Source organism: Mesorhizobium sp. M0051 (assembly GCF_040323235.1).
Lineage (GTDB): Bacteria > Pseudomonadota > Alphaproteobacteria > Rhizobiales > Rhizobiaceae > Mesorhizobium.
In genome coordinates this window covers 55,768-112,848 of record NZ_JAMYUT010000024.1, presented here as the reverse complement: position 1 = coordinate 112,848, position 57,081 = coordinate 55,768, and the positions used below count along the sequence as shown (strand labels likewise).

Below are 57,081 nucleotides of genomic sequence, written 5' to 3'. Positions count from 1 at the left end.
GCAAAGCATACGAACGGAGTACGAGAGCCACAATTCGGGGGTCGGCCGATAGCCAATTTAGCTCGCTGGTTGTCGAGGCAGAACTGGTCAACCGGCGGTCTCAGTTCGGAGCTTGAGTTCGCCTTATTAGTGTCGCGTGGGAGAAATGCAATTACAGGTTGTGATGCGGTCAGGTATATTAGCTACCTAAGATATAATTACCAAATTGTTAACCAGGATTAATGCGCCTTTTCCACAGCATCGTAGTATGCCTTCCAGGTTGGGTTACCTCCATGGAGCGAGGAAGCCATACGTCCGTGCGTTGGGGCGGCGTATGCCCTACTCCTTGAATCCAATCGTCAGTCAACAACTACGCAACCTGACACATGATGAACGAGCGTACAGGTCACGCTTCTGCCGAATTTTGCGAGAGGGGGCAAAACAAAAAGGGAGCGACGGAGAGGAGAAGTAAGGCGATGGGACACCCCCAAATTTCCGATTTTTGGAACGACGCAACAAGACCGATACACAATGGGCATCTGCCGGACGCGAATGGTCTTAGCGGGTCCGATCTCGATGAAGGAGGCCCAAGCGAAGGCTTGGTCATGATTGTCGACAAGCGGGCACTCGAACGTGAATGCCTTGCGCGCGGCCTCATCGAACACAATCCCACTTGGCGGGTTAGCGCGGTCGGATCGCTCGACGAAATCCAGCACATTGCCGGGGAAGCGCAGCCGTCCGCGATCCTCGTAATTCTCGGCGCCAGAAAGGTCACGGACCAGAGCGTTCGGGCGGAACTTTCGCACTTCATTTCCGAGTTTGGCACCGTACCCGTAATCGTCGTGGTGGATTCCGACGAGCCGGGGGAGGTTCTCGCTGCTCTCGAATGCGGCGCCCGAGGCTACATCCCTACAAGCGTGAAGGTGAAGGTAGCGGCCGAGGCTATCGGTCTCGCTCGTGCCGGAGGGATCTTTGTCCCCGCCAGCTGCGTGCTGGCTCTTCGAGAGATCATCCACTCGACCACAAACGGGGCCCGTCCGCTCACCGGCATGTTCACCACACGCGAGGCGGCGGTTGTGGAGGCGCTCAGGACAGGCAAGGCGAACAAGATAATTGCCTACGAGCTCAACCTCTGCGAGAGCACCGTCAAGGTCCACATCCGAAATATCATGAAAAAACTCAAGGCTACAAACCGCACGGAGGTAGCGTACAAGCTTAGACAAATGTTGCTGTGAAGGCTGCCCGATCGGTCTTTGCCTGGCCGGCTTGGCAATATAAACCGCCGGGCGCGTTAAGGGCGGGACCACGGGTTCGCCATTCTGGCAAGTTCCGAAGATCGATGCTGCCGTCCGTGCCTTGTCGCGAACGGCACGCTGGGCGTGTGCTTAGGCACCAACCGTTGCGGACCCCGCCGTCACGAGAAATCCAATGCTGTCCCGTCCAAGCTCTACGCCACGATATGCTGCTTCGGCAGCCTTCAGCCCTCCCGTCAGTCTGCGGACGATTGGAGCCGATCCGAGTACGTCAAGTGGAAGGCCTAGCTGACCACGGGTGAGCCGCTTCGGTGGCCAGACCCTGAGGCCAAAATAGCTCGCGGCAGAGCGATCGATGCCGCCGCTGAACTGCACCAGGAGCGCTTGGCGAGAGTTCCGGGCAATACGGCCCAGGCTGTTAATGTCCATTGAAGGTTTGTCGGACGGCCTCATCGCGACCACGATCACATCCCATGTGCCGTCGGTCAGGAGCATGGGATGCGAAAAAACACTTACTCTCGCCCCGCCGGCGCGTAGCGCCTGCTCAAGGGATGGTGCACAGGGCGTGTCGCAGACGATGGCGAGCCTCGCGGCTCGTTGATCGACACCAGCATCGCTGAGCAAGATGCAGCATAACCGCGCGAATTCCGGCAGCAGGTCTATGGCTGGGTGGCTAAGATTGGGAGCGGCGACTTTGATGCCGGCCTCTTCACAGGCGTCGAAGTCCACAAAGCCCGGCCGAAGCTCCCATGGTTCAGCCATCAGCGAAATCACCGCATGTGAGGGCAAGAGTTCAATGAGAGACCTCGAAATCGGTCCGACCTGGGGACAACTGGTGACGAGGTCGACGTCCTGCCATTTGCGGCTGCCGATGCGGTTCGTCACTTCAATGCGTTCGGAGACTTTAGCGTGTTTGGCAAATGCCAACGTCGCATCTGCGATGGCTGCCAGGCTCGGATGTCTGGAGGTTATGCGGGCGAGCGCAACGACACGGCTGGCATTGGCGAGCGCCGCCGCTGTGGCAGTCACCGCTTGGTATCCTGTCGTAGCGCCAACGACCACGGTGAGGCCGGAGAGATCAAGATCAAGCAAGGCAATCTGCTTGCGCACAATGGCAAGTACTTCGGCAAGCTCGATCTCGTGAATATCACGAGCAAACGACGCCGCGGCAAGATCACGCGGTAAAGGCATCAAGCTGGACACCACGTTGCGCGCTCCACTGTCAAATAAGCCTGAACTGTAAGCCTGGAATGTCCGTTAAGCTGACAAACCGCCCAGGGGGATCTTGTCTCGGCGTGATGCACGTGTATTTCCTGCATTGCTTTGACGGACGCCTTTGCGCCTTGCGCATTTATCAAACGTGGTTCCTGTATCTCCACGAGCGTGACGGCCTGGATTCGGTTGGCACCCTGATCTCCTGGTGGTTGAGCCAGGTCCAATGCAGACTTTGGCAATACAGCCGACCTGCCCGGACTGCTACCGCAGCAAACGGATGCTAGGTGATACGCCGTTTGATCAGAAGGCTTATAGACACCACGCCATCGACGCGCGGGTCAGGCTTAGGAGTAACGAGCACCGGGTACGCCGCTACCTCCTTTGCTTCTCTTGCCAAGAATCCCAAGCCGCTGTGAAGTTGGGCAGCAACACCAACCGCGTTTCTTGGTGAGACCCGTGACAATCAGCGCATTTGACATAAAGCGCCGCAGGCCCAGCACCCGGATCGGCCAAAACCTCCGTCCGCTTGGAGGCCGGCCCAAAAGGATCATGGACATGGCTGTCGCATCGATCGCACTTGTCCTTGCCGCCCCGGTCATGCTGGCGGTTGCCCTTTTGATATTGTTGACTGATGGGGGACCGGCGGTGTTCTCCCACACCAGGGTCGGATTCAATGGCAAGCGCTTCGCCTGCTATAAATTCAGGACCATGGTGGCGAACTCGGAGCGGGTTCTGGCCGACTATCTCGCGAGCAGTCCCGAAGCCGCCAAGGAGTGGGAGCAGAATTGGAAAATCAAAAACGACCCGCGCATCACATTCCTGGGGCATATCCTCAGGAAATCGAGCCTGGATGAGCTGCCTCAGCTCATTAACGTGCTGCGTGGCGAGATGAGTTGTGTCGGCCCTCGTCCGGTCGTTCCCGACGAACTACAACGTTACGGCTCCTGTGCGATCGATTATCTAAAAACCCGACCGGGACTAACCGGCCTGTGGCAGGTAAACGGCAGAGACGCGATGGATTATCCCAGTCGTGTCTCCATCGACAGCCGCTATGTGCGGGAATGGTCGCTGTGGGCCGATGTCGTTATTCTCATCCGGACTGTCTTCGCCGTGATGAAATTCGACCATGCGTCTTAAGTAAAGCGCACCGCAAATTCTTGCTCTCATGTTCTTGCTCTCATGCATGTCGTTGCCGCAAAGACGCCGGCGTGTCCTGGCGGCAAAACAACGGCGAACAGCTCCGGCGCCGGGGCGCGAAAAATGCAGCCGCGGATCGTCATTGCTCGCGTGACATGCCACGGCGCCAGATGACGCCAAGGACGAGGCCGAGCAAATAGGCGCACTGCAGAACGATTACGAGAAGCAGGATTGAAACCAGGCGGCCCCAGTCAAACCAACTGCCGATGCCGCCTGCAACGACGCCGACCACGAAGGTCACCGCCGTCATGATGATGAGCGCAGCCGCTCGAAAACGAAATCCCAGCAAAATGCCGATCAAGCCGACTGCGACAAGGCCCCAAAGCACGGCGATCTCCTACGGTGTGGAAGACTCAGAAGACTCAAAGTGCCGTACCTGAGTCTCCCACATCTGCGAATCCGTACCAACACCCAATCCGGCTGCACTGACTGGCCGACTGTCGATCAAGTTGTGGGAAATCGCTACACCTCAGCCGCTTTGCACAAAAGGCGTAGTGCACCCTGTCCCAATGCACCCTTTTCGCACATTTCCATGTCCATCCGCTGAGCCTAGGCTGCTCGTGAAAATAGGTATGCGGAGATTCACCTGCCGTGCGGCAGCTTGCCAACAAGGCGCTGTACGTTGCGCATCAGGGCAGAGTTGCGTCGGCACGAAATTCCTAGATCACGCGTTCGGTGTGACATCCCATCTATGCTGCAGGTATCCGTTCTTTTGCTGATCGTGTCCATCTGGTTCCCTGGCGCCACGCGGATTGCCGGAACGGATGGCTCGCTTTCTTTCCTGCTTGCTCTGTTCTGCGCCCTGGTAAGCGTCGGTGCCTATGCCGAAACAGCAAGACGCCTCCATCGGACCGAAGCGGCACTGGCGACTGCGGTGCTGGCCATATCTGCTTTCATCATGGTTCTGTCCCTACTGTCGATGCTTTACGCCGACAGTCCGATCAGGACGATGCGCGCGGTTTTTGCGCAGGTGTTCGGCTTCGCGATTATTCCAGCAGTCGCAGCGATTTCCACCAGACCAAAGGGTCTCGTGGCAATCGATAGGATAGTGATGGCGATGATCATCATGAGTGTTGCAACATCCTGTCTAGTCGCAATCGGGCTGGGCGATGCCAGATTTGCCGATCGCGCGGAAGGCTATTTCAAGCACTCTAACCAACTCGGGATCGCCTTGTCGGCTGCTCTGCCGCTTGTCGCCGCGAAGCTGGTCTCATCCCGCAGCCACCGTGTTCTCCTCTTGGGCTGCCTCGTTGCGGTGCTCCTGGGTTTGGTGAAATCGGGTTCAAAGACAAATTTCGTTCTCGGCGTTGCAGGCCTCGGAGCGTTCTTCGGAATATACAGCTTCTATCTGGTCAGAAGAAAGCAGAGCCCGATAGCAGTAATCGCGGGTATGGTTACGGCTCCGATATTGCTGGAAGCGAGCCTGGTGGCATTGCAGTACCTCAATCCACGGGCTTACAATCTGCTCGCCCTCCAATTGTCCGGAGGCGAGGCACATTCGGTCATCTCGCGGCAGCGGCTGTGGTCTATATCTATAGACCTCGGCCTATCGCATCCGTTTATGGGGGTCGGCGCAGGGCAGTGGGTGGGCGATATTGCTCCCCATAGCCACAACCTGTTCATCGACGCCTTTAGAACACTGGGGGTGCCCGGCGTCGGGTTGATGTCAGTGATGGTACTCGTGGTCGTGACATATGTTGTCAGCGCTGTCTTCAGTACATTGTTTGATAAGGACAGGGGGGACCACTCGACGGAAATTAATGTGATGGTGCTCGGAACATCGGTTTCCGTTTTCAACTACATCGCCGCAAACCAGATGAGCGATTCTTTCGGCCCATCAACAGCGCCCTTCTTCTGGCTGCCCTTGGCTTTGCTCATCTTCTACCGCGGCAGGCAACGATCAATGCAGAGCGGGCTTGGTGAGAGCCCAAAGCTGTACGCAAGAATTGGAACTCAGCTCTTTCAACATTGAGCTTCCGCCATGTCTCTTTGTCTCCCTAGAACCAACCTCGCCAACCGAGCCCAATGATTCCGCACACAGCTAGCGAGCTGGCGCTAGGCTTGCCGCCAAGCCTTGAAGCAAGCGCGCCTCAAACAGACATTCGATTCGTCGAATTCTTTGGTCTCCCTGGGATCGGAAAGACAACCGCTTCCACCCTGTTGGCGAACGACTTGCGACGGTGCGGCCCGCTGGCAGGCGATGTGAGAATAGCGTGGGAGACAAGAACGTTCATCGACCGCCAGATCCACAGGATCGGTATTGTTGCCCCGAGATTCAAGGACCGTCAGTTTCGCTCGTTGCTCGCCCGAATTGCACGTTTTGTCATCGAGAGTGGCCAATCGTCGTTTGTCGATGCAATCAGGGTTATTTGGAACCTTTCCGTTTTGGTTGCCTATATCCAAACCGAAAGGCAGGGAAAGAATACTATCACTATTATGGATCAGGGGCTGCTGCAGGGATTCCTCTCCATATCGCTTAAGGCTAAGCATCGGGCAACTTCGGAGAGCTGGATTGACATCTTGTTCGCCATTGGCGTGCATGACATGGTTTTTGTCCATCTGCGCGGCGAGATCGGCCTAGCACGAAATCGACTTCTAAAAAGGGGCGATCGGTCCTCGCGGATGCAAAGGGCATCTCCTGATTGCGGCGGTCATCTCTGGTCGGCTGCGGATTGTGCTTGCCGCGAGATTGCGGCCGATCTTGAGAGGGGAATGGACACGGAAGATCACGTCGGCGTGCTGGCGGCGGTCGACGTGGAAAGGTTGGCATCGCCCGAAGATGTCGCCGAAAGGGTTCTGGAGGCTGTGCTTTTGGCCTGTCTCGAACGACGTCGGCTGGGCGATCCGGCAGGTCAATGAGCACTACAATGAACCGCCGATCATTCATGGGCGTCGCCGGCCTGTATCCCCTGATCGCCCTGTTGCCGGGCTCGGGCTCAGCGCAAGAGGAACAGGCGCCGAAAGGCAAGGAATTCGTCCTGGCAGGTGCCTATGGATTCGAACAGCAATCGATTAAGAACCTCGAGCCGGGAGCAACAATCGACGCTCGAAATGCTTCCTTCACGGTTGCCAACAGCAGAAATAGCGATCCCAGCGCGACGACCGGATGCGACGAGGGGCCGTTGCCCGTCAATCGCTATCCCCTCGTCATCCGCAACTGCCCCGGCGTTCGCCTTATCGGAGGGCGCTTCGATGGTCAGGTGCCGCTAACGTCTGATTGGCGCGACACGTATTGCAACAGCGCCGCTCTGCTTGTCAGGGACGGAACCACCGACGCGACAATAGAGGGTATCCGTGCGCGTCGCTGCTGGGATGGCATTCGCTTCGCCGAGCACGCCGACGGCTTTCGGCTAAAAGGCTGCTGGCTCAGCGAAATCAGGGATGATGCGGTGGAGAACGACTATCTTCTCAGCGGCATCGTTGAAGACTGCCTGTTCGACGGATGTTTCTCAGGGATCAGCCTGGATCCTGCATCAAACGAACGGGACGGAACAGGCCAAATCGTGCGGATCGACAGATCCCTCATTCGTATGCACGCCTTTCTCTCCAAGGGCGAAATCACACATCAGGCGCCGATCAAAGCTGTCGACCAGTCACCCAGGTTGCGGATTACGGAATCGGTTTTTGCGTTGGCTGCGGCTAACATGCGTGGATTCCGTCGCCTGGAAAGAACATGGCGGCTGACGATTGAAAGTCGCGACAATGTGTTGCTGTGGCTGCCCGACGCGCCAATACCCTCCGCGTTGCCGCTGCCGCCGTCTGGTTTCAGAGTGCTGACCGGCGCCGGCGCCAGGAGCTACTGGAGCAGGGCGCACCTCCAGTGGATCGCAGCGCATCAGGATGTGGCCAGGTTTTCCGACGAAGTGCTGTGAGAAATCGCAGCCCTCGGTGACGATAATGCATGTCGCTCGCCCATCGACCACACCCGCCTTGCCATAACAGCTTGGACCGTCACCGCGATGAATCAGCACGAGGCCATTGACAGAACTGCGACACCGCGCCTCGCCGATCACAGTTCTGCGACGTTTGTAATCCAAGGACGGTTGGTACGCGTCAGGGAAAGAAACGTCCTGTTCAGCCCGACAAATCAGGCCATTTTCGCCATCAACGACACTGCTGCCGACATCTGGCGCTGTCTGGAAGAAGGCATGGCACCGCAAGCCATTTCGGTCGAGATGATGCGCAGGGGCGTTGAAAGGCTTGAGGCAAACAGGCATGTCGAGGCGGCGCTCGCGGACTGGCAGCGGCTTAGCCTGATACGGCCCCGCGTGCCTGTGTCTCCGTCAGCAGCTCAGGAACTCGTGAGCCAGGTGGTTGCCGTTGCGGGCCTCAACATTCGGATCGTCTATCCAGCAGCCTCCGCATTCCCCGCAATCACCGTATTTCGGCATCTTGAGGTGCGAAGTGAGGCGGCCGACGTTCTACTCGAGGTAGTTGAGCACGGGGGACGGATCCATCTGTTCCGGGATGGCGATTGGATTCTGTCCTGCCCTGCCGACGAACTAGCCGTCACACTGAAAGGACAATTGCTGAACGAGGTTCTCGATCGCGGCGTCTATGAACTCGCTCTCCATGCGGCGGGCCTTTTCAGCAATGGACGTATGGTCCTTCTTTGCGGCAATCCGGGCGCGGGCAAGACAACACTGACTTTGGCATTGGTCCATGCCGGATTCGGCTTTGCCGCTGATGATGTTACTCTGCTGGACTCCAGGGGGCGTGGCGTTGGCCTGCCGTTTGCCTGCGCGGTCAAGGCGGGGGCATGGCCGCTTCTGGCCGAATACTGCGCCGATCTCGACGATGCTCCAGTCTGCCGCCGGCCCGACCGTAGGCGTGTGCGGTTTGCCGTGCCCAAGGCGTCGGCGCCCTTGGCTCATTCTCCCCTGCCTATCGGCAGTGTGGTCCTGCTGCGTCGAGGCCACGGTTCGAAGGCTTGCCTGGAGCCGGTCGATCCTGCCAACGCATTGCGCGGTCTTCTCAACGGCGCGCTTGCACCCGGCGGAAGGCTGAGTGGCACCGCGTTCGAAGTTCTGACCCAACTCATCGGATCGGCCGAAACCTATTGCCTGAACTATTCGAAGCTTGATGATGCGGTACAACTTATATCGCAAGCGTGCCGATGATGAGCAGGGGCAACGCGCTTGAGGCGTTGATCGCCGGACTTCGCGGCAGTCCGACTGACAGGGCCGATTGGCAGGCCGTGATTGCTTTGGCAAATCACACTCTGCTCACACCCGATTTGTTTTCCTCCCTCGCGCGTGCCGGACAAATCCACCAGCTCCCGCAGGACGTGCGTGAGTATCTTCGGTTCGTTCACGACTGCAATCGGGAACGGAACCTGCGCTTGCGTTCCCAATTGCGTGAAGCCGTTGCGGCCCTCAATGGCAGCGATATCGTTCCGCTCCTGCTCAAGGGTGCCATTCCGTTGTTCCTTTCACCGGCCGGCCGGATTCCCAGCAGGATGACGAGTGACCTTGATCTAGCTGTGAATCCGCGCCAAGAGACGGTCGCCAGAGCCTGTCTTGAAGAGCTTGGCTACGTCGATGTGGCGGGCGCTCGAGGCATGGCCCGCCAGCAGGACGCCGGAATGCTGGAGCTCCGCTCGAGCCGAGCGAACGGCTGTCACCCCCCCAAGCTTGTTCAGCGAGGCGGCCTTCGGGTGAAAATTCCTACCGCTCAGGCCCGCGCCATGCACTGGATGGTGCACGACCTTCTCAAGGAGGGAGATTACTGGCGCGGAAGGATAGATCTCAGGCACCTTCATGATCTGGCACGATTGGCGGAAAGCGATGACGTGGATTGGACGTCACTGCAGCAATCCATGTCGGATGGAACCGCCCGTAATGCGCTCGACACCCAGCTCCTGGCCATGCATCATTTCTTTGGAACCAGAATCCCGGCAAAGTGTGCACAACGCCGGATGGTCCGTATCCAGCACTGGAGACGCATCTTCACGGCGACCCACCCCGTCGTCGGAGCGCCGCTGCGCTTGGCCGGCAATTTGATGTGGGGGACATGGCGATTTTCACGCGGCTACGGCTTGGTGCGACGTGGGCCGTCGGACTTCTTACGTCGCATTGCTCGCACGCTTTTCAACCCTCGCACCAAAATCTAAGCCTTTTGGAGAACTAGTGCCCCCGGGTCACAAAGCATAAGCTCGATCTGTAAATTTGAGACGGTTGTGGAGAGGTTTGACATGTCAACTGAAAGCACAAAAAGCTCAGAACGGACTCAGGAGAACCTGGTCTCGGAAGCTCAGGCACGCCGCGACTTTCTCAAGAAGGCGGGGCGCTTTGCGGCAGTTACGCCGCCGGCTGTGACGCTTTTGCTCGGCACGAGCTTGAACTCCAAGGCGATTGCCCAATCGGGCGGATCACGCCCGGGCAATGGTTGGGGAGACAAGAACCACATCCACTCCGGTCCTCCCGGGCAGGCGTAAGCTCTTCGAGCATCATGGTCGCTGAAAACAGCGTTGTGAGAACGTAAGCCTGTCATTTGAAAGCCCGGACCACTTGCGGCACTTTTGTGTGCCGCAAGTGGTCCGGGCTTTTCTTTGCCGGCGGCTACCGGCTCACGGGTCCGAATTTCAAATCAGTGAGCCGGCCGGGCATGACGAGTTCCGGTGGTCTGAAACACGCGCCGTGCAGGATCAGGCGAGCAGCCAATCATTTATATGGAATTCATAGATCTTGCCGTCGTTCTCGGTCGGATGGGAGTCATTGTCCACGCCGCGATCAGTGATGTACAGGCTCATACTATGGCTTGGATCGTCGCTGCTTGGCGCCAGCGCCATTCCCGACGGTTTGTGGGCATGGGCCGCGGAGATATCGAGCGTGCCCAATAACTGCCCGGTAGGCGTTACCATTGCCACCGAGTTTTTCGACGTAATGATATAAAGGAGGTCGTGGACTGGATCGTACGCAATACTTTCGTCGCCAGGGGTCCCCAGCGCACGCGCAGAAAAACTCGTGACCACGTCGTCGCCGCCCGTGCTCGCGACACCATCGAATTTGCCATTCGGACCCGCAGCGATGGTGTAAATCGTCTGGGTTGTGCCGTCGGCGACATATAGGACCCCACGTTTTGTATCATAGGCAATCCCCTCCGGGTCTGTGCTGCCGAATGCGGCCGTCTTGAATGAGGTCACAAGGTCGTCCGACGTGTTGTAAAGTCCGTCCCGTCCGGGGTTGAGTTCGTACACGCTCTTGGTGCCAGTGTCGTCCGTGAAGAAGAGATGGTGGTTGGTGGGATTGTAGGCGATCCCCGACGGCTCATCGGAAAAATTGATCGTCGTGAGCGTGCCCGCCAGGGTGCCGCTCAGATTCATTTGGTAGAGATTCTTGCCGGTAAAGATGGACATTTCGTCAACTTCACTATCGGCAACCAGCAGCGTGTCGAGATGAGAAATATAGACGAGATCCGTGGGATCGGGGCTCGGTGGCGACCACAGCGACGTCAGGATGGTATGCGCCAAGGTCACTGATGTCGGCAGCTGATTAGCACCGGTGATGCTGACGGCGAAGGCGTGGGTATCGGTACTGCCGTCGGCCGAGGAGGCCGTGACGGTGAGGTTGACCGACGGCTCTAACTGGGCGTTAAGCGTGCCGGTGCTCGAGCGTGTGATGATACCGGTGCTGGCATTGATGGCGAAGCGCGTGTCGTTGATGCTGTAGGCGACCGTCGAGCCGGCATCGGGATCCGTGGCCGAGGCGGTGATCCCGACCGCCGTGCCGGCGGCGGCGTTCTGGGCAATCTGGTTGGCGGCGGTGTCGGTATCCGGCGGGGTGTTGAAGGCGACCGGCTCAGCGCTGTTGAGGACGGCGAGGGTGAAGGCCTGGTTGGCGGTGGTGCCGTCGGAAGACTTTGCCGTCACTGTCAGATTGATCGACGGCTGGGTCTCGAAGTCGAGCGTGCCGTTGGCAGAGCGCGTGATGACGCCGCTGCTGGCATTGATGGCGAAGCGCGAGTCATTGATGCTGTAGGTGATGGTCGAGCCGGCATCGGGATCCGTGGCCGAGGCGGTGATCCCGGTGGGTGCGCCAGTCGCGGCAAGCTCGGCGATCTGGTTGGCGGCGGCGTTGGCGTCAGCCGGGCTGTTGAAGGCCACCGGACTTCCGGATCCTGGCAGCAGATATTCTATGTGCAGCAGCGGAGCGCTGGTCGGCGAGTATTCGTAGGAATCGGCTGTGCGCGTGCCGGTGCCGGTGACCAAAAATGCCATGTCGTTGAGCGCAGCCCAGCCCGAGCGATTGATGATCTCCTGCACGATCGCCGACAGGTCCGGCGAGCGCTCGGTCAGCCCTTGCTCGCCTACCGTGTTCCACGGGTCCGGTGTCCAGGCTGCGGACGCGTCCGTCGTCGCGCGTGAGGACACGTCGAAGCTGACGCTGGTGAAGGCGCTCGCGTCGTCGGTATCTTCGCCCTTGATCAGCAGCGAGGTCACGCCGGTCTTCACCTCATTGGCCTGGAACTGGATATAGGCGCCGGTGATGATGGCGCCTTGCGGGATGTCGATCGCGGTGAAGCGGATGCCTACCGTCTGTCGGGTGCTGCTGTCATAGCCCAGCTCCAGGTCGTTTATGTTGGTCGAGATCGAACCCGAACCCTTCTCCTCGACATCGTCGCCGGCGGTCGCCACCCTTGTCTCGAAGATCGGGTCGATTGCATTTGAGGCGGTGGCGAGGAGACTGCTGGAGGTGGCCGCGGCGCCCGTCGAGACCGTGCCGAGGTCAGCAACTGCCTCAGGGGTTGTGGCGGCATAGGTGACTTGGCTGTCGGCATGGCCCGTTGTCGCGTCCTGCCACAAATCGAGAAAGCTGCTGTCCAGATGAATGCCAACTCCGGCTGCCGCCTCGGCCAGTCCGCTGAGGTTCAATCCGCCATCGCTCCCCGATGTCGGAGTGATCCCATCCGCGGAAATGAGATCGAGGCTGTTCGCGGCGCGATCCAGTCCGTGACTGTGACTCCCCTTGCCGGTTTCCGCAGCAGGTTCGTCGCTCAGATCGGAGATATCGCCAGTCTTCTCGTTGCCGCTCACGCTTCCGATTGGCAGCGTCAAATTGTCGATGTTCAGCCAGTCGCCCTTGATGCCGGAGTCAATGCCGGAGTCCGTCAGCAAGAGTTTCGTGTCAGTCCAGGGAAGCCCAGCCAGTTTTGCCATGTCGAATTTCCTCTCCATATCTCTCGACTAAAATCGCAATCTCGACGTGTCCGACCAGGGGCGGTTCCGACCCCAGATCGAGCATGGCGATGGGTAACGTTGACACGAAAGCCGTCGCCCGCGATGCATGGCCGGGCGGTCGAGCGCTGAAGTCTACTTTGATCAGTCAGTTGCCTTCCTCATCCTGGGCCAGGCGGGCACCACGGCGGCAAGCAGACGCAGCAGTGATAGCCCGTCCCGCCCAAGGAACAGCGACGGCAGGATCCAGCACAGTAGCAAGCCCCCGGCAGATGCCAGCAATGCCGTATCGATGAGCAGGGGAAGAGCAGATAAATGGAACTCGCGCAGCCATTCCACGAGTGCCCAGACGCCCGTTCCGACAACGCCCGCGAGCGCTAGCCCAGGCAGGTGCGCCATGAAGAAGTCGCCCCAGGTCATCCCGGTCACGCGGAGGCTCAACTGTGCCATGAGGAAGAAGTTGATCCCGAATGCCGCGCCGACGCCGAATGCCACGCCTTCTATTCCCCAGAATTGCCCCATCAAGGACCCAACCAAGACGCCGATGGTGAAAACGGCCTGGCGCCACGCACGTGCGTAGACCGTCCCCGTTGCGCGCGAGACGGAATCGCTCAGCTTGTAGCTCGTGCGGAACAACATACTGAACGCCAGGATCTGGAGTGGGGCGACAACCCCCTCCCATCCCCGTCCGAGAGTGACCTTAACCAACTCCGGCGCGACGATCGCCACGACCATACTGGCCGGTAGGACGATCAGGGCGCAGCCCGCGACCGCGCTGCGATAGGCGCGAGCAAGCCGCGCGGGCTGCTCCTGGACCAGCGCCATGGTCGGGAACAGCACCCGATCGAGAACCTGACCGACTATGACGGCGGGCGTCGTCATCAGCTGTGACGACAGCCCGTACAGGCCAAGCGCATCTGCACCGAGCCAGCGCCCCACGACGAGCCTGTCTGCCTGGGTGGCGAGGTAGTTGCATACCCGGGCTATGGTGAAACCGCTTCCGAAATACAGCAGTTCGAAGATGGCGCTTCGTTCCAGCAAGGGCCGCATCGGATGCGGCTGGCCAGCGAGCAGCACGACCATGCGGATGAATTGCTGGATCAGGAGTGCGCCGACAAGGGCCCAGATACCGAAGCCGAGCCAAGCCAGTACCGGACCGGCAACGACGTAGCCCGTGGCGAACGCGCAGGCATCGACGAGCGCCAGCCAGCGGAATCGCAGCGCGCGCTGGGCCGCGGCCAATGCCACCATGGAAGCGCCTTGGAAAAGGAACACGAAGCAGATGGCACGAACGACCGGAGCCAGATCGGCAAGTCGAAGCAGGCCGGCAATTGCCGGTGCCATTGCCCAGACCAACGCGGACACAACGAGGCCGAGGAGGCATGACAAGGTGAATCCGGCCCGGAGATGTCGCTCTTCCAGCACAGGTCGTTGGACGATCGCGGGGGTAATGCCAAGTCCCTGGAAGATCGCCGAAAACTTGATGACGATCAGCGCTGCGGAGTAAAGGCCGAACTCATTGGGCGAGAGCAGCCGGGCCAGGATGAGAAGTGAGGCAAGCTCGGCGACGGCGAGGGCGCCCATGGACAAGGCCGTCCACAACATGCCCACGACACTCTGTTTTGCCAGCCCGCGCCTGTCGTTGCTCACGCCTGTCTCCACTCTTCGGCCGATCCCAACAGGCGGCCATTGCGTCCATCCCGGATCCGCCGAGGGACACGATTACATTGGGTGACGCTCGGCGGCGCGCCCGCGCCTGCATGAAACGACCGCATTGGTCACGAAGGGGCTTCGGCTGCGGTGCCGCCCGCCGGCGCGCAGTGCGCCTTGCCTATTGAAGAAGCGAGGGAATCTCGTAGCGATAGAATTCCATCTCATCCCGGACCTCCGGTATGATCGCCGTCAGGTCCTTCCTTTCGAGGCGGAGCCACTTCTGCTGTCGGCCGGGGTCGATCATCTCCTTGGCCATGCGGACGATATTGTCGGTGCAGCTCAGCCCGCAATGTTCATAGATGCGGCGCAAGACCAGTTCGGGATCCTGTATCAAATCCTCATAACGAAACGACAGAACGCGGCCGTTGCCAAGCTTGGCGAGATCTTCTCGAGCCTTTCGATTGCCGCGCGCCCACTGACGCGCGATCACCGTCAACTTTTCATTATCCTTCAAATCCCGATCTATTCCGTTGTAACGCGGGCCATAGATCGATGTATATTTCCTTCCGAGCACCCTTTTTGTGATCACCTGTTTTATAATATCTCTTGCATAATAATGAATTTGTGTGACAGGAGTGATTTTCAGCAGGCGTATTATACCTTTTAAGGACTTTGCTCGCTGCCACTTAAGCTCCATTGAGCTTATGTATGAAAATGGATTTCTCGTAATATAGAGAAATATGGCTTCCGGAAAAATCTCGTGGACAAACGGTACGCGCAAGACATTGGCAGGCGTATTTTCCATGATCTGTCGGCCGCCGTGCCGCGACTGATATTCGAGGAACCTGCCGCGAATGTAACGAGCGACCCTTTCGGTAGCATCGGTTTCGACGAATTCGTCATGACGCCGCGCCGGATCGGCATATAGCCACAATGTTTTTGGCTCGTACCAGGTAACGATGTCAGGATGCAGCCCGATCAATTTTTGTGCAATTGTGGTCCCCGACCGATAGTTGCCGATCAGAAAAATGGGACGTTTCAGCTCTGTTGCTGCCATGACAAGTCTCCGTCGCTGAAGGTTAGCCAAGATAGCGCCGATCCTCACGACAAGCGCCGCCGCTCGGCTATTGGTCTCTGAACGCACGCATCATCTGGTCCGTCAAAGGCTTCATCAGGTACGACAGCACCTTGCGGTCACCAGTCCGTATGAATGCTTCCACCGGCATGCCGGGAATGATCGAGACGGGTCCAAGCTTCTTCGAATCCTTCGGATCGGGCGTGATGCGGACTGCGTAGTAGACTTCATTGGTATGCTGATCGCGCGTTACATCGGCCGCAATCATGGACACCGTGCCCTCCATTTCGGGTGTAGTGCGGACGTTGAAGGCGGTGAAGCGAAGAAGTGCGCGTTGGCCGACCGAGATCTGATCGATGTCTTGCGGAGCGGCCTTCACCTCGACCGTGAGAGTGTCGGTGTCGGGAACGATCAACATGATCGGCTCCCCCGCATTGATCACGCCGCCGACTGTATGAACTGAGGATTGATGGACCACGCCGCTGGAGGGAGCGCGAATGTCGATGCGTGACAGCTGGTCCTCGGCGCTTACTTTTCGTTCCTCGAATTCGGCGATCTTGGCATCGACATCGCGCAGTTCGCTGCCAGTCTCGCTGGAGAACTCCTTGTCCAGCTGCAGGATCTGGAGCTCGACTTCGGCAATGGCACCCTTTGCCTGCGCCATGTTTGACACAAGCTGTGACCTTTCACCCTCGATGCGTGTTGCCTCGCGTTCATATTCGGTCAGCTTCGACTTGAGTGTGAGCTTCTTTTCGACAAGGCTGCGGATGTCGACGAGTTCGTCGTTGATCAGCTCGATCTCCTTGCTCTTTGCCGATTCCTGAGCCAAATCGCCTTCGATCTGCTTTCCGAGTTGTTCGATGCGTTCGCGCAAGCGCGCCTTGTTGCCGAAAACCTCGGTTCGACGAAGCTCGAAGAGCCGTTGTTCGCTGGCCACCGTGTTGGCAATCTCCGGGTCGCTCATTCGCGTGGCAAGTATCGGAGCAAGTGTCATCCGCCCGCTGCCGTCACGCTCGGCCTCGAGCCGGGACTTTCGCGCATAGAGCTCATCCAGATTCTTTGTCACGTAAGCCAGGGTGGCACGCGGGATGGTGTCGCTAAGCTGGACCAAGACATCCCCGGCTCGGACACGGTCGCCATCGCTCACGAAGATCTTGCCGACCACGCCGCCCGTCGGGTGTTGCACTTTCTTTTCGCTGTTCTCGACGACCACCCAGCCATGCGAAATAATTGCTCCCGAAATGTCCACTGTCCCGGCCCAGACTCCCATTCCGCCGAGGAGCAGTGCGACGACAGTCATTCCACCGAGCAGATTGCGGCGAATGGATCGCCGGTTGGAAAGCGATCGGTTCAAGACAGGAGCCGTCATTGCCCGTTTCCCCTGTGCCGCAAGTCGTCAATTCGGCAGTTGAGGAGAGGTTGAAACCGGCCGCAGGCCCTCGGTATTGACCTGCATCGGAAACAGCTTGGACAGGACGGACTGCTTCGTTCCAAACATGTGCATCTGCCCTTCTTTCATCATCAGCACGAAATCCACGGTGGTGAGAATGTTCGGCCGGTGCGCGACGATCACCACGATGCCTCGGCGTGCCTTGATTGCGAGGATCGCCTCGGCAAGCGCCCGTTCGCCTTCCATGTCGAGATTGGAGTTGGGCTCGTCGAGGACGACCAGGAACGGATTTCGGTAGAGTGCGCGTGCCAAAGCAACGCGCTGGCGCTGCCCTGCTGACAACGCGGTTCCGCCCTCTCCGATCTGCGTCTCGTAGCCATTGGGAAAGCTGATGATCAGTTGATGGACACCCGCCGCGCGGGCGGCGGCGACGATGGCCTTCGGGTCCGATCCAGGATCGAAGCGGGCGATGTTGGCGGCAACCGTTCCCGCGAACAGTTCGACGTCCTGCGGAAGGTAACCTATATGGCGGCCAAGACGCTCCGACGACCACTGATCGAGCGCGGCGCCATCAAGCTTGACACGCCCCGCCAGCGGTCGCCATGCGCCGACCAGCCCACGAGCCAGGCTGGATTTGCCGGAACCACTTGGTCCGATGATGCCAAGCACCGAGCCGGCGTCCAGGCTGAATTCCACACCTCGCACGATGATCCGTTGCGCGCCCGGCGCGCCGATCGTCATGCGCTCCACCGTCAAGTTCGAACCGGGAACCGGAAGTGCCATCGGCTGGGCGTCTTGCGGCAATCGGGCGAGCACCTGGCTCAGCCTGCTCCAGCTCTGGCGTGCGGCCACGAAGGTACGCCAATGGGCGATGGCAAGATCGACGGGCGCAAGCGCTCGGCCCGCAAGGATGGAGCCGGCGATGATGATCCCGGACGTAGCCTCGCCCTGGATCACCAGCCAGGCCCCTATGCCAAGCATTGCCGACTGGAGCATCAGCCGCAAGGCGCGGGCGAAGCTGCCGAAGCCGCCTACGATATCGCTGACATGCTGCTGTTGCGTGAGGTATTCGCGGCTCGCCTCCCGCCAATGGTCGTGCAGGCGGTTGCCCATGCCCATCGCCGCGAGGACCTCCGCGTTGCGGCGACTGGCCTCGGCAAAGCCGTTGCGCATCACACCTGTCGAAACCGCGGCGCCCATTGGTTTGCGCGTAAAGACCTCGGTCGCTGCCGTCAGCGCCACCAACACGATTGCACCGCAAATCGCCGTAATCCCGAGCGTCGGATGAAGGCTCCATATGATTGCCAGGTAAAAGGGCATCCACGGAAAGTCGAAAAGCGTGCTAGGCCCCGGGCTCGACAGAAATATGCGGACGTTGTCGAGATCGCGCTGCGGCTGCAGCCCATCGCCCTGGTGGCCGATGTACAAGGGCAGCCTGGACACGGCTGTAAATACACGTCCTCCGACCGCTTCGTCCAGTTCAACACCGATCCGGGTCATAATGCGGCCGCGCACGAGATCGACGACCGCCTGCCCGACAAACAGCACGCCGGCCAATATCGCCATGGCTACGAGAGTCGGAACGCTGCGGCTTGGCAGTACGCGATCGTAGACCTGCAACATGAACATCGCACCGGTCAGCATGAGGATGTTGCTCACGCCGCTAAAAACCGCGACGCCCGCGAATGCTGCCTTGCAGGAACGCAACGCATAGGCCAGTTCCGAACCGGGCGCCGGCTGGATGCTCCCTGCCGAGGGCTGGGCGTCGGCGTTTGCGAGCGCGCTTGGCAAACCGCCCCTTCGCCTTGCCTTGCGGGCGACTGCCATGAGCAGCAAGCCCAGGGCCGCGATCGCCAGCCCAACCAGAAGAGCGTCCGGACCGGGCAGCAGGACATCGGAAAGATGGCCCCAGCCCCGCACAAGATCGGTCCACGGTCGCGGCAGCCAGTTCCTGCCGAGATCAACGAGGCGCGGCAGGAATGCAACTCCCGCAAGCGCAAGAGCGAGGAGGAGCAGGATTGCTCCTGGAATGCGCGATCGGACGATGGAGCGGTGGCGCGGAGCATTGCGCACCGTCGTCTTGCGGCGCGCCGTTGCACGCAGGAGATTGAGCCGCCTCTGCTCCATTTTGGCATGGGAATTCGTCCGGCGGAAGCGGTTTGCCACGACTGTCAGTGCTGCCCCAAGGATCATGTCAAACCCCTGAGGTGCCAAGGCCGGACTATGTCGGTCCGTTCAAGGCACAACGAACCCAGGCGCGTTGCGAAGCGACGATCGCGGCCCTGAAGCAAAGCCTTGCTCGAGGAAGTGGGCATGTTCGTGCTATTGGCCGACAATGCTTGGCTGGAGGGCCGGGCCCTCAGCTTTTGGGCCCCCCATTGTTCCGGAAGTGTCCGGTGCGTAGAACCCTTTGTTGGCTACAATCGAGACCTCGATGACATCGCCAGCGAGGACTTCCGTATTTTCATCGGCGATGATGTCGTGGGCGACTTTCTGGTCGCGCCTGAAAATCGAAATCTTCACAGAGCCTTGCAAGTCGTCGAACGTCCTCTGTTCGCCGTAGGTAAAGATAAAGAGAAGCTTGTCGGCAACGTACCTTATTTGACTTTGAATCTTTCCCAGCTCGACCTGCGTGTCCTGCGCTTGCGAGATCAGATCCATTTCATAACTCTGCTTCTTTTTCCTCAGCTCACTCTCCGAGGTCAGCATCGCCTGCTGCGCCTGCTCCTGCTGCAACTCGGTCTGCGCAAGTTCGGCGCGATAGCTGGTATGTGCTCGTTCCGCCGTCATGACATTCGAATTGGTTACCAGACCTTTTTCCCGCAGTGACCGGGCGGATTGCAGTTCCTCGAGTTGAATATTCGCGGTCTTTTCCCGCTCCGTTCGGGCTGCAGCGACCATATCCGCTTCCTTCCTGGCCCGATCCAACGAGACCTCAAGGAATGAAATGTCGTCCCGATATGCGGCAAGGCGGGCGTCCAACTGCGCCTGTTCGGACGCTACGATGTCGACTATCAAGTGTCCGCCAAACTCGACTGGCGGATCCGGCGGAGCGACGAAGGATTTGTCCTGCCGGCTTTCCGCCTGGAGGCGGGCGAGCCGTACCTTCAGACGATATTCTTCGATCGCAAGACCTGCGCGCGCGCTGCGCAGATCAGCTATTTGCAAGGCCGGCTCCATGTTTCCGACGGCGGTAGCCCGGAAGCCACCGGCTATGGCCAGCGCATGGCGAACCGTTATTCCAGGTTGAAATGGATATGATCCGGGATGAGCCACCGTTCCGGAAATAAAGAACGGTCGGTACTGACTGATCTCCACCTTCACGAAAGGCTCGAGAATGAGCTTCTGCTGTTGTAATGCACGCTGAATGGCCTGCGAAAGAGCAACAGTGGTGAGGCCGCGCGCCTGAATATCGCCCAGCATGGGAAGTGATATCGAACCCCGATCATCGACCACCACATCCAGCGGATAGGATTGCTCGCCAATCACGGACACCCGCAGGATGTCACCGGTGTCGAACGCATATCCGTCCGCACGGGATACGCCAGCAGTGAGCAGAACAAAGGCAATGGCGAGGCCACCAATCATTGCGAGCATGCGGCCGGCCGCAAGTTCAAATCCGGGAAATTCAAATCCGGGAAAATGCCGTCGGCCCCAATCCTTCACTAGCAGAGGCTTGGAAGGAAATTGCTGGTCAGCACGCAAACGCATCGTCGTACTCCGTTGTCTTGTCTGCCGTCAGGACCAATCGACTTTCGTCGGCCGGAGCGTGACAGCAGGGTGTTCGTTGGGTTCGAGCAGTAAGCCTTGGGAATCCACGCTCCGTCGAAGGAGCAAAAGGATCAAAATCCGTGCAGTCCTACGGTTTGCTTGGTGAGGCCAGCGCGAATTTGCGCCTCGTTCGGTCGTGCGGCTGGAAGGGCTGACTCAAGAGCGGATTGATAAATCAACTCGACGCTATCGCACATGGCATCCAGCCCCCAGGACGAAAGGTCGGTGAGTTTCGCACTCTCAGCCAGTCGAGCGCGATACTGCTCGTTCTCAAGGAGATCGGCGACCGCCGCAGCTGCGGCACCCACATCTTCCGCCGGCGTCACGATTCCGTTTACGCCATGCTTCACGACCTCTTCCACTCCCGGCAGATGCGAAACCACACTTGCTCGACCGCCCGCCAGATACTGCATCATGACGCGAGGCAGTCCTTCTCGCATCGACGTCAGCACACACACGTCCGCCAGACTGATCAGTCGCTCAGGCTCGCTATGGTAGCCGATCATGCGAACGTTGTTTGCGAAAGGGGATCGTTGTATCGCCGATTCAACAGTGGATCGCGCCGGCCCTTCACCGGCCAGCAGCAGTCGCACGTTCGGAATTCGCTCGACGATCTGCCCAAATGCTTCAATGAACTCTACGTGGCGTTTTCGTGGTTCCAGTGCAGCCAGCATCAGCACCACCGGCGGCTTGGGCTCTCCGAAAGCCGTCCCCAGCAGGAGATGCGATTGTTGCGGCCACTGCGCGTTCGCGAAGCGTGTCAGATCGAAGCCGGAGTGGACGACGTGGTGCTGAGCGGCGCTACCCAAATGATTGGCGATGCAAATGTCGCGCATAGCCTGGCTGACATCGATGAAAGCCTGTGTGACCTTCGCGGCCAGGCGTTCGGCAGCCAGGTACATCAGGCTCTGCGCTTTGCCCACATGCACAAACGGTAAAATGTGCACGCCATGTATGATGCAAGGGATATTGGCTTCCCTCGCGGCAAGGCGGCCGACGATGCCAGCTTTGCTTTGATGTGTGTGCACGATGTCAGGCCGCCAATCGCGCATAAGGCGCGTGAGTTGCCCAAATGCAGAAATGTCGCGGGACGGTGAAATCGAGTTGATGAGTTTTTCCAGAGTCATGACCCGAACGGCTTCGGCAACGGACGCCCGCAAAATCGGGTCGTACTCCTCGCCGTGAACCAAAAGCACTTCATGGCCGTGCCGCGCCTGAGCGAGACAGCAGGCCAATGTGTTCTCTTCGGAACCTCCCCGAAGCAGTCGGGTGAGCACATGGACGATCTTCATTTGCGTGCACCTCTGGGCATCCGGGTTGGTACATCCCGGAAGATCGAGCGCATCGAGCAGCGGCGTTCGACAATTCTTTCGGCGGCCTTCCCGAGCATGGTCGGGATGTGGCAGGGCTGCCCGTTTGCGTTGGCTATGGTGGTGGATGTCGGCGGTTGAGCCGCCAGCTCTGTCTCTACAGGGACAGCTCTGTCTCTACAGAGACAGCCAGATATGCCTGAACAGTTCCTGACCGACCGCCTCTATGCCTGCGCTCGCGTCAATGGTTGGGATGTTCTTGTCCTTGGATCGCAGCTCCGCCATCAGCGATAGCCGGGCATCGAACGCTTCTTTCCTGATCTCACCGGGCTTTCGCTGCTCGGAGACCGCAAAATCTGAAACGAGGTGCAGAGTAAGGTGTGGCCGGCATTCTGCCATCTTCTGATAGAGTCTTTGCTCGAGCCGGGCGAGTGCCGACAAGCCTGGGATGGAGAACAGGTGCGGTGGAATCGTTGGCCCGTCCAGATACCCTCTGCAGATCGCCTGCGGCCACCTGTCACAAATGACGATCAGGCCGCGCGTCGCCCATCGATGTGCACGTTTCACGACGGCGTATCGCTCGAACGCAATCAAAACCGCCCACAATGCCAGCGCGGCAGCGACAAATCTTCCCTTCGACCAATTTCGACTGAGGGAATTGTCGTTATTGCGCTGAACCAAGGACTTAAGGCGGCGTCTATGGGGGAAAACCAGCGTCTGCAACGCTTTGCGAAGCCACCATCCATTGCCGTCTCCGGTTCCGACATAGGCTTGCGCACACCCGAACTTCCATCGAAATATCTGTGTCAGCCGCTCAGCCTGAGTGCTCTTCCCCATGCCATCGGGACCTATGAGCGCGACTACAAAGCCACCAGCCGCAGGCCGTCTCTTTGGTGGAAATCTGCCGGGCATCAAGTGCTGAAGAGATCTCAAGGCGAGATACGTGGTCTTGCGGGCCAGATGGATGGATGCATCGGCGATTTCGTAACGACCCGTGAAACCGCATACTTCTCGGATTGCGCGCCGCAACCTGGCAAGATCTCCGCGGTGGACGACCAAGCCGTCGGCGTTTTGCACAAACCTGCAGCTCACCGCTTTCCCGCCGGCAAACATGTATTCCACGACATCCACGCTTTGCTCGCTTGACGGAAATGGCAGGCGTGCAAATTGGTCCCTCCAAGCATCACCGACGGTGATCCATTGTCTCCAAGGCAATGCCCAGGCCCGAAAGGCGAAGCGGGCAATTGCTATTCGAATCTCGTCTTCGGGAGAGACGACCGGAATCGATACGCCGTCCACACAAATCGGCTCCCATCGTGTAATCGTCGCATAGTCGAATACCGGATATCGCTTGCGGAACTCCCAGCCGACGCGGAGCCCGATATGCATGTCGAGATGGAGATAGCGACCATGCGAAAAGTCAGGCAGGAACCAGTCCTCGCGGCCGGCGCAGACATTGTCGTAGCAAGACAGGCTGACGCCTCGACAGCCGTGCAGCTTGCTCACGATCGAGCAGAAGGCCGCGTAGTCGTGTTTGTCCAGGAGGACGTCCAGATCGTCCCGGCCCGCAAGCCCGTCTTGCAGGGATGCGAGATCCTGGATTATCCCGTACCTCAGGCCACTTTCGTTGAATGCTCGAAACATTTCGCTGGCGATCGGTAGGGCCGGTAACGCTTCAAGGGGGGCATTTCGGTCAGTTTGAGAGAAACCTGCATCTGCTTCGGTCCGCGACAGGCCCGCCCCAACCAACTTGGCTGGCGCCGGAACATTCAACCCCTCCGTCAACGCTTCGGCCGCCATGCTTGCCTTCGGCTCTGGAGTCCAGCGACGATGACGATACTGTTGTGGCCGCAGGCCATCCCAAGGCTCTCCAGGGGCCGCGGGACGTTGGCTTCCGGGGTTGGATCTGCGTGAAGGTTGCAAGGGGAATCCCCTAGTTGATCGCGTCGAGGGTTATTCGCACATCGTCGCCTCAAAAGGGGCTCGACCTGGCGGAGCTATATCCACGCCGATTGGGGCCGACTTCGTTGGGACGCAGCACCAAGGTTCTCACTGTCGACCCGCAGGCTCGGATGTCACCTTGCAAGCTGCCGCAGAGAGGGTGAATTGGGTGCCAACTCATTTCCTCATTGCCGGGTGGTTCCAGCATCTTGCGAGCGAACAGTTGTATTAATTGACAGCTAACGCATAGACTTCAAGAAACTATCGAGATTCTATCCCGGTCGATGGTAATCGGAATTGATCGGTTCATGATATCAAGAAGAATTCTGACAGCCCCGGCGCTACCGACATGATCAAGAATGCCAAGCTGGTCTGAGAACGGCCCATCTAATATCCTAATTCTTTGACCGGGCCTCAATAGAATGTCCGGATGAAAAATTCCGTCATCGTCGGTTGCTGATATCAAAGACTCAACTACGCCGTAAGGAGCCGGTATCGGCATTCCTTTGCTCATGACAATTTTCCGCACGCCGACGGTTGAGTTGATCGGGTACCAACTCTGCTGCTGAACAAGCGAGACGAACAGATAGCAGTCGAAATACGCACTGGAAACGGTTCTGACTATGCGAGCGTGCCGGACAGTCCGCCTCCGCTTGGGCAGATAGGTTCGGAAGTTTTGCGCTAGCAGGTGCCGCTCCGCCAAGCTCTCGGAATGCAGGTGCGTCTGGACCACGCACCAGCGCGCAGGTTCCCCGTCGTGGGCCTCCTCTAGCGGCTCCGGGAGGCGATGGTATAAGTCAGCGTGCTGCATGGCGGAATATCTGCTCTCTCTAGTTTAGATAGTAACTGTCCAAGACACTACTTTCGAGTGAAGTGTAGCGGCCATATCTCGGTAGCTTTGGCTCATCCACCATCGTCAGGGCGATGCCGGCAATCTTGGACCGGCCGCCAAGATGCCGAATTCCTTCGGCGACTGCCTCGCGCGAGGTCTCACGCCATCTCACGACAAAGAGAACTTTGTCGACATACCTCGCCAGGATCGAGGCATCGGCAGCAGGTCCAACAGGCGGTGCGTCTATGATCACCGTGTCGAATTTTCCGCGAAGCTCATCGAGGACCGAGCGCATTCGCACCGAAGCAAGAAGGGCAGGCGGGTTCCGGGTCCTTGCGCCGGCAGGGAGTAGGGAAATCCCCGAACGTTCGTCCAGATGAATTGCGTTTGCGGCCTTCACCGGCAAAGTCAGAAGGTCAACCAGCCCGATCCTGTCGGCCATGCCGAAGAAGGTCGTGGCAGCCGAAAGCCGCAAGTCCGCATCGATGACCAAGACCCGTTCGCCATCGGCAGCGGCGGAGCAGGCCAGGCTCAACACCAGGGTTGTCTTTCCTTCGCCGGGCATCGCAGATGTCACCAGCATGACGCGCGGCAAACGTGCCTGTTCGGGTGTTCCGTCGATACCCAGGCGGAGTCGCCGCACGGCTTCGCTATATCTGGAGAGGGGTCTGCGTTCGAGATAGGCCACAGGCTGGGCAAGCGACTGGGCGTCCCTCGACCAGCCCGACATTCTTGGCATGGACGCGAGAACCGGAACCGCCAGCTCGTCCTCTATCTGCTTCTTTGCCATGAAGCCCGAGGCGAAAAGCTCACGAAGTACGGCGCCTGCGCCTCCGACGAAGAGGCCTAGGACGAGTCCCAAGGCCGCAAAAAGAGGCCTGTTCGGGAAGCTTGGCGAACCCGGAACACCTGCGTCCGTTATCACGCGTACGCCGCTGTTGAGGAGGGTGGACTTCTCCTCGGTGAGCTTGGCGCGTGAAAGGAATGTCTCGAAGAGCTCCTTGTTCGCGGCCGCAATCCTCTCCAGATCGCGCAGCTGGACGCCAACCTGACCTTCGACCTCGGATCGGTTGGATACCGAATCCAAGGCTCGCTTCAGTGAAGCCTCCCGGGCTTCTGCGGCGTCGACTTCATTCTTTAGATTGCCGATGAGACGCTGAACTTCAGCTGCAATCTGCCCCTCGATGTCGCGGCGCTCGGCCTGGGCGGTCATGACATCCGGATGCCGTTCGCCATATTTCAACTTAAGGTCGGCTTCCCGCCGTGTCACTCCAGAGAGCTGAGCCCGAAGCGCGCTGATCACCACAGACTGCAATACATCCGGTATCGACTGGATGTCGCCTCCGCTAGCCAGCAATTTGTCGACCTGAGAAAATTGGGCCCGCTTCTCGGACAATTCGGCGCTTGCGTTAATCAAGGCGATATTCAACTCGGACAGCTGCTGATCAGTCAGACTGCCTGCTGGAGTCGCCAATAAATTGTGATCGATCCGAAACTTCTGGACAGTTTGTTCCGAGCGGCTCAGCTCCTCGCGCAAAGAGGCGGCCCGCTCAGTGAGCCATGTGGATGCTTTTCTGGCTCCTTCGTAACGCGACCTTACGCGATCAGCGAGGTAGGTCTGGGAAATCGCGTTGGCCAGGGATGCTGCTTTTTCCGGATCGTAAGCGGTCACTGAAATCTCAATAACGTCCGCCATTCCGACGCGTGAGACTCCCAGTGAACCCTTCAGCCATTCCAGTGCCCCCAACCCGATCCTTGGGTCTTCTGTGAGCTTTTCACTGTCGACGACCTTTTGAAGGAGCGAGGTGGATCTCAGAACTGCGATCTGACTTTCAATAAATGTTGAATTGTCGGCAAAATCAGAATTCGAATAATCCTGCGGAGTCATATAGTCGATCGGGGCATCGAGTAAGACTTGTGCAGACCCCGTGTAGGATGGAGGAAGGACGTAGGCGGCGACCACAAATATGCCGAAGGTCAGCGCTGCAATGCAACATACCAGCTTCCACCGGCGGAGAAAGAAATCAAGGATCTCTCTCACGTCGAGCGGAAGTAACTCTCGGGTCATGATAGGATTGTCAGTTGGACTTGCCATTTCCGAATCCTTGCAAACACCAGCGCAAACAGCAGCACAAGTTCCGCCCCTCCAGCGTTGGCTGGATGTGCTTCACTTCAAAATAGTTCGGGCAGTTGCCTGTTAAGCGCTCACAGCGCACGAGTTGTAGGGGTTCGCGCCCCCCTTACGACATGTCCAGATCGCTCTCTTCCGCCTACCGACCGACGGCATCGCCCGTCAGCCGGAAACATAACAGCTTCGCGGACATCCCCGCCATTACCATTATTGAGTAGTAAATCGGCTAAAGGTCGATCTGGTCTACCCGGCAGGCCTTCCAGACCTTAGGAAGTCGCCGGACCATACATCTCTCTCCCGCGCTGCGGCGTACAGGGCGCGCGGGAGCGTCTGCATCGCTGACGACAAGAAAGCGGCCGGCCTCGTCTAGTCTGAGCTCGTCTAGTCTGAGGTTGATATGGAAACTTACAGCGAAATTGTTCCGGGCCTCTTAGATTGGATTGCCAACAGACCGGCAGCCATTCTGATTCTGTCCGCTACGTGGCCGTTGATGCTTCTCTTGGAGAAAGGCAGGTTGCTGGGCTATGGGGCCCTTGCCGTTTCTATTGGGGCCGGCACCTTGATTGTGTTCGGCATCGAAAGCTCTGTAGGAGCGGTCATTGTCATACTTGCCTACGCTTTGCTGGTTTCAGTTGCACTGCTTTCCACCCGGAAGCGTCTAAGCCAAATCGAGGATCGCCTTGCATTGGTCATTTCGGCACTCGATGACCTCGAAGTTGCCGAAGAAAGACGGCAGACTTACAGCGCCAAGCGTCCCTCGATCTCGCGGCTTCACCTGCGCCGAAAACCGGCAACCAGCCCTATGGATCGTCCCGAAAGTGAGACGCAGGTGATCCCTGGTGGTCCGCCATGGCAAGAGCTACAACGGCCCGATCCGCCCATTGAGCCCGCGGCTCCGGCTTCAACTCGACCAGCAGGACCCGACTTGCTTTCGGAAAAGCGTCTAACCGGGCTGTTCTCAAGTTGAACAGCCGCCGCTTGGCGACGGTTTCAACCAGTGAGGTGTCGCAGCGGTGATGGTCCGCCGGGCGCAGCCCAAAGGACAAGTTCGACCGCGGGTGTTGGCTGCTGGCAGCCCAGGGGCAATTTGCCGAGGCCTATCCGGTGGGTAGATTGAGAGACTGCTGGATGGTGAACTTACACCCAAGGTGGTAAGGTTGTGCCCTGGGGAGGTAGACCGGAACGCCATTCGGATGAAAATATAAGCGGAACTTTTTGTGTAGTTGATGGTTAGTAGCTTCAGGTTGATTGAAGGGGCAATCGACGGCTGGGGTGATCAAGACAAAATGAGCTTATCAAAGCAGGCTCTTGATTTGGGACGGGGACCTACGCTCGCCGACGCGAGTTGGGAAAGGGGGATCTCCGTATTGCCGGGAGCTGTGCGTCGCTTCTATCCGGCGAACACGGTGATCGCGCGCGAGCATCGGGCTAAATCCTTCATCCTGGTTGTGACTGCGGGGTGGGCTGCATTCGGCAAAACGTTGCGGAATGGCTCGCGTCTCATCGTCGATTTTGCGCTTCCTCGCGAAATTTCCCTGGTCGAGTTCTGCGGGGAAGGGGGCGAGACGGTAACGGCTCTCTCCGATGTGACCGCGATCGAGTTGACCGGCCCTGTCCATACTTGTTTTTCGCGCTATCCGCAGTCCTTTTGCGAGGCTATCCTGCTGGCTGAGGCAAGGCGGCACTCAAGGGTTGCGGAACATCTGGCAGGAGTCAGTAGACGGGGACCTGTGGAACGCACGGCCCATCTTCTTCTCGAACTGGGCTGCCGAGCACATCGATCGGCAACGAGTTATCCGGACCGCTTTGAATGCCCGCTGACCCAGGCCGAGCTGGCCGATGCGTTGGGGCTTTCGGCTGTACATGTAAGTCGCGTGTTGAAGGATTTGCGAGAAAGCGGACTGGCTTCATTCCGCAATGGTGTGGTCGAGTTGCATGATCATGCGGGACTGATCAAAACGGCCGGATTTGATCGGTCTTACATTTCGAGCTGACATCATTCTGATCTCAACTGCGGCCGGCTCTCTCCCTGGGGGGTGCTTGGTTGATTCCACGCCGTTGGCGACATCAACTGGGCCTCGTTGCGCATCAGTCTTTAGATCGGATCCCCAACCGTCGCCGCTACCAGAGCGTAACGGAAATGGCCGGTGCGGGGGGCAGCCCTCCGGGGACGTGAGGACCGCACCGGCCATTGCGGCGGGCTTAGGTTACGCACCCGCACCGGTCAATTTTACAGGGCCTCTTAGCAGAGACGCAATTAATCCTATTGGTGGTGCCCAGCAATACCGTCTTTGGCCAATATAGGTGAAACGGAAATGGCCAAAGATTAAAACGTCAACGATGCAAGGCGTCTAAATCGAGCGTAAGAATCCGCATCGGCGCTAACGGGGCTCAACACAGCGCCATTCCCAAAGCAGGCAGATCGGTGCGGCACGGCTTCGCGCCCAACGGACCGGTAGCCATTCCGCCCAAGACAGAGCTAGGCGAAGCTTTTCAGAACCAGATCGTCCGATGCTATGCTACTCGCCGTCTAGTTCTTTTGACTTGTGAGCTTAACCAAGTAGTGGAATGGACCGAACGTCACATGACGTCGTAGCGTTTTATTTCGGCGCGGGGAGGTCATATGACGATACAATTAGAAATCAATGACTTGTTAGAAATTGCGGCGTACCGGCGAACCATCAGGAATCTCGACCACGCCTATGACATCGACCTGGCAAATGCTTGCACACCTGCGCAACGGGAAAAGTTAGAGTACCGACACTATTGGGAAACATTGATATACTATGAACAGATTGCGGAGATAAAGACCCGGCGGCTGATCCGGAAGGCGGATTATCTCAATATGTCGATTGCTTGCGCGGACGACAACAGCCCAATGTGGAGAAGATCGTCTCAGCTCAACAGCTGGGTACTGACGCCACTTGGTTGCTCTGAAGTCCAAAACATGATCGGTCAAGAACGCAAAGACCGCCGAGAGCGCGCCAGGACTACCTGGGCTAGCGCGATCACCGGCCCACTCACCCGGCTGGTGGCTGTTTGGCTGCTTGCGCGTGGGCACTAGCCGCAGAGGCGGTTCGCGCATGCGTCCAATGGGCTGACGTCCCTGGATATCCGCGTTCACGATGAGCAATATCTGAGGCTTGCCGCCCAGTTCAAAGACCCCGAGGGTTCTTCGAACGGCGGACGGGCCGGGTTGTTCCATGACGGCAAGCAATCGCGGCCAACCTCCACAGCCATCAGGACATTTTTGATGGAAGCGTTAAGCCTTGCGCAATCTATGCAGTCTATTCTGGCTGGCAGATTGGCGAGGGAACATGAAACGCAAGCCGCTTCTGCTTTTTGCCTTCCCGTTTCTCATTCTTGCGATCCTGGCAGGGGAGCGCATGGCGACGTTCTTGCTGGGCGCCTATCCGGCCAGCCCCACCGCATGGTGGATATGGCTTGAACTGCGTCCGTTGGCGACGATGCTTTGGCAGCAGGTCGATTTCAATCTGGGGGGCTCGATGGCTCTCGACGCAGCCATCCTTGCCGCGGCATCGATCGTCTGCTGGATGGCGTGCAACACCAGAAGGTCGGCTTTCTTCTTCCTCGCCAACCACGTCGCCCTGATTTTCGCCGGGCTGATGATCGCGACCGGCAGCCACTCGGAAACGGCGAGCACGATCGCCGCGTTCACGTCGCCCAGCGGCCTTCCATTCTCGCTGGCGGTTGATTTCACCCTGAAGAACAGCCTGGTGCTGCTTCTGGGCGTCACGGCCTGTGCATACTGCCACATCGCCTTCCTCGGCGAAGCGCGGGCGCGGACCGAAGCCCGGTCCATCCGCAGCCTGGCCCTGCAGCGCGATCTCTAAACCGCAGACTAGTTGATCCTGCGGTAATAGACCTTGCCGTCAGGCTGCTCCACACGCTGGTAGTTGGAGCTTGGGGGAGGAGGCGCCGCCGGTGCGGTCCTCTTCCTGGGCGCAGGCGGCGCTGCGATGACGTTGGGTTCGCTCGCGCTGTCGCCTTCGAGAGCTTCGGGCGCTTCCGCCAGCGTGCTGGTGGTGATCTCGGACGGTTCCGCCGCACTCGACACGGCCTCGCCGCCGGCGACCGGTATATTCTTGGCCAACCGGGCAATGTTGCCATTGATCTCGTTGAAGCTGCCTTGCAGCTGGCTGTCCAGTTTCTCGAACCGGCTCTGGAAGCCGTTGTTGACCGTGTCGAGCCGTGCCGCGATCCGCTGCTCGAACGCTCCAAGCTGCGCCAGCCGCGCCTCGACGAAACGCAGGTCGCTGATGCCCCGATAGAGATAGACCGCGGCCGCCATGTTGACCGCGGTGATCAGCAAGGCACCGCTGGCGATGAGAATGCCGATCGCCTTTGTTTTGCTGGGTCTCTCGATGGCGTCCTGTTCGCGCCGTTCATGGTTTCCGACGTCGATCGCCGGCATGTCCGGTTCGCTGATCGTCGTCATTGGACCACCACCTTTGCGCCGACCGCGACGCGCTTGAAAAGATCGATCACATCCGTGTTTGTAAGACGAAAACAACCCGATGTCCCGTCGAAGCCGACCCCGGACGGATCGTTGGTGCCGTGGATGCGGTAGAGCGTGTCGCGCCCGTCCCGGGAGAGATAGAGCGCCCGTGCGCCGAGCGGATTGTAGGGACCGGCGGGCACCATTTTCGGCAGTTCCGGCTGGCGGGCCCGCATGTCCTGTGGCGGGCGCCACTCCGGCCATTCGGTCTTCGCCCCCACCTTGACGACGCCCGTCCAGCCGAACCCGTCGCGCCCGACGCTGATCTGGTAGCGCAACGCCTGGCCCTGGCGGGTCACTAGGTAAAGCGCCTTCTCGTCCTTGCGGATGATGATCGTTCCTGGCTGCTCGGCGGTTGCGAAGGCAACGGCCTTGCGCAGGCTGGGCCCCATCGCCGGCAGCGGCGGCCGCTCGACCGATCGCGCCTCGGCGAAGTCCTGGACGGACAGCGCCAGCGTCACGCCGAGCACGCAGGCGCCGGCCAGCCGCCCAGCAATCCGATATCTCGCGATCCGGTGTCTATCGGGCAGCGTCATCGAGCCGCTCTTTGAACATCCGCTTCAGGTCCTTGTTGAAGCGCGCCCGCCCATCGACTTCCGATGGCGGGATGGCCCTGTTCAGCGCGTCGGTCAGAAGCGCGTTGTCCAGCGCCACCGACTTGATGTGCGGCGCCTTGAATATCTTTTCGAGCTCGCTGCGCGAAAAGTGGTTCCCGAACCATTTGCGCTTGTGCTTGTTGGCGACCAGCGTGATGTTGACCGCGTTGCCGCGCAGCTCGCGGATCTTCTTGTAGAGCCGCTTGCCTTGCCTCAGCGAGGCGACGTTGAGTTCGAAGACGATGAAGATCTCGTCGCTCGTCGACAGCACGGAATCGTGCCAGGGCGTTTCGAGATTGGGCAGGTCGATGACGATGTCGTCGAAGCGGTAGGCGACGAGATCCAGCAGACGGAAGACGAAATCGCTGCCATGCGGCTCGAACGGCAGTTGCGGCCGCTCGAACGCGTAGAGGGTGAGGCCGGACGGGCGCGACAGCTTGATGACATCCATCAGCTCGACATCGAGCCGTTCCGGCTGGCCGATGATGCCGGCAAGGTCGAACTGGTTGAACAGATTGAGATAGGCGCCGCAATTGGCGCTCTGGAAATCGAGATCCACCAGGCAGGTCGATGCCGCGCGCTCGGCCGATTTGGAGGCCAGGAATTCGGCCGCCGACAGCGCCATCGTCGTGGCGCCCGCGCCGCCGCTGGCGCCGATGAAGGTGATGATGCGGCTTTTGGCTCCCTGGTTGCCGGTATCGTGGAAGGTCACCGCGTTGAGCAGCTCCTTGCCGTCGAGAGGCTTGTGCAGCCAGTCCGAGGCGTTCATGCGCACCAGCACGCGCGTCCGTTCCGACGTCAGCTCGTCGGAAACCGCGATCAGCGGCACGGTAGCCCACAGCGCGCGCGCCTCGACGATGCCAGGCCTGCCGAGCAGCTCGCCATTGCCGAGATCGAGAATGACGATGCCCGGGCGCGTATCGGCGGGCGGCCCCTTGAGAAAATCACCCGTCTCGGAAACCCTGACATCATAGATCGCCAGCGCATCGAGCCGCGTCGCCACATCGCGCTTGAAATCCGCATCCGAAGAGAACAGCGCAACCTGCTTTCGCTTGGTCGGCGTAACCTTGGTGTTGATGGCATTCATGGCCAGGTACTCTTTAGGTCTTCGCCCGTGACCGTGCTCAGCATGGAGGGCATGGTGATGTTTGCGAAACTGAGGAAGAAGAACTGGAAGGGATGATTGGTGATGCTGACGGTGATTGTCGGCACCGGCCCAGCGGGGCGCGTCCAGTAGCCGAGGCCGGAAGCCTGATACTGTATCTGCACCTCGGACTTCGCCAGCATTGGCAAGAATGTCTGCATTCCAGCCCGGCTGCTGTTGCCGCTAAAAATGAAATCAAAGGCGGCCTGGCTCACATTAAGGTTCTGGCACGTGGCGCCTGTGCCACAAGTGCAAGTAACGCTTCCAGCGGAATTGGCCGTGCAAACATAATTGTAAGTGTTTGCGGGAACCGCTGTTCCGACTTTGGTTGCGTCGCTCTGCGTAATTGTTTCGAGTAGCAGCCCGCTGGCGACAGGTGCAGAAATCTGCGCCAGCCTTGCGCCGGCTTGCACTGCTTTGTTCCCTGCATTCCATTGGTAAAAGGCGTAGCCGAAATCGACGAAGCCAAGCAGAAGCGTCAACAGTAGCGGCATCACTATGGCCATTTCGACCATAGTCGCTCCGGACCGGTTGGCCCAAAACTTGATGCGCTCCGTCACCATCCAATAACTCGTTCCTGATGGGACACGCTCAGCGTGATCGCGCCAAAGCCGAGAGACGACCAGACGCCCGGATAAGAATAGGAGGTAGTGACGTCCACGACATCGACAGTGCTCTTGCTGCTAAGATAAAGCTGTGTGCCCGTGTCCACGTCAACCGCGTCCAGCGAGCGCGCCTTGGTGATCTCAACTGCCGCCGGCAGCCATCCGGTCACCCTGGCGGTGCCGCTGGTGACCGCCCCATTGGCAGCAAGGTTTTGAGCTCGCCCCATGCAGATGTCCCAGTCGCTACTGCAGCGTGCCATGTAGCGACCCGCATCCTCGACGCCGGCCTCGAGAAGCAGGCGCGTGTTCAGGATGTTGGAGAACTCAAACACACTAGCCGATAACAGCAACACGAGTGGTATGGTGATCGCGGCTTCCACCAAAGCGGCGCCATTTTCGTCGCCTTGGAACCGCCCAATGATTTTGCCGAACCTGGTCATGTCGACTCTACCGATACAACTGGGCTTCGTTGCGGAATGCTTTGTCTAAAAGGGTGTTATTGGCAAACCCTCCGTCGACGTCGACGATCTCCAGACTTATGGGCTTCTCCCCGGCCGTGGTGTCCTCATCGTCTTTGCTGTTATCCTGCTTCTGGACCGGGCTATTTATAAAGACACTGGCATAGCCGTCAGGCTTGACTTGGACATGGCCATTGATCTTGGCTTGGTTGGCGATGCAGTCGACGATCGCCATGTTGAGCAGACGGCGATCGGGATCCGAGGTCGGCGTTGTGCCTTTGAAACAGGCTGGAACGCCGCTTTCCTTTGTCGGCGCGGGGGACTTGTCCCCGACGAGCCCGTTCGCAATCTCGTATTTGTAGACGTCATATCTGGAAGCTGGCACAGAGGCGCCGGTCGGGTTGGTTGTGCTAGGGACGGAGGGATATGCGGCACCATGGTTGATCAGCCAATAATTGGTGCGATCCCAGGTCGAATTCGTCATCCCGGTGGCGGAATCGAAGCTGTCGCCCGGCGGCAGCGCCATCGCCGTTCCGTCTGTGTTGGGCTTGTATTTGTTGCAGTTCGCGGTCTTATCGACGCCCTTGCGCACATTGCTCGCTGGCCGATATAGCCAATCGGTGTCATGGCTCTTCAGCGAAGTGCTGTAGATGTCGAAGCGTACATTGAGACCAGCGTTGACCTGGCCCAGGGTGACGCCGGTCTTAGTGGTGAGCTTATCGCGTTGATAGCAGGTGCCGGCGGTTCCGACAGCGAGCGCATCCCGCAGTGACGCGAGATTGTTGTCGATCAGTCCGAAATTGCCTGGGCCGGGGTTACTGTCGACCTTGAGGACGCGGAGTTCGCGGCTGTAGGTGAGCCCGGCGGCGAACGCCTGCTGGATGGTTTTGCTGGTCAACGGGTCGGTCGTCTCGAACGGATTGCACATGAAGATCGGCACCGTTTCGCAGATCGACTGGACAAATCCGGCCACAGCCTGTGGCCTTAAATCCATGGTGTCGCTGCCGCCTAGAAAGCTTGCCGGGAATATCGTCGCGAAGGCACCTGCGCCATCCGCCAAGCCGGAAGCGTTCACCGTCACCAGAGAGAATGTCACAGCTTTGGGATCGGTGCTTGACCAGTCATGGCCGGTAGAATCGACGCCGGCGGCGCTCAAAGTGGTGCTATCGTCGGCGGGTATTCCCGTCAGATATGTGACGGTCACATCAGCCACGGCGAGCGTGTGATCGTGAGAAGTGGGATCGTCAGAGGTAGAAAACTTGGTTTTGTTGATGAGTAGGGTCGTCATCGCCCGGTTGGCTCGGTCGATTGAATCCGCTCTGCCATCCAGTTCCGCAGCGGTCGCAAGCGCGAGCGCATCGACGCCCTTCTGCAGATCGTTATGCAGTCCGTTGGCCCGGCTCATATCGATTGCCAGCAGAGCGAAGCCGATAAGCACGGGCAGCATGATAGCAACGAGGATCATCGCTATGCCGCGTTGATCGTTCCAGAAGGCTCGAATGGTCCCCAACATGACCTTACTCTCTTTCACCTCGCGCCAGGGCTCCTCGCATGCCCGGCGCCCTCCGCATCCTTCCGTTCAGTTCACTGCGTCACACCCGACCCGCCGACATTGACCGTGATCGCCGGCGGCGGCGGCGGCGGCGGCGGAAATTTGTAGTTGTGCGCAACAAGTGCGGCGCGCGTGCCGTCGCCTTCGATGTGTGTGTTCCTGGAAGCCGGATTGAGCGGGTCGACCGTCTGCAGCAGCGAATTGAACTTCTGCGTGTCGCCGGCGGCCAAGGTCACCGAATCATAGTGGTTCAGATAGTCGGCGGCGCAGCCCGACAGCGCGCCGGCACACAGGATGAGGATCAAGGCGCTATTTCTTGACATAGAGCATCTTGTCCTTCGATTTGAAGTCGAGCATGTGGCCATAGGGGCCGGTGACGCCATCACCCGTTTCGTATTTTCGGATCATGTCCTTGTTAACCTCGAGCTGGCCGAGCACGAAGAATTCCGGATCGTTGGCGGGCCGCGTCTTGTCGAACGGCGTCGCCAGCTGCTCGCCGGGCTTCACCGGCCGCACGATATGCGGCGTGACGATGACCACCAGCTCGGTCTCTTCCTTCTGGTTGCTCGAATTGCGGAACAGCGTGCCGATGACAGGCACCTGGCCGAGCCACGGCACCTGGTTCTGAAGCTTGGTGGTCTTGCTGGACAGAAGCCCGCCGACGGCGAAGCTCTGACCGTCGCGCAATTCGACGACGGTCGACAGTTTGCGGTTGGTGAAGATCGGGTCGCCGGCGGTGGTGAAGCCGGTCAGGTCACTGACCTCCGGCGCCAGGTTCATATGGATCTTGCCGTCGTCGAGTACGACCGGCGTGAACAGCAGATTAACGCCGAATTGCTTGTAGACGATGCTTATCTCGCCGTCTTTATCGAGAGTGCGGATCGGCACTTCGCCTCCGGCGTTGAAGCTGGCCGGCTCGCCGGAAAGCGTGGTGAGATTGGGCTCGGCCAACATGCGCACCACGCCCTTGGCCTCAAGCGCTTCGATAATCAGGTCGACCTTGATATTGCTGTCGATAACCCGGGTGATCAACGCCGCAAACGGATTGGAGTTCGACAGAAGGCCACTGACCAGATCACCCGCGCCGAGCACTGTTCCGTCCGCGTCGACAGTAGCAATGCCAGTTCCGCTGCGAGTGGTGCCGCTGCTGTTCTTGGTCCGGATCGACACGCCCAGATCGCGGCCTGCATTGCGCTTGGCTTCCAGCACGCGCACTTCCAGGTTGACCTGCTGGCTGTCGTCGACGGTGACGGAGTTGATGACGGCGTCGGGACCATACTGCTGCGCCACTTCCAGGATGGACGCCAGCGTCGCGCCGTCCTTGACATGGCCGCCAAGCCTGACCTTGCCGTTGATCGAACCGATTTCAATGCGCGACCTCGGCGCAACCTGGCGGATTGCCGCCGCCATGTCGCTGACATCGACGCCAACCTCGATCTGGAGGGCGCCGAGCGAGCGCTTGTCCGTGGAAAACAGATTGACCGTGGTGGTGCCGGCGCCCTTGCCGATGACATAGAGCGTGCGGTCGGTCATCGGCTGGGCGTCAGCGATCTTCTCGTCGCCGACGACGATATCGCCCAGATTGGCACTTACCTGGACCGTTACCGATTGCGACATCGGCAGGAAAATCCGGTGCACGCTTGGGGTCGAAACGTCGATGAACCGGTCAGCGGCAAAGGCCGCCAGGCTCGACAGCAACAGCGCCGCCAGACAGGGCAACACCGCCGCCATCGTCCTCAACCAAGTCCCCTGCATCCCCGTCTCCCCAATCGCTGCCGATGGCAGCCCCGTTTTATTTGCCGCACTCTATCATGGTTGTCGCGGTACGTCATATGTCTCGAGTTTCACGCCCCGAAATACACCGATGGTAGCACGCGCCGGTGGCTCGGGCGTCACATATTTCACCACTTCCTTGACGACCTCGTGCACTTCGGGTGCCGACACGACGGCCGGAGCCGGCTTGACCTTGCTCAGATCGTCCAGCTTGCTTCCCACCCGGTCTACGGCTTGGGCCAATCCGGCAATCTTGTCATCGGCGCGCTTGCGATCATCCTCCGCGCGCTGGCGTTCGGCCGCTGCCGCGGCGTCGGCTGCTGCCTGCCTGTCCAACTCGGCTTGCCTTTTTGCGACGTCAGCCGGCGTTTCGCCGGTCAGGTCGGAAAGCGTCACCCGTTCGGTCGTCTCGCCCTTGCTGGCGGCGGCCTGGCGAAGCGCCAGCGACAACTGGCCGGCACCTGCCGCAAGGGTCAGCTTCTGTGCGTCCTTGGTGCTGGCCTCGAGCGTCACGGACTTCACCACTGTGGGACTGTCCTTGCTCACATCGGCCACCTGATCGACGGCGAGCACCTTCATACCCTGTAGCAGCACGTCGACAAAACTCTGATCCGAACCATTGTCGCTGCGCACTGTGCGCGTCAGCAACACATCGACCCGGTCGCCCGGGAAGACGAAGCCGGCGACGCCGAGCACATCGTTCACCCTGATGGAAACGGCCTTCATGCCTTCGCCCAGCACTGCCGAAAGCGTGGCGCGCTGACCAGGTCCAGTGATCTTGCTGGCGAGGACAGGTTCGTTGGCACTAATGGTTTGAAGAGCCTGCCTTGTACCTTCGCCGGCCAGCGCATCTTTCGTTGTCTTGAAGGCGCCCGTTGGAACCGCACCAGCCGGCCACGCAACTTCGCGCAATTTATCTGTGGTCAGCACGTCGCCGAACTTCAGCGGTATTGCCGCTACGACGACTGTGCTGCCTTGAACGAGGCCCGTTTGCGCCATGGCGCTACGCTGGCCGGCCAGCCAGATATTGACCAGAACCACCGCCAGGACGCCGAAAACGCCGGCGAGCAGGATCATGATAAGTGTGTTGGCGCGCATAAGCCCAAACCCCGAATAAGGCAGAAGAAACGGCCGAGTGACTTGAACGGTTTCAGGCCCGGATTTGATCCGGGCCTGAAAATCGCTAGCTCATCAGCTACCGGTGCCGGCCCCGGCATTGCAGGTGCCGGTCGGATGCGCGTCGAGGGCGGTGCAGAGTGCCGCGAAACGAGCGGCCACCCATGCGCCAATGGCGATGACAGTCAGGATCGATGCAACGGCGATAATGCCGATAAGGATGGAATATTCGACCATGGCAGCGCCGTTTTCGTCGTCGCGGAACTGCCGGGTCATCGTCATGAGCTTGTTCATGTCAATTTCTCCCTTTGGAGGTTGCAACCCGACGAGACAGAGCAAAGGATGAAATCCATACCCAAGCATCCCCCGTCATCTCGATCCTAGGTCCCGAGAAAATGCAGAGTCAAACGGGATTAACGGTTCCTTAACTTCCCAATACATGAACTCCCGAGTTGAGCGCGGCCCTAAATTTCAGCAAGAGCTTGATTCGTCTAATTTTTCAAGCGTCCTTAACCATTCGTTCACAATTATGCGTATGGGCTAATCAAGATGGACGTACTTTAGCAATATGGCATATTCCTTTATATCTAAGGGGTTGTGTCCAGCTGTGGAGGGAAATTCCCATGCCGGAGCGCGCGAGGGTACAGAGCAGTGCGCCACTCCTGATTGGCAGCGTGCAGCCGGAAATAAAAACGATATTTTTCTTGCGTACTCCTTAACTATGTTGAGAGTATTGTGCGCAAGTGAGAAACCCCGGCGCTTGTGCGTCGCTTGGTTAACGTTTAGTTTCCACTAATGTGCGCTGCAGGGGGTATAGGGGATTATGCTGGGGCGGTTCATCAAGGGGCCAAGCGAACAGCAGGCAATGGCAAAGGTCGAGCCGCTGGCGGTGCCGCCTGTTGCTCAGCCCCTTTCGCCGGTGGCCGACATTGAAACACATGGCGATGATTTTCTGACGCTCAAGGTCGAGATTCATCGCCACCTTATCGATCGGTTCAATCTGACCGCTCTTGAAAGCGCCTCCAAGGACGAGATCCTGAATGAGATCCGTCCGATCGTCCGCGAGTTCGTGCGTAATCGAAACGTGCCGCTGAATGCGCGCGAGCTCGACCAGCTGACCAGCGACACCGCCGACGAGATGCTGGGTCTCGGGCCGATTGAGCCACTGCTCAAGGACGAATCAATCACAGATATAATGATCAACACGCACAAGCGCGTCTTCATCGAGCGGCGTGGCGTGATCGAGGAGACGGCGATCCGTTTCCGCGACGAGGCGCATCTATTACGCGTCATCAACAAGATCGTTTCGGCTATCGGCAGGCGTGTCGATGAATCGTCGCCGATGGTGGATGCACGGCTGGAAGACGGTTCGCGCGTCAACATCGCGGTGCGGCCGATTTCGGTGGACGGTCCGCTGGTGTCGATCCGCAAGTTCTCCAAAAATCCCTATTCCCTCGAACGTTTGATGGCTTTCAACTCTATCCGGCCGCCGATGATCGAACTGCTGCGGATCGCAGTCCAGGCGCGCAAATCGATCCTGGTTTCGGGCGGTACAGGCAGCGGCAAGACCACCTTGCTCAATGCGCTGTCGAGCTACATCCCCTCCAGGGAGCGACTGATCACGATCGAGGATGCGGCGGAACTGCAATTGCAGCAGCCCCACGTCGGCCGGCTGGAGACGCGCCCGCCCAATGTCGAGGGCAAGGGCGAGGTCCGCCAGCGCGAACTGCTGAAAAATGCGCTGCGCATGCGGCCGGATCGCATCATCGTCGGCGAGGTGCGCGGCGAGGAAGCTTTCGACATGCTGCAGGCGATGAACACCGGCCATGAGGGGTCGATGACCACCATCCATGCCAACACGCCGCGCGATGCGATCTCGCGGCTCGAACAGATGGTCGGCATGGCCGGCATGCCGATGACGCACGATTCGATCCGGGCGCAGATCGCATCCGCCATCGACATCATCGTCCAGACCCAGCGCCTTTCCGACGGCGGCCGGCGAGTCGTTTCCATTTCCGAGCTGACCGGCATGGAAGGCAATGTCGTGCAGCTCCAGGAAATCTATCATTTCGTCCGCCGTGAAGTCACAGCCGAGGGCAAGGTCATCGGAGACTTTCGTGCAACCGGTGTCCGTCCGCGCTTCGCTCCGGAGGCCGCGACGCTTGGTCATCATTTTGCCAAGGACGCCTTCAACCCGCAGGTTGCCCTCTGATGCCGACGGGTCAAGCTCTGCTGTATTTCATCTACATGCTGGCGGCAGCCTCGGTCATTCTCGCCGGCGAAGCTCTCTATCTTTCATTTGCCGGACGCCGCTCCCGATCCATGGCGGTTAATCGCCGGCTGAAGCGGCTCGCAGGCGAGGTTCCGGCCGAACAAACGTTACAGGGCCTGCTGCGAGAACGCGGCTTGACGGATTCCGGCGACTTTCTTTTTGGACTGGTCTGGTTGAATAGGCTCTATACCCAATCCGGCATCACCGGGAATCCCCTGACGTTCGCCGCGACTTTCCTGCTTGCGGGGATGGCTATGGCTTTGCTGCTGGCGATCCTCTTCAATTTTTCCGCTTTGGCGTCGCTCATTGTCTTTCTGGTCGTAGGGCTTGTCTTGCCGCTTCTCGTCCTCCGGCGTGCCCGCAACAAACGAATCCGGAAATTTGCCAAACAGCTGCCGGATGCGCTCGACATGATCGTTCGTTCGCTGCGCGCCGGACACCCGGCTTCGGTCGCGATCGGTCTGGTCGCGCGCGAAATGCCGGATCCGCTCGGCACCGAGTTCGGCATCGTCTCCGATGAGATCACCTTTGGCCTCAGCATCGAGCAGGCCGTGCGAAAGCTTTCGCAGCGTGTCGGCTTCGAGGGCCTTCAGTTGCTGTCGGTGTCGCTGTCAATCCAGTCCAAGACGGGCGGCAATTTGACGGAAATTCTGGCCAATCTTTCCTCGGTCCTCCGTGAACGGCAGAAGTTGCGAATGAAAATCAGGGCGCTTTCGGCCGAAGGTCGCGTCTCCGCGTGGATCATCTCCTTGTTTCCTGTTGTGATGTTCATCGCACTTCAAATCCTTGCCCCAGCCTATTACGGCACGGTCTGGGGCAACCCGCTCATCTTCCCGGTATTCCTGATTTTCGGGTTGTGGGCGCTGCTTGGCGACTTCATCATGTACCGGATGGTTACTTTCGATTTTTGACTCGGAGCGACGAAAGAAATTGTTTTCGAACATTCAGGACCTGGGCTTCTTGGTGTCCATTGCCGTCTTTGTGGCGGCGGTGTCCCTTTTCCTGTTCGGTGCGCTTGTCTTCTTGCCGGCTCTGCAGACACGAAAGCTCGTCGCGCAGAGCCTGATGGGCGAAGGAATTACAGACCGCCGATCGATGCTCGGACAAGACCAGCTTGCCAAGCTTGCGGCGCAACGGCCGGTCGATGCCTACTTCAAGTCGATCGAGAAGGAGCGGGAAGAGCCAAACGCCTTGGAAGCGAAGCTGTTTCGCGCCGGCTTTTATAAACCAAGCGCACCGCTGATTTATACGCTGTGCCGCCTTGTCGCGGTCTGCGTCGGTTTTCTGGCAATGTATGCACTCCTTTCCCGCGCCCTGCCGCCGCACCTGCCAGGTTTCATCACCCTTGCTGGTTCTGCCCTGTTCGGCCTCGCCTGCATCGTGCTTCCCGCCATTCTGCTCGACCGTTTCGAGAACGGCCAGAAACAGATCTATCGTCGGGCTTTCCCCGACTTCATGGACATGATGATCACCTGCGCCGATGCCGGCATGAGCCTGGAGGGGGCAGTCGAACGCGTCAGTCAAGAAATGGCCGCCACCCACAAGTGGCTGGGAATACAGCTGTCGATCATGAATTTGCAGTTGCGTGCTGGCAAGCCGTTGCGGGAAGCATTGCGCGAACTCGCTGACCGCATCGGCCTTGATGAGGCGCGGGCGCTGGCTGTCTTGTTCCGTCAATCGGAGGAACTCGGCACCAGCCTCACCGACGCCTTGCGTGTTTATAGTGCCGAGATGCGCGGGCAACGAATTCTGAGTGCCGAGGAGCGAGCCAATTCCCTGCCGGTAAAGATGATGGTTCCGTTGGGGCTGTGTATCTTCCCTGTAGTTATGATGGTTATCATGCTACCGGTGATCATCCGGATGAGGGGCATTTTCTTCTGATCGCTTATATGCTTTGGTCCTAAAAATAGATTCGGGGCCCTTTTGGGGATACAATATGAAGAGGGTTTTCGCGGTCGCGGCCTGTCTATTGATGGCGGTGCTTGCCGGCTGCCAGACGGCGGACATAACCGACGGTGTCGTTCGCACCAATGAGCCATCGAAGGGCGACGTAACGTCCTTTGGCGATGCTTTCGACGGGCTGAAGACAGTCAGTGACGTCGAATATTACGCCTCGGACCAGGCTGTTGCCGAAGCCAAGAACCAGTTCCGCGCCGAGAATTACGGCAATGCCGGCGCGCTGTTCTTCAAGGCGACGCAGCTGGCGCCCAATGACGGCGGCGCCTGGATGGGGCTGGCCGCCTGCACCGACCGGATCCACCGCTTCGACCTTTCCGACCGGGCCTATGCCCGTGCGTCCAAGCTGGTCGGCGCGACGCCCGAATATTACAACAATGTCGGCTATTCCTATCTGCTGCGCGGCAAGCTGCAGAACGCACGCAGCAATTTCCTCAAGGCTTATGAACTGGCGCCCAACGATCCGACCGTTGCCAACAATCTGAGGCTGCTGTCGTCAAGCGTGCAGAATATCGAGCGCTAGCATGTTGCTCGTCGAAGCGCTGCTGCTGAAGGTCCTCGCCATCCCTCTGCTGGCAAGGATTGCCTGGCTCGACTTCACCACCCAGAGGATAGCCAATCGCGACGTGCTGCTGCTGCTCTGCCTTGGGGCGGGGGGCATGCTGCTGTTGTCGCTCCAGTCTGGATCGTGGTGGGATATGGGGCTGAGCGCAGTTGCCGGCCTCGTGCTGTTTCTTGCGTTGTTCCCGTTCTGGCTCTTGCGCAAGATCGGGGCCGGCGACGTCAAGCTGATGGCGGTCATCCCTTTCCTGACTGGCGGCAACGATCTCGTCGTGTTTTCCATGCTGCTACTGGTTTTCGCCCTAATCACTGCAGCGGCCATGAAATATCCATTCCTGCTGCCCGCAGGCGCCTTCCGCCTCTACGTCCAGCATTTCGATCGCAAAGGCGTTGTGCCGTTCGGCGTGCCGATATCTATAGCCGCGATCTGTACGATAGCGTTCGTGATCTACAAAAGTTTGGTGCTGGCGAACAGTTCTGGAATCCTCAACCAGCTTAACTGAACCGCGCAGCCGCATAGCTGGATTCGCCGCGTACTGGGGATCGGCACAGCCGTGCGGGCCTTTCTCGCCACGCCGCCTGTTCGGGACCAGGGCTACGAACTAACAGGTTTCTTCGGAGCCTTCGCCGGCGCGTCGGCTGACGGAAAACCCGCCTGGACGGCGGGTCACTGGCGCAAATCAGCACCATAGGCAAATATGTACCATAGCTGAGGTCACGAAGTCAAGGAACAAATTCCTATCGTGAACGGCACCGCCGACACCCGGCTGTCGTCAGATCTTTTGTCAGCCTGAGTTCGGAACCCGGGGACCTTGCCGGGCAATCAGGTCGATGGCTAAATAAACGATCACAGGGAGAAGGCAGCATGGCACTTCACCTTTCGGCGGATGCCTCGGTTTCAGTCGCCCCGCAGAAATATCTCTTTGGTCCGTTCATCGACTTTTTCATGCTGGGCGGGAGCGCGCTCGTGATCCTGCCGGTGCTGTATTTCGTGCCGCTCAGATACGAAGGTCTGGTGGCGCTGATGGCGTTCCTGCTGTCCCATCTCATCAACCAGCCGCACTTCGCCCATTCCTACCAGATTTTCTATCGCAACTACGCGCGCAAGGTGCGCGGTGACGGGTACGACAGGAGCCTCCAGCTTCGCTACATTTTCGCGGGCATTGTCGTCCCGCTGATCATGGGCGCCTTCTTCGCCTATGGCGCCGTAACCGGGAACGCTCGCCTGCTGGGATATGCCACCAATGCGATGGGCTTTTTCGTCGGCTGGCACTACGTCAAGCAAGGCTACGGCATGCTGATGGTGGACGCCGTCTTGAAGCGCAAATTCTTCAGCGATCAGGACAAGAAGGTGCTGCTGTTCAACGGCTATGCCGTGTGGCTGTTCGCGTGGCTTCAGACGAACGCGGTGATCACCGAACGGCAGTTCTGGGGCCTGGACTACTACACATTCGCCGTCCCGCCATGGCTCATCAACATCGCCGTTGCGGTCGCCGCGTCGTCCTCGGCGGCCACCGTCGTGATGTTTGCCAATCGCTGGCGCAAGCATGGTGGCGCGCTGCCCTATAACGGCGTCGTCGCCTATGTCGTCACCCTCTATGCCTGGATCCTGTTCGTGACGATAAATCCGCTCTGGCTGCTTGTGGTGCCGGCGCTCCATTCGTTGCAGTACCTGGCGGTGGTCTGGCGTTACCAGACCAATGTCGAGCGCGACCGCGCGGATGCCGCCAGGGATCCGGGGTTAAAGGTCCTGTCCATTGTCGGGCCGCTGTACAGGCTGCGGGTGCTGATATTCATCGTCGCCGGCACAATTCTTGGCGCGCTTGGTTTCTGGCTCGTGCCGATGGCGCTGACCGCCTTGGTTCCCTACGACAAACAGGTGCTCGGCTCGTCGCTTTTCCTCTTCATAGCGTGGATATTCATCAACGTGCACCACTACTTCCTGGACAATGTGATGTGGCGTCGCGGCAATCCGGAAGTGTCGAAATATCTGTTCCGCTAGCTGCTATTGGACGATGTCGCGCTCGAAAGACGGTCCAAGCGACGCATTGCAGGCAAAATAGCAGCTTGGAACATTATTTGCCGACAGGCCATCATATGCAGCGCTGGCGTTCTTCCATTCGGACCAGATTGGCGTGCCCGTTGCTTTGATCGGCAGCCACCACGTGCCACTTTTGGAGGCGCGATCCGTGCCCGGATCTCCTGCCTGTGGTCGCTTCTACGTCTCCCAGGCAAGGCAGAGAATGGAAGGAACCTGACCATGCCCAGAATTGTGCCGGTGCTTGATCTCAGCCGTCTCGAACAAGGTGCGTCCGAGCATCGCACCTTTCTCCTCGACCTGCGCACGGCGGCCCGGGACGTCGGCTTCTTCTATCTCAGCGGCCACGGAATTTCCGCCGCGGAGATCGACGAGGTGCTCGATGCCTCGCGCCGGTTCTTCGCATTGCCCGAAGCCGACAAGCTGGCCATCGAAATGGTCAAGTCCCCGCAGTTTCGCGGCTACACCCGCGCCGGCGGCGAACTGACCAGGGGCACCGCCGACTGGCGCGAGCAGCTCGACATCGGCGTCGAGCGCCAGCCGATAGCGCAAGGGCCGGGAGTAGCACCCTGGACGCGGCTGCAAGGGCCGAACCAGTGGCCCCGGGCCCTGCCGGAGCTCAAGCCGGCGCTGTTGGCATGGCAGACCAAGGCGACGGCGGTGGCGATCCGCTTGCTGAAGGCCTTCGCGCTGTCGCTCGACCAGCCCGAGGACGCCTTCGACGCAATCTACCGGGATTCGCCCAACCATCGCATGAAGATCGTGCGCTATCCCGGCCGTCAGGCGACCGGCACCGACCAGGGTGTCGGCGCGCACAAGGATGGCGGCTTCCTGACCCTGCTGCTGCAGGACGACAACAAGGGGCTGCAGGTCGACTATGATGGAAGCTGGGTGAATGTCGACCCGCTCCCCGGAACGCTGGTCGTCAACATTGGTGAACTGCTCGAACTGGCATCGAATGGCTATCTGCGCGCCACCGTGCACCGCGTCGTCACGCCGCCTGCCGGCGTCGAGCGGATTTCCGTTCCCTTCTTTTTCAGCGCGCGGCTGGATGCCATCATCCCGCTCCTCAGCCTCTCCGAGGAACTGGCGGCGCAGGCACGCGGACCGGCAAGCGATCCCGACAACCCACTGTTCCGCGATGTCGGCACCAATGTGCTCAAAAGCCGGCTGCGTTCACATCCCGACGTGGCACGCCGCCACTATGCCGATCTGCTCGAGACCGGAGCCGCGGGCTCGTGAGGGCCCTATGGTGCCGAGCACGAATTTTTGCCAATTTGCGCATTTTTTGGAATTCCATTCGTGGCCGAGGCGCAGAAATAAGCCCAGACTGGCAAAATCGTTCGGCGGTTTCCTCCCATTCCGCCGGACGGTGTTCCCCTCTGAAGGTTTGACCTTCTTTTGGCCGGGCCGCCTGCGCGCCCCGGCCATTTTTCGTCCTGGTTTCGGACGGCGCAAGGCGGAAATGCTGCAAAAGCCCGTCAAACACCCGTGTCGTGCTCATTTCCGCATCGAGGCATCGGTTCAGCCAGCCGAACCCCACATGGCATCCGGCACCACAACCAGCTTGCCGACGAAATCCTTGGCGATGAAATCCGCCTGCGCATGGTGGAAATCGGAGAGCTTGTAGACGCCGCCGACCAGCGGCCGGATTTTCTTCGCCTCGATGTATCCAATGATGCGGCGGAAATCGGCGCGCGTGCCCTGGCTCGAGCCATGCAACTGCAATTGCTTCAGGTACATGGTCCTGAGATCGAGCTGGACGACCGGACCGGCGATCGCGCCGGCGGTGGTATAGCGGCCCTCGGGCCTGAGAATACGCAACAGATCGTTGAAGATGGCGCCGCCAACGAGGTCGGCCACCACATCGATCGGCTGGCCGCCAGTCGCCTCGTTCACGGCATGCGGCAGGTCGGCAATGCCACGCGTGATGACGGCCTCGGCGCCGATGTCGCGCACCGCCTGTTCCTTGCCCTTGCCGACGATGGCGTAGGGAATGGCGCCGCGCGCCCGAGCCAATTGCACGATGCCGGAGCCGACGCCGCCCGAAGCACCGGTGACAAGCACGCGTTCACCGGCCTTGAGCGCGGCCCGTTCCAGCATCTGTTCGCCGGTCAAATAGGCGCAGCAGAAGGTGGCGAGCTCGACGTCTGTCATGTTCGTATCGACGAGATGAGCATTCTCGGCCGGCACGGCCTGGTATTCGGCATAACCGCCGTCGCGGCCGTGGCCCATATAGTCGATGTCGGCGAGCGAATCGTCGTCTCGGTTGTAGATCGAGAAATCGACCATCACCCGTTCGCCGATGCGGTCAAACGAAACGCCTTCGCCAACGGCGGCGATGGTGCCGACAGTGTCGGTGCCCTGGATACGCGGGAAGCTCAGCGTGTTGCCCTGGCGCCGCCAGGTCGACACCGCAGCCGCGTCCTCTTCCGTGCCATAGGCGCCCTGGCGCACCCAGACATCGGTATTGTTCATCCCGCAGGCGCTGACTTTCACCAGCACCTCACCAGGAGCAGGCGAGGGCACTTTGACATCGCTGCGGTAGACGAGTTTTTCCGGACCGCCGTGCCCGGTAAGCAGCACGGCGGCCATGGTGGCAGGAAGGGTTTTGGTCATGGCATTCATGGTCGATCTCAGAGATTGGCAAACACGCTCTTGACCGCGTCGGCGGTCTTCGAAACGATGATGTCGGCTTCTTCGCGGGTCAGGCAGAGCGGCGGCGCGAAGCCTAGAATGTCGCCCTGCGGCATGGCGCGGCCGATGACGCCGCTTGCCGCAAGTGCTGTTGCCACCTGCGGTCCGATCTTGAGCGAAGCGTCGAAGAACACCCGGTCGTCCTTGTCGGCAACGAACTCGACCGCCGCCAGCATGCCGTCGCCGCGCACGTTGCCGACATGTTTGTGACCGCCGACCGCCTTGGCCAGCTCGGCGCGGAAATAGGCGCCGGTTTCGCGGGCATTGGTCACAAGATCCATCTCGTCGATCAGTTCGAGATTGGCGACGCCGGCGGCAACGCAGATCGGATGCGCCGAATAGGTCCAGCCATGGCCGAGCGAGCCGAGCTTGTCGGAGCCTTGCACCAGCACCTGCCACATCTTGTCGGCGACGATGACGCCCGACAGCGGCGCATAGGCCGAGGTCAGGCCCTTGGCGATGGTGATCAGGTCCGGCTTAATGCCGTAATGGTCGGAGCCGAACATGGTGCCCAGCCGGCCAAAGCCCGTCACCACCTCGTCGGCGACGAGCAGCACGTCATACTTCTTCAGCACCGACTGGATCTTTTCCCAGTAGCCCGCCGGCGGCGGCACGATGCCGCCGGTGCCGAGGATCGGCTCGCCGATGAAGGCGGCGACCGTTTCCGGCCCCTCGGCCAGGATCATCTCCTCGAGCTTGTCGGCGCAATGCTGCGAAAACTGCTCCTCGCTCATCGAGCGGTCGGCGCGGCGGAAATAATACGGCGCCTCGGTGTGCAGGATCGGCGCGCGCGGCAGGTCGAAGGCGTTGTGGAACAAGTCGAGCCCGGTCAGCGATCCCGTCATCACGCCCGAGCCGTGATAGCCGCGCCAGCGCGAGATGATCTTCTTCTTCTCCGGCCGGCCGAGCACGTTGTTGTAGTACCAGATCAACTTGATGTTGGTCTCGTTGGCATCCGAGCCCGAGAGGCCGAAATACACCCTCGACATGCCCTTCGGCGCGCGGTCGATGATCATCTTGGCGAGCGTGATCGAGGCCTCGGTGCCGTGGCCGACATAGGCGTGATAATAGGCGAGGTTTTTCGCCTGGGCGGCGATGGCGTCGGCGATCTTCTGCCGGCCGTAGCCGACATTGACGCAATAGAGGCCGGCGAAGGCGTCGAGGCTCTTCTTGCCATTGTCGTCCCAGACGGTGACGCCTTCACCGCCGGCCATGATGCGCGTCGGGCTCTCGCCGCGCGCATGCGTGCCCATATGGGTCGAGGGATGGAACAAGTGATCGCGATCCCAGGCGGCGAGTTCGTTGGACTGGTCGAGCATTTTTTGACTCCTTGAGGGATGGCCGGACGATTTACGAGATGTCCAGGCAGAGATACTTCAGATCGGTGAAGGCTTCGAGCCCGTGGCGCGAGCCTTCGCGGCCGATGCCGGATTGCTTGATGCCGCCGAAGGGTATCGGCGCGCCGGTGATCTTGACGCGGTTGATGGCGACCATGCCGTAGTCGAGCGCGCGGCCCATGCGCTGCTGGCGGGCGCCGTTCTCGGTCACGACATAGGCGACGAGGCCATATTCGGTGGCGTTGGCGCGGGCGATTACCTCGTCCTCGCTGTCGAACGGCGTCACGGCGGCAACCGGTCCAAACGTTTCCTCGCGCATGATCAGCGCTTCATCGCTGACATCGGCCAGCAGCGTCGGCTGGTAGAACAACGGCCCGGCTTGATGCCGCGCGCCGCCGGCGAGGCAGCGCGCGCCATGGGTGAGCGCGTCGGCGACCTGTTCCTCGACTTTCTTGACGGCGCGCTCATGCATCAGCGGGCCGATGTCGATTCCCTGAGCAAGGCCATTGCCGGTCCGCAACGTCTCAATGCGCCTGGCGAAGGCGGCGCAGAAGCGATCATAGATCGGCCGCTGGACATAGATGCGGTTGGCGGCGAGGCAGTCCTGGCCCGATGTGGCGAATTTGGCGTCAATGGCGATGTTCACCGCTCTGTCGATATCGGCGTCGGCAAAGACGATCAGCGGCGCATGGCCGCCAAGCTCCATCACCAGCCGCTTCATCGTCGGCGCGCTCTGGGCGGCGATCAGCCTGCCGATTTCGGTCGAGCCGGTGAAGCTCATGGCGCGAACGCGTGGATCTTCGCACATCCGTCCGACGATGGTCGAAGCCTTGCCAGTGACGATGTTGAAGACGCCGGCGGGCAGGCCGGCGCGCTCGCCAAGTTCGGCCAGCGCCAGCGCCGACAGCGGCGTTTCCGAGGACGGATGCGCAACGATGGTGCAGCCGGCCGCTAGTGCTGCCGCTGCCTTGCGGGTCAGCATCGCCGACGGAAAATTCCACGGCGTGACGACGCCGACGACACCAAGCGGTTCGCGCCGCACCATCATTTCGGCGTTCGGCAGATGGCTGGTGACGCTCTCGGCGTTCAGACGTTTTGCTTCTTCCGCATACCATTCGACGAAGGAGGCGGCATAGTCGATTTCGCCCAGCGATTCCTGCAGCGGCTTGCCCTGTTCCAGCGTCATCAGCAAAGCGAGGTCTTGCTTGGCGGCAATGATCAGCTCGAACCATTTTCGCAGGATTTTCGAGCGCTCCTGCGGCAACAGCGACCGCCAGGCCGGAAAGGTGCGCGCGGCGGCATCGATCGCCTTTGTCGTCTGCCGTGCATCGAGCGCGGCGACGAAAGCGACAGTCGTGCCGGTGGCCGGATCGGTGACCTCGAAGCTTTCAGCAGCCTCGCTTGCCGTCCAGTGCCCATCGATATAGGCGAGCTCACGAAGCAGCCGGCGGTCGGCTAGGCGATCGAGCGCTTCATGGCGATGCGAGCGGGCAAAATGCGCGGACATGGTCGAGGCCTCCCGGTTCGGACTGATGCGGGAAGACTATTCGTCCTATGCAGACAGAGGGGCTGTTTGGATGCCCTGATGTAGAGAGTTTCTCTCTATTGCGTCCTTGGGCGAGACGATCTCTCCGATCCCTATGGCGAGACCGGCAACAGGTCCGCTACAGGCAGCGCAATCTCGTCCTTCACCGTCTTGATGACGATGTAGGTGAAGTAGCGATCGATGCCGATCTCGCGGTCGAGCAAGCCATCCACCAGACGCTGGTACGCGTCGATGTCACGTGCCATCACTTTCAGCACATAGTCGACGCCGCCGCCGACGGACCAGCAGGCGACGATCTCGGGAATGTCGCGGATGACGCGCTCGAAGCGGTCGAAATCGGCCTGGCGGTGGTTGGCCAGCGTCACCTCCATCAGCACGGTTGCGACGGGTGCGACGACGCGCATGGCGATCCTGGCGTGGTAGCCCGAGACGATGCCGGCCTTTTCCAGCTTGCGCAGCCGCATCCAGCACGGCGTCGGCGACAGGCCGACCTGCTCGGCCAGTGCCAGCTTGGTGATGCGTCCGTCGCGCTGGATGGCGTCGAGGATTTTCAGGTCGATCGGGTCGAGTTTCGCGGCAGTCATCAGCATCCACTTTTCGTCGACTGCACCATGACGGCGCATTATTTCGATTGTCAATTGCACTGATTTCGATCTCTAATAAGTCATGACATTGTGGCATCCCGATCCCAAGCTCATCCGGCGGCCAGCGTATCAGTCGCTTGCCGACCAGTTCGCGCGCGCCATTCATGACGGGCGCCTGGCCAATGGCGCGCGGCTGCCGACCCACCGCCGGCTGGCCGACGACCTCAAGCTTTCGGTGCAGACCGTCAGCCGCGCCTATGAGGAACTGATCCGGCGCGGGTTGATTTCGGGCGAGATCGGCCGCGGCAGCTTCGTCCAGACGCAGCGCCGCGAGCCGGAACCGCCCTATCTGCCGGAGCGGCTCGGCGAAGTCATCGATCTGTCGATCCTGAAGCCGGTCTGCGAGCCGATGCATCTGGAGCGGTTGAGGCAGGCCTTGGGCTGGCTGGCCGAGAATCTGCCGTCGAGTTCAGCACTTTCGTTCCGGCCCAATATGGTGTTTCCACGTCACCGCGCGGTGGCGGTCGAATGGCTGAGACTGTGCGGGCTCGACAGCTCCGCGCAGAACATCAGCCTGACCAACGGCGCCACCGCCGGCATGACCGTGGCGCTGATGAGCGTGGCGCCGCCCGGCTCGACGGTCGCCACCGAGGCGATCGGCCACCACACGCTGGTGCCGCTCGCCCGTTATCTCGGCTTCAACCTCGAAGGCCTGCCGATCGACGACAATGGCCTTATTCCGGAGGCGCTTGACGAGGCGTGCCGGCTTTCCGACATCCGGGCCGTCTTCGTGCAGCCCTCGGTGATCAATCCGACGGCGACGCTGATGGACGCGCGACGGCGCGAAGAAATCGCCGCCGTCGCACGCAAGCACGACATCGCCATCATCGAGAACGATGTGCTCGGTCCCCTGGTAGAAGACCGGCCGCCGCCGGTTGCCGCCTTTGCGCCGGAGCGCACGCTCTACGTCACCTCCTTCACCAAGATCGTGGTGCCTGGCCTGCGCATCGGCTATCTCGCCGCGCCCGATCGCTATGTCGCCGCCGTCGCCAACCGGCATCTGGTCTCGAACTGGATGGCGACGCCGCTGGTGGCCGAGATCGCCACGAAATGGGTCACCGACGGCACCGCGATGGAGCTTGTCCACTGGCAGCGCGCGGCGCTGCGGCGACGACTGGATATCGCGGCGGAGGTGCTGGCCGGGGTCGACTATCGCGCCCGGCGCGATGGGCTGCATGTCTGGCTGCAGCTGCCGGCCAACCGCGCCGAGGAGAGCTTTGTCGCCCAGGCCCGGCTGCAGGGCGTGGCGATTGCACCTGGCACATCCTTCCGCATCTCGGATGCGCCCTGGCAGCCGGCCGTGCGCATCTCGCTGGGCTCGACCACCGAAGGGGAACTGCGCGCCGGCCTGGGCGTTGTCACCAAGCTTTTGCTTGGCGATCCGGAACATCTGTTGCTCGCCATCTAGGCCGCAAGTGCTCGGAAATTGTGCGGAATTAGAATAATTGTCATGGTATTATTTTCCCAATTGACATGATTTTGCGCGTTCCGCATCGTTAAGAGCCTAGACCTCTCCAGGACGGGGAACCGCATTGCCCACGCCCATCATCAACATCGACGCCATTTCCAAAAGCTTCGGCACTTTCAAGGTGCTGGACGGCCTGTCGATGCAGGTCATGCCTGGCGAGAAGCTGGCGCTGATCGGCCCGTCGGGCTCGGGCAAGACGACGATCCTGCGCATCCTGATGACGTTGGAGCGCATCGATGGCGGTCATATCCAGATCGACGGCGAGCAGCTCTATCACGTGGAGCGCAACGGCCAGTTGCTGCCCGCCGATGAGCGGCACCTGACGAGGATGCGCCAGAAAATCGGCATGGTCTTCCAGCTGTTCAACCTGTTTCCGCACAAATGCGTCATGGACAATGTCACGTTGGCGCCGATGCTGACCAAGGGCACGCCGCGCGCCGTCGCCGAAAAGCGGGCGATGGAACTGCTCGAAATGGTCGGCATGGCCGACAAAGCCAAGAGCATGCCGGCGCAGTTGTCCGGCGGACAGAAGCAACGCGTCGCGATCGCCCGTGCACTCGCGCTGTCGCCGAAGATCATGCTGTTCGATGAGGTGACGTCGGCGCTCGATCCGGAGCTGGTCGAGGAGGTGATGAACGTCATGCGCAAGCTCGCCGCCGAGACCGACATGACCATGCTGCTCGTCACCCACGAGATGGGTTTTGCCCATGATTTCGCCGACCGGGTGCTGTTCTTCGATCGCGGCAAGATTGTTGAGGAAGGCAAGCCCGACGAGATTTTCCGCAATCCCAAGCAGGAGCGTACGCAAGGCTTCCTGAAGAAGATCATCGCGGCCGGACATCGCGTCTGACCGCAATGCCAAGGGCGGCGAAACCGTCCTTCAGGCGGCAACGCCGCCCGTACAAAAGCAGGACAAGGAACAAGGAGTTGGGAACAATGAAGAAATTTGGCATTCTGGCCGGCGTCGCCGGTCTTGCGCTAGCCGCGGTGCTGGCCGCCTCGACAGCCGGTTCGGCCGACGACAGCAAGCTCGAGCAGCTCAAGACGCAGGGTTTTGCCCGCGTCGCCATCGCCAACGAGCCGCCCTATACGGCGGTCGCTGCCGACGGCAAGGTCTCGGGCGCGGCGCCCGATGTGGCGCGCGAGATCTTCAAGCGCCTCGGCGTCGCCGACATCGTCGCCTCGATCTCGGAGTATGGCGCCATGATCCCCGGCTTGCAGGCCGGGCGCTTCGACGTCGTCACGGCTGGCCTGTTCATGAAACCGGAGCGCTGCGCCGCCGTTGCCTATTCGGAACCGGTCCTGTGCGACGCCGAGGCGATGCTGGTGAAGAAGGGCAATCCGAAGGGTTTCAAGAGCTATGAGGATGTTGCCAAGGACGCGACCGCCACCATCGGCGCGCCCGGCGGCGGCACAGAAGAGAAGCTGGCGCTCAATGCCGGCGTGCCACGCGAGCGTGTCATCGTCGTGCCTGACGGCCAGAGCGGCGTGAAGATGTTGCAGGATGGCCGTATCGACGTCTACTCGCTGCCTGTTCTGTCGATCAACGACCTGGTCAAGAAGGCCAATGATCCAAACCTCCAAGTCATCGCGCCGGTGCAGGGCGCGCCGGTCTATTGCGACGGTGCCGCCTTCAAGAAGGGCGACGAGGCGCTGCGCGATGCCTTCGACGTCGAACTGGCCAAGCTGAAGACATCGGGCGAGTTCGCCAAGATCATTGAGCCCTACGGTTTCTCGGCCGCGGCCGCGATGTCGACGACACGCGACAAGCTCTGCGCGGCGAAGTAGGCGCGCCTTTCTACCCTTCTCCACGTAAACGGGAGAAGGTGTCACGAAGTGACGGATGAGCGGCGGCGCCTACTTCTGAGAGTTTAGCGTCGCCCCTCATCTGCCTGCCGGCATCTTCTCCCCGTGAACGGGGAGAAGGAGCTAAACCTAACGTTGGAACCCTCGATGACCCAGTGGTCCGGCTATTTCGGCCTGATATTGCAGGGAGCGCTTGTCACCATTGAGCTGACGCTGATGGGATCGGTGCTTGCCCTGTTCATGGCCTTTCTTGCCGGAATGGGACGGCTGTCGCGCTTCTTCATTCTGCGCGCGCTGGCCACCGCCTATATCGAATTCTTCCGCGGCACCTCGATTTTCGTGCAGTTGTTCTGGGCCTATTTCGTGCTGCCCTTCATCGGTATTTCGTTGACTCCGCTACAGGCCGGCGTGCTGGCGCTGGGCCTCAATGTCGGTGCCTACGCCGCCGAAGTGGTGCGTGGCGCCATCCAGTCGATCGGCCGCGAACAGTACGAGGCCTGTACCGCGCTCAATCTTGGCCGCTGGCAAGGTATGCGTCACGTCATCCTGCCGCAGGCGCTGCTGGTGATGCTGCCGACCTTCGGCAACAACGCCATCGAATTGCTCAAGGCGACCGCCGTCGTGTCGCTGATCTCGCTTGCCGACCTGACCTTCCAGGCGCAGGTGGTACGCTCGCAGACCGGTAACACCATGGTGCCGTTCACCACCATCCTGTTCATCTACTTCATTCTGGCGCTGCTCATCTCATGGGGCGTGCGCTCGCTGGAGCGCCGCATGGCGCGCGGCCTCGATGGGGTGCGCGTCTGATGGCCAATGCCCTTCTGATAAATTGGGCCTGCTGATGGAATGGGATTGGAATTTCGTCTGGCAAATCATGCCGACGCTGATCCAGGGGGTGAAGATCACCATCCTGGCGACGCTGCTCGGCTCGGTGCTGGCGGCGATCGTCGGGCTGGGCATCGCGCTGGCGCGCCGCTCGCCCAACAAGGCGTTGTCACGCACGGTCGGCTTCCTGGCCGAATTCATTCGCGGCACGCCGTTGCTGGTGCAGCTCTATTTCATCTTCTACGTGCTGCCCGATATCGGCATCCTGCTGCCGCCGTTGGTGGCCGGCGTCATCGGGCTCGGGCTCCACTACGGCACCTACACGGCGGAAGTCTACCGCGCCGGCATCGACAATGTGCCGCGCGGCCAATGGGAGGCCGCCAAGGCGTGCAATCTGAGCGCCGGGCAAACCTGGACCCACATCATCATTCCGCAGGCCATTCCGCCGATGATCCCGGCGCTTGCCAATTATTTCATCGCCATGTTCAAGGAAACGCCGCTGCTGTCGGCGATCACCGTGCTTGAGCTGATGAACCAGGCGAAAAGCGTCGCCAACACCTATTATCGCTACATCGAGCCGATCACGCTGGTCGGTGCCTTTTTCCTCGTCATCAGTCTGTTTTCGGTGGTGCTGCTGCGCTGGCTGGAACGCCGCTACGGCAAAATCGAGAGGTAGTTCGTGAAACTCTTGCCCGAGATCAAGGTCTATCAGAAGCGGCCAGCGCTGGATGCGCGCCCGCTTGAGCGGCGCGTTGGCCTGATCATCCTTGCCACCGATCACACCAGCGAGCCGGATTTTCGCCGCATGGTGGCGAGCGAACGGATCGGCGTCTATGTCGCGCGCATTCCCTACGCCAACCCGACGACACCAGAAAATCTGCGCAAGATGCAGCCGGCGCTGACGGCAGGCGCGGCCCTGATCCTGCCCGACGAACCGCTCGATGCGATCTGCTATTCCTGCACGTCGGCCTCGGTGGTGATCGGCGATGCCGAGATCGAGGCCGCGGTCCAGGCCGCCAAACCCGGCGTACCAGTCGTCACGCCGCCGATGGCCGGCGTGCGCGGGCTGCGTGCGCTGGGTGCACGCAAGATCAGCATTCTCACGCCCTACACGGTCGAGACATCCAGGCCGATGGCCGCCTATTTCGCCGCGCAAGGGTTCGACATCGCCAGCTTCACCTGTCTCGGGTTCGAGGACGATCGCGAGATGGCGCGCATTGCCCCGGCAAAGCTTGTCGATCTCGCG

52 protein-coding genes (1 of these 52 only partly in view) are annotated in these 57,081 nt (G+C 60.0%); 26 read left to right on the top strand and 26 right to left on the bottom strand.

The genetic code is table 11. From position 1 onward, the window contains the following. Positions 1-584 precede the first annotated feature (584 nt). Positions 585-1,214: a response regulator transcription factor gene (locus tag NKJ90_RS23295; RefSeq protein WP_245266376.1), complete on the top strand. Its 630-nt coding sequence runs from the start codon at positions 585-587 to the stop codon at positions 1,212-1,214. A 150-nt stretch (positions 1,215-1,364) separates the two neighbouring features. Here NKJ90_RS23295 and NKJ90_RS23290 read toward each other — a convergent pair whose 3' ends face one another. Beyond that, a complete protein-coding gene (locus NKJ90_RS23290) occupies positions 1,365-2,435 on the bottom strand; it encodes a hypothetical protein (RefSeq protein ID WP_352486864.1) in 1,071 nt (356 codons plus the stop codon). Positions 2,436-2,996: 561 nt separating this feature from the next. Between NKJ90_RS23290 and NKJ90_RS23285 the strand changes: the two genes are divergently transcribed. Then, on the top strand, positions 2,997-3,584 hold the full coding sequence (locus NKJ90_RS23285) for a sugar transferase (protein ID WP_032906875.1): 588 nt from the start codon (positions 2,997-2,999) through the stop codon (positions 3,582-3,584). Between the two features lie 139 nt (positions 3,585-3,723). On the opposite strand, the gene NKJ90_RS23280 is transcribed toward NKJ90_RS23285, so the two are convergent. Continuing rightward, a complete protein-coding gene (locus NKJ90_RS23280) occupies positions 3,724-3,972 on the bottom strand; it encodes a hypothetical protein (RefSeq protein WP_023756893.1) in 249 nt (82 codons plus the stop codon). A 363-nt stretch (positions 3,973-4,335) separates the two neighbouring features. Between NKJ90_RS23280 and NKJ90_RS23275 the strand changes: the two genes are divergently transcribed. The 6 genes from NKJ90_RS23275 (at position 4,336) to NKJ90_RS23250 (ending at position 10,080) form a co-directional block, all read left to right on the top strand. Further along, positions 4,336-5,616, top strand: coding sequence for an O-antigen ligase family protein (locus NKJ90_RS23275; RefSeq protein WP_023756892.1), 1,281 nt, complete (start codon positions 4,336-4,338; stop codon positions 5,614-5,616). Between the two features lie 53 nt (positions 5,617-5,669). Further along, complete coding sequence (locus NKJ90_RS23270) at positions 5,670-6,503, top strand: hypothetical protein (protein ID WP_023756891.1); 834 nt, start codon at positions 5,670-5,672, stop codon at positions 6,501-6,503. An 8-nt stretch (positions 6,504-6,511) separates the two neighbouring features. After that, complete coding sequence (locus NKJ90_RS23265; RefSeq protein ID WP_023756890.1) at positions 6,512-7,516, top strand: hypothetical protein; 1,005 nt, start codon at positions 6,512-6,514, stop codon at positions 7,514-7,516. An 87-nt stretch (positions 7,517-7,603) separates the two neighbouring features. Beyond that, positions 7,604-8,764, top strand: coding sequence for a PqqD family peptide modification chaperone (locus tag NKJ90_RS23260; protein ID WP_352486862.1), 1,161 nt, complete (start codon positions 7,604-7,606; stop codon positions 8,762-8,764). Further along, on the top strand, positions 8,764-9,756 hold the full coding sequence (locus NKJ90_RS23255) for a nucleotidyltransferase family protein (RefSeq protein ID WP_245266374.1): 993 nt from the start codon (positions 8,764-8,766) through the stop codon (positions 9,754-9,756). The genes NKJ90_RS23260 and NKJ90_RS23255 overlap by 1 nt, the downstream gene beginning before the upstream one ends. 81 nt (positions 9,757-9,837) lie before the next feature. After that, complete coding sequence (locus tag NKJ90_RS23250; RefSeq protein WP_084025041.1) at positions 9,838-10,080, top strand: hypothetical protein; 243 nt, start codon at positions 9,838-9,840, stop codon at positions 10,078-10,080. Between the two features lie 210 nt (positions 10,081-10,290). Here the strand turns inward: NKJ90_RS23250 and NKJ90_RS23245 are convergent, their stop codons facing one another. From NKJ90_RS23245 to NKJ90_RS23215, 7 genes are all read right to left on the bottom strand, one after another. After that, positions 10,291-12,801 carry an RTX toxin gene (locus NKJ90_RS23245; protein ID WP_352486860.1) on the bottom strand — a complete coding sequence of 837 codons (2,511 nt, stop codon included), beginning with the start codon at positions 12,799-12,801 and terminating at the stop codon, positions 10,291-10,293. A gap of 162 nt (positions 12,802-12,963) precedes the next feature. Continuing rightward, a complete protein-coding gene (locus tag NKJ90_RS23240) occupies positions 12,964-14,469 on the bottom strand; it encodes a lipopolysaccharide biosynthesis protein (protein ID WP_352486859.1) in 1,506 nt (501 codons plus the stop codon). 181 nt (positions 14,470-14,650) lie between these two features. Continuing rightward, complete coding sequence (locus NKJ90_RS23235) at positions 14,651-15,529, bottom strand: sulfotransferase family protein (protein WP_352486858.1); 879 nt, start codon at positions 15,527-15,529, stop codon at positions 14,651-14,653. 67 nt (positions 15,530-15,596) lie between these two features. After that, positions 15,597-16,916 carry an HlyD family type I secretion periplasmic adaptor subunit gene (locus NKJ90_RS23230; protein WP_352486857.1) on the bottom strand — a complete coding sequence of 440 codons (1,320 nt, stop codon included), beginning with the start codon at positions 16,914-16,916 and terminating at the stop codon, positions 15,597-15,599. 27 nt (positions 16,917-16,943) lie between these two features. Continuing rightward, positions 16,944-18,764, bottom strand: a complete 1,821-nt coding sequence (locus NKJ90_RS23225; protein ID WP_352486865.1) for a type I secretion system permease/ATPase — start codon at positions 18,762-18,764, stop codon at positions 16,944-16,946. Positions 18,765-19,259: 495 nt separating this feature from the next. After that, positions 19,260-20,648 carry a polysaccharide biosynthesis/export family protein gene (locus tag NKJ90_RS23220; RefSeq protein ID WP_352486856.1) on the bottom strand — a complete coding sequence of 463 codons (1,389 nt, stop codon included), beginning with the start codon at positions 20,646-20,648 and terminating at the stop codon, positions 19,260-19,262. Between the two features lie 131 nt (positions 20,649-20,779). Continuing rightward, positions 20,780-22,000 carry a glycosyltransferase gene (locus NKJ90_RS23215; protein WP_352486854.1) on the bottom strand — a complete coding sequence of 407 codons (1,221 nt, stop codon included), beginning with the start codon at positions 21,998-22,000 and terminating at the stop codon, positions 20,780-20,782. Between NKJ90_RS23215 and NKJ90_RS23210 the strand changes: the two genes are divergently transcribed. Next, positions 21,986-22,159 (top strand): hypothetical protein, encoded by a 174-nt coding sequence (locus NKJ90_RS23210; protein WP_352486853.1) that lies wholly within the window; start codon positions 21,986-21,988, stop codon positions 22,157-22,159. The two genes, NKJ90_RS23215 and NKJ90_RS23210, sit on opposite strands and share 15 nt — an antisense overlap. A 36-nt stretch (positions 22,160-22,195) precedes the next feature. Here NKJ90_RS23210 and NKJ90_RS23205 read toward each other — a convergent pair whose 3' ends face one another. The 3 genes from NKJ90_RS23205 to NKJ90_RS23195 all read right to left on the bottom strand — a co-directional run bounded on the left by NKJ90_RS23205 (position 22,196) and on the right by NKJ90_RS23195 (position 26,886). Then, entirely contained in the window at positions 22,196-23,818 is a 1,623-nt protein-coding gene (locus NKJ90_RS23205; RefSeq protein WP_352486852.1) for a hypothetical protein, read from the bottom strand. 394 nt (positions 23,819-24,212) lie between these two features. Then, positions 24,213-24,770 (bottom strand): transcription termination/antitermination protein NusG, encoded by a 558-nt coding sequence (gene nusG / locus NKJ90_RS23200; RefSeq protein ID WP_352486851.1) that lies wholly within the window; start codon positions 24,768-24,770, stop codon positions 24,213-24,215. Positions 24,771-24,789: 19 nt separating this feature from the next. Then, positions 24,790-26,886: a GumC family protein gene (locus tag NKJ90_RS23195; RefSeq protein WP_352486850.1), complete on the bottom strand. Its 2,097-nt coding sequence runs from the start codon at positions 26,884-26,886 to the stop codon at positions 24,790-24,792. Between the two features lie 433 nt (positions 26,887-27,319). Here NKJ90_RS23195 and NKJ90_RS23190 point away from each other — a divergent pair, with 433 nt between their 5' ends. From NKJ90_RS23190 to NKJ90_RS23175, 4 genes are all read left to right on the top strand, one after another. Further along, positions 27,320-27,889, top strand: coding sequence for a hypothetical protein (locus tag NKJ90_RS23190; RefSeq protein ID WP_352486848.1), 570 nt, complete (start codon positions 27,320-27,322; stop codon positions 27,887-27,889). 259 nt (positions 27,890-28,148) lie between these two features. Next, entirely contained in the window at positions 28,149-28,916 is a 768-nt protein-coding gene (locus tag NKJ90_RS23185) for a Crp/Fnr family transcriptional regulator (RefSeq protein WP_023756876.1), read from the top strand. Positions 28,917-29,545: 629 nt separating this feature from the next. Then, the gene (locus NKJ90_RS23180) at positions 29,546-29,986 is read left to right on the top strand and encodes a hypothetical protein (protein WP_352486846.1); all 441 of its coding nucleotides are present in this window, start codon (positions 29,546-29,548) and stop codon (positions 29,984-29,986) included. Positions 29,987-30,320: 334 nt separating this feature from the next. Further along, positions 30,321-30,776: a hypothetical protein gene (locus tag NKJ90_RS23175; RefSeq protein ID WP_245266370.1), complete on the top strand. Its 456-nt coding sequence runs from the start codon at positions 30,321-30,323 to the stop codon at positions 30,774-30,776. 8 nt (positions 30,777-30,784) lie between these two features. Here the strand turns inward: NKJ90_RS23175 and NKJ90_RS23170 are convergent, their stop codons facing one another. From NKJ90_RS23170 to NKJ90_RS23125, 10 genes are all read right to left on the bottom strand, one after another. Then, on the bottom strand, positions 30,785-31,381 hold the full coding sequence (locus NKJ90_RS23170; protein ID WP_023756873.1) for a hypothetical protein: 597 nt from the start codon (positions 31,379-31,381) through the stop codon (positions 30,785-30,787). Beyond that, positions 31,378-31,977, bottom strand: coding sequence for a L,D-transpeptidase (locus tag NKJ90_RS23165; protein WP_352486845.1), 600 nt, complete (start codon positions 31,975-31,977; stop codon positions 31,378-31,380). The genes NKJ90_RS23170 and NKJ90_RS23165 overlap by 4 nt, the downstream gene beginning before the upstream one ends. Next, positions 31,961-33,124, bottom strand: a complete 1,164-nt coding sequence (locus tag NKJ90_RS23160; RefSeq protein WP_352486844.1) for a CpaE/TadZ family protein — start codon at positions 33,122-33,124, stop codon at positions 31,961-31,963. The genes NKJ90_RS23165 and NKJ90_RS23160 overlap by 17 nt, the downstream gene beginning before the upstream one ends. Next, positions 33,121-33,744 (bottom strand): TadE/TadG family type IV pilus assembly protein, encoded by a 624-nt coding sequence (locus NKJ90_RS23155; RefSeq protein WP_352486843.1) that lies wholly within the window; start codon positions 33,742-33,744, stop codon positions 33,121-33,123. Before NKJ90_RS23155 ends, NKJ90_RS23160 begins: the two co-directional genes overlap by 4 nt. Next, positions 33,738-34,226 carry a TadE/TadG family type IV pilus assembly protein gene (locus NKJ90_RS23150; protein ID WP_352486842.1) on the bottom strand — a complete coding sequence of 163 codons (489 nt, stop codon included), beginning with the start codon at positions 34,224-34,226 and terminating at the stop codon, positions 33,738-33,740. The genes NKJ90_RS23155 and NKJ90_RS23150 overlap by 7 nt, the downstream gene beginning before the upstream one ends. A gap of 7 nt (positions 34,227-34,233) precedes the next feature. Continuing rightward, a complete protein-coding gene (locus tag NKJ90_RS23145; protein ID WP_352486840.1) occupies positions 34,234-35,757 on the bottom strand; it encodes a TadE/TadG family type IV pilus assembly protein in 1,524 nt (507 codons plus the stop codon). Positions 35,758-35,828: 71 nt separating this feature from the next. Next, a complete protein-coding gene (locus tag NKJ90_RS23140; RefSeq protein ID WP_352486839.1) occupies positions 35,829-36,119 on the bottom strand; it encodes a hypothetical protein in 291 nt (96 codons plus the stop codon). Next, complete coding sequence (locus NKJ90_RS23135) at positions 36,106-37,551, bottom strand: type II and III secretion system protein family protein (protein WP_352486838.1); 1,446 nt, start codon at positions 37,549-37,551, stop codon at positions 36,106-36,108. Before NKJ90_RS23135 ends, NKJ90_RS23140 begins: the two co-directional genes overlap by 14 nt. A gap of 54 nt (positions 37,552-37,605) precedes the next feature. Next, positions 37,606-38,667 (bottom strand): Flp pilus assembly protein CpaB, encoded by a 1,062-nt coding sequence (cpaB, locus tag NKJ90_RS23130; protein ID WP_352486837.1) that lies wholly within the window; start codon positions 38,665-38,667, stop codon positions 37,606-37,608. A 93-nt stretch (positions 38,668-38,760) separates the two neighbouring features. Next, positions 38,761-38,979: a Flp family type IVb pilin gene (locus tag NKJ90_RS23125; protein WP_352486836.1), complete on the bottom strand. Its 219-nt coding sequence runs from the start codon at positions 38,977-38,979 to the stop codon at positions 38,761-38,763. 529 nt (positions 38,980-39,508) lie between these two features. Here NKJ90_RS23125 and NKJ90_RS23120 point away from each other — a divergent pair. From NKJ90_RS23120 to NKJ90_RS23090, 7 genes are all read left to right on the top strand, one after another. After that, positions 39,509-40,897, top strand: coding sequence for a TadA family conjugal transfer-associated ATPase (locus NKJ90_RS23120; RefSeq protein WP_352486834.1), 1,389 nt, complete (start codon positions 39,509-39,511; stop codon positions 40,895-40,897). Between the two features lie 35 nt (positions 40,898-40,932). Then, complete coding sequence (locus tag NKJ90_RS23115) at positions 40,933-41,868, top strand: type II secretion system F family protein (RefSeq protein WP_352486833.1); 936 nt, start codon at positions 40,933-40,935, stop codon at positions 41,866-41,868. Between the two features lie 19 nt (positions 41,869-41,887). Continuing rightward, complete coding sequence (locus NKJ90_RS23110) at positions 41,888-42,838, top strand: type II secretion system F family protein (RefSeq protein ID WP_352486832.1); 951 nt, start codon at positions 41,888-41,890, stop codon at positions 42,836-42,838. Positions 42,839-42,893: 55 nt separating this feature from the next. Further along, positions 42,894-43,436 carry a tetratricopeptide repeat protein gene (locus NKJ90_RS23105; RefSeq protein ID WP_352486831.1) on the top strand — a complete coding sequence of 181 codons (543 nt, stop codon included), beginning with the start codon at positions 42,894-42,896 and terminating at the stop codon, positions 43,434-43,436. 1 nt (position 43,437) lies between these two features. Continuing rightward, the gene (locus tag NKJ90_RS23100) at positions 43,438-43,977 is read left to right on the top strand and encodes a prepilin peptidase (protein ID WP_352486830.1); all 540 of its coding nucleotides are present in this window, start codon (positions 43,438-43,440) and stop codon (positions 43,975-43,977) included. Between the two features lie 362 nt (positions 43,978-44,339). Continuing rightward, complete coding sequence (locus NKJ90_RS23095) at positions 44,340-45,476, top strand: hypothetical protein (RefSeq protein WP_352486828.1); 1,137 nt, start codon at positions 44,340-44,342, stop codon at positions 45,474-45,476. 258 nt (positions 45,477-45,734) lie between these two features. After that, positions 45,735-46,754 (top strand): isopenicillin N synthase family dioxygenase, encoded by a 1,020-nt coding sequence (locus NKJ90_RS23090; RefSeq protein WP_352486827.1) that lies wholly within the window; start codon positions 45,735-45,737, stop codon positions 46,752-46,754. A 282-nt stretch (positions 46,755-47,036) separates the two neighbouring features. Here the strand turns inward: NKJ90_RS23090 and NKJ90_RS23085 are convergent, their stop codons facing one another. The 4 genes from NKJ90_RS23085 to NKJ90_RS23070 all read right to left on the bottom strand — a co-directional run bounded on the left by NKJ90_RS23085 (position 47,037) and on the right by NKJ90_RS23070 (position 51,676). Continuing rightward, positions 47,037-48,140: an alcohol dehydrogenase family protein gene (locus NKJ90_RS23085; RefSeq protein ID WP_352486825.1), complete on the bottom strand. Its 1,104-nt coding sequence runs from the start codon at positions 48,138-48,140 to the stop codon at positions 47,037-47,039. Between the two features lie 8 nt (positions 48,141-48,148). Beyond that, positions 48,149-49,528, bottom strand: coding sequence for an aspartate aminotransferase family protein (locus NKJ90_RS23080; protein WP_352486824.1), 1,380 nt, complete (start codon positions 49,526-49,528; stop codon positions 48,149-48,151). Between the two features lie 31 nt (positions 49,529-49,559). Then, a complete protein-coding gene (locus tag NKJ90_RS23075; protein ID WP_023756852.1) occupies positions 49,560-51,053 on the bottom strand; it encodes an NAD-dependent succinate-semialdehyde dehydrogenase in 1,494 nt (497 codons plus the stop codon). A gap of 131 nt (positions 51,054-51,184) precedes the next feature. Next, positions 51,185-51,676, bottom strand: coding sequence for an Lrp/AsnC family transcriptional regulator (locus NKJ90_RS23070; RefSeq protein ID WP_023756851.1), 492 nt, complete (start codon positions 51,674-51,676; stop codon positions 51,185-51,187). A gap of 82 nt (positions 51,677-51,758) precedes the next feature. Here NKJ90_RS23070 and ehuR point away from each other — a divergent pair, with 82 nt between their 5' ends. From ehuR to eutA, 6 genes are all read left to right on the top strand, one after another. After that, positions 51,759-53,144 carry a MocR-like ectoine utilization transcription factor EhuR gene (gene ehuR, locus NKJ90_RS23065; RefSeq protein ID WP_023756850.1) on the top strand — a complete coding sequence of 462 codons (1,386 nt, stop codon included), beginning with the start codon at positions 51,759-51,761 and terminating at the stop codon, positions 53,142-53,144. A gap of 124 nt (positions 53,145-53,268) precedes the next feature. After that, positions 53,269-54,054: an ectoine/hydroxyectoine ABC transporter ATP-binding protein EhuA gene (ehuA, locus tag NKJ90_RS23060; RefSeq protein ID WP_023756849.1), complete on the top strand. Its 786-nt coding sequence runs from the start codon at positions 53,269-53,271 to the stop codon at positions 54,052-54,054. Between the two features lie 86 nt (positions 54,055-54,140). After that, on the top strand, positions 54,141-54,992 hold the full coding sequence (ehuB, locus tag NKJ90_RS23055; protein WP_023756848.1) for an ectoine/hydroxyectoine ABC transporter substrate-binding protein EhuB: 852 nt from the start codon (positions 54,141-54,143) through the stop codon (positions 54,990-54,992). 165 nt (positions 54,993-55,157) lie between these two features. Beyond that, positions 55,158-55,817 (top strand): ectoine/hydroxyectoine ABC transporter permease subunit EhuC, encoded by a 660-nt coding sequence (gene ehuC / locus NKJ90_RS23050; RefSeq protein ID WP_023756847.1) that lies wholly within the window; start codon positions 55,158-55,160, stop codon positions 55,815-55,817. 34 nt (positions 55,818-55,851) lie between these two features. Continuing rightward, positions 55,852-56,511, top strand: coding sequence for an ectoine/hydroxyectoine ABC transporter permease subunit EhuD (gene ehuD / locus NKJ90_RS23045; protein WP_023756846.1), 660 nt, complete (start codon positions 55,852-55,854; stop codon positions 56,509-56,511). A gap of 3 nt (positions 56,512-56,514) precedes the next feature. After that, a protein-coding gene (gene eutA, locus NKJ90_RS23040; protein WP_023756845.1) for an ectoine utilization protein EutA crosses the window boundary here: on the top strand, positions 56,515-57,081 show its 5' portion. Its footprint extends 213 nt past the window's final position; only the first 567 of its 780 coding nucleotides appear in the window; it begins with the start codon at positions 56,515-56,517; the stop codon falls past the right edge of the window.

Coding starts and splice junctions, on each gene's coding strand:
- NKJ90_RS23295 (WP_245266376.1), top strand. CDS start 585: ATGATTGTCGACAAGCGGGCACTCGAACGTGAATGCCTTGCGCGCGGC.
- NKJ90_RS23285 (WP_032906875.1), top strand. CDS start 2,997: ATGGACATGGCTGTCGCATCGATCGCACTTGTCCTTGCCGCCCCGGTC.
- NKJ90_RS23275 (WP_023756892.1), top strand. CDS start 4,336: ATGCTGCAGGTATCCGTTCTTTTGCTGATCGTGTCCATCTGGTTCCCT.
- NKJ90_RS23270 (WP_023756891.1), top strand. CDS start 5,670: ATGATTCCGCACACAGCTAGCGAGCTGGCGCTAGGCTTGCCGCCAAGC.
- NKJ90_RS23265 (WP_023756890.1), top strand. CDS start 6,512: ATGAACCGCCGATCATTCATGGGCGTCGCCGGCCTGTATCCCCTGATC.
- NKJ90_RS23260 (WP_352486862.1), top strand. CDS start 7,604: ATGAATCAGCACGAGGCCATTGACAGAACTGCGACACCGCGCCTCGCC.
- NKJ90_RS23255 (WP_245266374.1), top strand. CDS start 8,764: ATGAGCAGGGGCAACGCGCTTGAGGCGTTGATCGCCGGACTTCGCGGC.
- NKJ90_RS23250 (WP_084025041.1), top strand. CDS start 9,838: ATGTCAACTGAAAGCACAAAAAGCTCAGAACGGACTCAGGAGAACCTG.
- NKJ90_RS23245 (WP_352486860.1), bottom strand. CDS start 12,801: ATGGCAAAACTGGCTGGGCTTCCCTGGACTGACACGAAACTCTTGCTG.
- NKJ90_RS23235 (WP_352486858.1), bottom strand. CDS start 15,529: ATGGCAGCAACAGAGCTGAAACGTCCCATTTTTCTGATCGGCAACTAT.
- NKJ90_RS23230 (WP_352486857.1), bottom strand. CDS start 16,916: ATGACGGCTCCTGTCTTGAACCGATCGCTTTCCAACCGGCGATCCATT.
- NKJ90_RS23225 (WP_352486865.1), bottom strand. CDS start 18,764: ATGGCAGTCGCCCGCAAGGCAAGGCGAAGGGGCGGTTTGCCAAGCGCG.
- NKJ90_RS23220 (WP_352486856.1), bottom strand. CDS start 20,648: ATGCGTTTGCGTGCTGACCAGCAATTTCCTTCCAAGCCTCTGCTAGTG.
- NKJ90_RS23210 (WP_352486853.1), top strand. CDS start 21,986: ATGGACGATCTTCATTTGCGTGCACCTCTGGGCATCCGGGTTGGTACA.
- NKJ90_RS23215 (WP_352486854.1), bottom strand. CDS start 22,000: ATGAAGATCGTCCATGTGCTCACCCGACTGCTTCGGGGAGGTTCCGAA.
- NKJ90_RS23205 (WP_352486852.1), bottom strand. CDS start 23,818: ATGGCGGCCGAAGCGTTGACGGAGGGGTTGAATGTTCCGGCGCCAGCC.
- nusG (WP_352486851.1), bottom strand. CDS start 24,770: ATGCAGCACGCTGACTTATACCATCGCCTCCCGGAGCCGCTAGAGGAG.
- NKJ90_RS23195 (WP_352486850.1), bottom strand. CDS start 26,886: ATGGCAAGTCCAACTGACAATCCTATCATGACCCGAGAGTTACTTCCG.
- NKJ90_RS23190 (WP_352486848.1), top strand. CDS start 27,320: ATGGAAACTTACAGCGAAATTGTTCCGGGCCTCTTAGATTGGATTGCC.
- NKJ90_RS23185 (WP_023756876.1), top strand. CDS start 28,149: ATGGTTAGTAGCTTCAGGTTGATTGAAGGGGCAATCGACGGCTGGGGT.
- NKJ90_RS23180 (WP_352486846.1), top strand. CDS start 29,546: ATGACGATACAATTAGAAATCAATGACTTGTTAGAAATTGCGGCGTAC.
- NKJ90_RS23170 (WP_023756873.1), bottom strand. CDS start 31,381: ATGACGACGATCAGCGAACCGGACATGCCGGCGATCGACGTCGGAAAC.
- NKJ90_RS23165 (WP_352486845.1), bottom strand. CDS start 31,977: ATGACGCTGCCCGATAGACACCGGATCGCGAGATATCGGATTGCTGGG.
- NKJ90_RS23160 (WP_352486844.1), bottom strand. CDS start 33,124: ATGAATGCCATCAACACCAAGGTTACGCCGACCAAGCGAAAGCAGGTT.
- NKJ90_RS23155 (WP_352486843.1), bottom strand. CDS start 33,744: ATGGTGACGGAGCGCATCAAGTTTTGGGCCAACCGGTCCGGAGCGACT.
- NKJ90_RS23150 (WP_352486842.1), bottom strand. CDS start 34,226: ATGACCAGGTTCGGCAAAATCATTGGGCGGTTCCAAGGCGACGAAAAT.
- NKJ90_RS23145 (WP_352486840.1), bottom strand. CDS start 35,757: ATGTTGGGGACCATTCGAGCCTTCTGGAACGATCAACGCGGCATAGCG.
- NKJ90_RS23140 (WP_352486839.1), bottom strand. CDS start 36,119: ATGTCAAGAAATAGCGCCTTGATCCTCATCCTGTGTGCCGGCGCGCTG.
- NKJ90_RS23135 (WP_352486838.1), bottom strand. CDS start 37,551: ATGCAGGGGACTTGGTTGAGGACGATGGCGGCGGTGTTGCCCTGTCTG.
- cpaB (WP_352486837.1), bottom strand. CDS start 38,667: ATGCGCGCCAACACACTTATCATGATCCTGCTCGCCGGCGTTTTCGGC.
- NKJ90_RS23125 (WP_352486836.1), bottom strand. CDS start 38,979: ATGAACAAGCTCATGACGATGACCCGGCAGTTCCGCGACGACGAAAAC.
- NKJ90_RS23120 (WP_352486834.1), top strand. CDS start 39,509: ATGCTGGGGCGGTTCATCAAGGGGCCAAGCGAACAGCAGGCAATGGCA.
- NKJ90_RS23115 (WP_352486833.1), top strand. CDS start 40,933: ATGCTGGCGGCAGCCTCGGTCATTCTCGCCGGCGAAGCTCTCTATCTT.
- NKJ90_RS23105 (WP_352486831.1), top strand. CDS start 42,894: ATGAAGAGGGTTTTCGCGGTCGCGGCCTGTCTATTGATGGCGGTGCTT.
- NKJ90_RS23100 (WP_352486830.1), top strand. CDS start 43,438: ATGTTGCTCGTCGAAGCGCTGCTGCTGAAGGTCCTCGCCATCCCTCTG.
- NKJ90_RS23095 (WP_352486828.1), top strand. CDS start 44,340: ATGGCACTTCACCTTTCGGCGGATGCCTCGGTTTCAGTCGCCCCGCAG.
- NKJ90_RS23090 (WP_352486827.1), top strand. CDS start 45,735: ATGCCCAGAATTGTGCCGGTGCTTGATCTCAGCCGTCTCGAACAAGGT.
- NKJ90_RS23085 (WP_352486825.1), bottom strand. CDS start 48,140: ATGAATGCCATGACCAAAACCCTTCCTGCCACCATGGCCGCCGTGCTG.
- NKJ90_RS23080 (WP_352486824.1), bottom strand. CDS start 49,528: ATGCTCGACCAGTCCAACGAACTCGCCGCCTGGGATCGCGATCACTTG.
- NKJ90_RS23075 (WP_023756852.1), bottom strand. CDS start 51,053: ATGTCCGCGCATTTTGCCCGCTCGCATCGCCATGAAGCGCTCGATCGC.
- NKJ90_RS23070 (WP_023756851.1), bottom strand. CDS start 51,676: ATGACTGCCGCGAAACTCGACCCGATCGACCTGAAAATCCTCGACGCC.
- ehuR (WP_023756850.1), top strand. CDS start 51,759: ATGACATTGTGGCATCCCGATCCCAAGCTCATCCGGCGGCCAGCGTAT.
- ehuB (WP_023756848.1), top strand. CDS start 54,141: ATGAAGAAATTTGGCATTCTGGCCGGCGTCGCCGGTCTTGCGCTAGCC.
- ehuC (WP_023756847.1), top strand. CDS start 55,158: ATGACCCAGTGGTCCGGCTATTTCGGCCTGATATTGCAGGGAGCGCTT.
- ehuD (WP_023756846.1), top strand. CDS start 55,852: ATGGAATGGGATTGGAATTTCGTCTGGCAAATCATGCCGACGCTGATC.